This window comes from Flavobacterium subsaxonicum WB 4.1-42 = DSM 21790 (genome assembly GCF_000422725.1).
In the GTDB taxonomy this organism is placed as follows: Bacteria; Bacteroidota; Bacteroidia; order Flavobacteriales; family Flavobacteriaceae; genus Flavobacterium; species Flavobacterium subsaxonicum.
In genome coordinates this window covers 318,059-359,886 of the sequence record NZ_KE383910.1, presented here as the reverse complement: position 1 = coordinate 359,886, position 41,828 = coordinate 318,059, and the positions used below count along the sequence as shown (strand labels likewise).

The following is a 41,828-nucleotide window of genomic DNA, read 5'->3' as shown; positions in this document are numbered from 1 at the left end:
TCTCCCCGATGTCGGTAAAAAGGCCTACATCGTGAAAGGTGGCGCCTGCTTTTATACCCAGTGCCAAACGGTGTTCGCCGCCTAATTTTAGGGTATAAGAGAAATCAGCATATACATTGGTCTCTTTTACAGGCCCGATCTGGTCTACTATGGCCGATAGGCCCAGGCCCACATTCTTGCCCACTGGGCTGTGCCCTGAAAAGGTTCCTGTACTGGGTGAATCTTCTATATCTACCCATTGCTTGCGGTATAGTAAACCTATCGAAAGGTTTTCTTTACTGCCCGCGTATGCCGGGTTGATAACATTCATGTTGTACATGTACTGCGTGTAGTGCGGGTCCTGCTGTGCCGTAGCATCCAACAGCCCTCCTAATGCCAATAAGGCCGCCAGGTATATTTTCTTCATGTGTGTTTTTTTTCTTAATTTTTAATGGTTTGGTATTGATAGTTAATTAGATACAGCTAAAATTTAAAATAAATGCAATATGTTAAAATTGGAAAACATGCTAATATCCTCCAAAAAAACAAAATACGGACTAAATGTATAAAGATTTTGTGATTTATTTAGGAAAATACAGCAAAAATATAATAAACAGCTAACATGTATTTAAAAATTAGCTTAATACATTAGTAAGATATCTCCCACTCTTTACGAGCGGGAGAATGCTTACCCTTTTATTATTTTTCCTGTCTGTTTATATAAATCCAACCGGTTTGAGTCTCACCGTTGTTTCGTTCAAACATAAAGAAGTAAGTACCTGTTGGCAATTCATCGCCACCATCGGTTTGACCCATCCACTCGTTAGTATAGCCTGATTTGCTATACACCTCTTTACCGTAACGGTTAAAGATTTCAAGTTTCCTGATATCAAGACCAGAAAGGTCGAAGCTATCATTTAAGCCATCGTTGTTAGGTGATATACCTTTTTGTACCATACAGCTTGCGCTCTCTACAACAATCTCTGCAGTAGCAGGGCATTCGCCGCTTAGTGGAGTAACGGTTACAGAATAAGTACCGCCATCTCTAATAACAAGTGTCTCGTCTGTACCAAGTTCTACACTGCCACTGTTCCAAGAATAAGATACAGTATCAGGGTTGTTTACAAGGTCGTTCTCGAAAGAAACAGATAGTGTGTACTCATTATTAATACATTCATGTATCACAGTTACAACAGGCAATGCTGTTATAGTAATGGTAGTAGTTGCAGTTACCGATGGGCAATCTGTAGTACCGGCCACTGTGTTGCTTACTGTATAAGTACCAGGAGTACTTGCAGCAAGGTCTATTACACCTGTAGTAGCATTGATAGATAATCCGGCAGGTGAAGCACTAAATGTACCGGCAGCGTCTGTTAAGATTGGAGACGGATTAGTAGTTTCATCCTGGCAGTAAGCAACAGATGCATACGTAAATGTTGGTATTGGAGCCGGAATAATGTTTACAGTAAATGTAGCAGTTACCTGCGCACATCCGCCAGAAGCGGCAACCGTGTTAGTAACAACATAAGTACCTTCTAAACTTGTAGCAGGGGTAATTGTACCTGTAACCGGGTCTATAGTAAGGCCTGGAACATCTACAGTATACGTACCTGCAGTACCACCGGTTGTAAGGGTAGCAGCAACATTGGCAGCATTAGTACAAATTGTAGTAAATGCATAGCTAAAATCAGCTTTTGGCAGCGCCGTGATAACAACATTTGCAGTAGCAACAACTGCATCACATCCGCCTGCAGCAGCAACAGTATACGTTACTTCATACGTATCTGCTGTACTTGCAGCAAGGTTTATCTCGCCTGTAGCAGGATCGATAATAAGTCCTGCAGCGGCAGTATACACACCACCTGTAGCGCCAGTTTGTGTTACAGTTGCAGTACCTGCATCTGTACAGAAAGGAGCTGTACCATAAGTAATAGTAGCTACCGGTTGTGCAGTAATGGTAATCTCTGTAGTTGTAACAAATTCTGCACATGGGCCAGAAGCAGCTATTGTATAAGTAACAGTATAAGTACCTTCTGTAGCAGTGGCGGTATCTATAGCTCCTGTAACAGGATCTATTGTTATGCCTGTTGCGCTAAATGTACCACCACCTGTACCAATAATGCCCGGTGTTACAACACCTGCATTAGAACAGAAAGATACACTTGTGTATTCTATTGTTGCATCCGGAGCCTGGTTAATTGTAACAGAAGTTGTTACAGCAAACTCAGGGCAACCACCGGCAGCAGCAACAGTATAAGTAACTGTATATGTGCCCGCTGTACTTGCAGCAAGATCAATTTCGCCTGTTGTAGCATCTATAACAAGTCCATCAGTAGACGTATAAACGCCACCTATAGAGCCTGTTTGTGTTACTGTAGCCGTACCTGTACCAGAGCAGTACGGAGTGCCTGCGTAAGATATAGCAGCCACTGGCTGAGTAACAATTGTAATATCAAAAGTAGTTGTAAAGGCAGCACATGGGCCTGTAGCGGCTATTGTATACGTAACCGTGTAAGTGCCCGGTGTAGTTGTACCATCTACAGTAATATCTCCTGTTGCAGGATCTATAGTTAAACCACCAGTTATAGTGTATGTACCACCTAAGGTACCCACAATAGCATTAGCCTCTATAGTACCTACGTTAGAACAGAAAGTTCCGTTGCCGTAGCCAATTTGTGCTGTAGGAGCCTCGTTAATTACAACTGTAGTTGTAGTAACAAACTCTGGGCAGGTAGTAGTTGCAGCAACGGTATAAGTTACTGTATACGTACCGGCATCGCTACCAGCCATAGTAATAGCTCCTGTAGCTGGGTCTAAAACTAAAACATCTCCAGCAGTAGTTGCCACATAAGTAAATGTACCACCTGTAGCACCTGTTATAGTAGCCGTTCCGTTTGCACCTGTAGAGCAGTACGGGCCTGCATAAGCTATTGTAGCTGTAGGGGCTGCTGATACAGTAATAACCAATGGTACTATTTGAGTACATGATAATACATTACTATCTGCTATTACAACATAAAGGGTTTGTGATGTTGCATTAAAAGGTACGTTAACGTTTATAGGGTTAGTACCAGTATTGGCATTAGCCGTAGAGTTGTACACACCTACCACTTCATAATCATCCGGATCTAAACCTTCAAGGAAGTTTATTGCAGAAAGATCTATAGCGGCCGTAGTACCTGCGGTACATACAGTTATAGGGGCGGGAGTTGGCGCCACGAACACAGGGCTAAGCGATACAGAGATCTGATCTGTGATTGGATCATCAGACGGAACAGCATCAGGGTTAGTTACAATTACACTGTATACATGCGTTCCAAGTTGTGTTACGTGGATAGTTTCAGATGCATCAGATGTAGCAACTACATCAGGGTTTTCTATTTCTACACCATCTACAAACCAGGTATAGGTAAAGCCAGAAGCATCTGTAGGGTTACCAATTGTAGCTGTAACATCAGCCTCATCAGTAGCACAAAGTATTTGGTCTGTTCCAAGGTCTACTGTAACATTACAGCTTGTTGTACCCGCACCCGGAGCAGTTGCATTAGTTTGCGTTAACGTAATCTGACCGGCAGAACCGTTAAAGTTTGTTATAAGCAAAGCATAAACCTGACCTGCCTGTGCATTAGATATAGTAAAGTTTTCTATAGCTGCTGCAGAGTAGCTACATGCTACAATAAGCGGGTTAGCACCCGGTACTAATTCTATCTGGCTACAAGCATCGGTTTCAGATGTAAATGGCCCAAAGGCAGCAAAGTCTACGTCGATACCAACACCGTTATTATTAACCTGAGAAAGAAGGAATACAAGGTTGCCCGGCTGGTCTATTGTAAGGTAATACCAAACTGGGTTTGGAGTACTGCCTAAACATCCTATAGAACCGTAACCTGTTACACCTGTAGAGTTAGGTACAGCTACACCGCTGTCTCCTGCACAAAAAGGCTGCGCATCGCCAGGGCCAACCGAAGGGGTTGCAAAGTTATATTCTGCCCAAGGGCTATAACCCTCGATAGTGGCACATACCGCTCTTACATATAATGTATATTGTGTAGCAACAGTTAAGTTGTCTGAAACTGCCGAAGGTGTAGTAACTACGGTACCTGTCGTTGGCTCTGGCGCCGTTGCAGGAAGCACTACATATTCCCAAGATGTTTCGCCACCGCCTGCTTCCCATGAATAAGCAGCACTATTAGCACTAAGACATGTAGCCATTAGATCTGTAGGTTCTGGGCAAAGCGGATCCATTTCGAAAAGGAACGGACCAGAGAATAAGCTTGAATCATCGTCTGAACATACTGCCTGAACATAATATTGTAAGTTGGCAGATGGCTCAAGATTTTCGATTGTTACTGGGTGCTCTGTAACGGTAACACCGCCCGGGGCACCTTGTACAGGAGCGGCAGTACCTGCCGGCTGCACGTAAACAACCCACTCTGTAGCAGTACCAACTTCGTTCCAGTTTAAAGTGGCTGTTGTAGTTGTAGTATCTGCACTTAGGTTTGTAGGCTGCGGACAAGTAATAACGCTAATGTTAAGGTTGTCTATAGCAGCAGGTGGCTGTGTACCAACACTACCGTCGTTTCTCCACTCAAACACTAACCTTCTTGCAACGTTAGCATAAGCAGATACGTTTTGGATAAAGTTAAGGGTTGTCCAGTTAGAGTTACTGTTAAGGTTACCGCCTAATTGTACCCTGCCTGTACCTGCAGTAATTTGCGTACCGGCAACAGGGGTAAAATCAACCGGTACCATCCATACCCTGATGAAGTCAAAACTATTTTCACCAGCATTTTTCCAGTCGAAAGATATATTAATATCGCCTGCACCGGCAGGTATCATAATATCTCTGTACGCCTGTACGGTCGATGTTGCCGTAGTGTTGTAAGCATTACTTACACCATTATCGTTAGATATATATAACGAATGTGTAGGGCTGTTGCTTGTAGCAGTACCTACAAACCATTTGTTGGTTTGTGTACCGTTATTTAAGGCAAAGCCGCTGTTTTCTGACTCAAAATCCTGAACATACGGTAAAACTACCGGTACCTGAGGCGTTGTAAAACTAACAGGACCAGTCCAGAAACTTACACCATCTTCGGTACCGCAATCACTCTTAACCCAGAAGTAGTAAGTAGTAGATGGCTCCAATGGCGTTTGTACATACGTTGTTGCAGTTGTAGTACCTGTAGCCGGAGTACCTGCCGTTGGCGGAGTACTGCCTGTAGCAAGATAGTACTGGTAAGTAGCAGTACCCGAGGATGGGCCTGTCCAGGTATATGTAGCCTGAGTATCTGTAGCTGTTACAGCAAGGTTGCCCGGCTGAGAACATGTAATTACAGATAAGTTAACGTTATCTATAGCTGCAGGCGGCTGCGTACCAACGCTACCATCATTTCTCCACTCGAATATTAGTCTTCTTGTTGTTCCAATATACGGAGTAGTTGTAAGAATGGTGTTAACAGTAGTCCAGGCAGAGCTGCCAACTAAGTTGCCACCAATTTGCACGCGGTCTGTAGCAGCAGTAATTTGCGTGCCAACAGCCGGTAGGTAGGTTGCAGGAACCATCCATACCCTTATGTAGTCAAAACCATTTTCTCCTACATTTTTCCAGTCGAAAGAAAGATTAACCTGGTCTGCACCTGCAGGTATAGCTAAGTCTCTAAACGCATGAACTACGGAAGACGCAGAGGTGTTATAAGCATTAGCTACACCATTGTTGTTAGATATATATAACGAGTGTGTACCTCCATTAGCTGTTGCTGTACCCACTGCCCATTTATTGGTAGCAGTACCATTGCTAAGCGAAAAGCCGTGTACACCTTCAAAATCCTGTGTATAGTTTAGTGTTCCCGGCACCTGCGTTGTCATGAAAGAGAACGGGCCCGCCCATGCACTAAATGTACCATCGCCACAGTCTGCCCTTACATAATATTCGTAAGATGTAGCCTCTGTAAAGGCAACACCGGCAGTAGTAGCCGTTACAGGATAGTTAACATTACTTGTTGTTGTTGTACCTGCGCCAGATGGCACACCTGCACCAGGAGTTTGAACCACAACCTGAAACGATGTAGCATTACCTGGGTTTGTCCAGTTAAGCTGTGCCGATGTAGCTGTTGCCACAGTAGCGCCGCCTTCTGGTTTAGGGCAGTTTACCTGCTGTATAGTAAGTGTGTATGGAGTTGTTTGCGGAGTAGCATTAGTAGATATTACTATGTAATACGTAGTGCCTGCCGTAACAGATAATTGCGGTATTGATAACGCTGTTGCTGCCGAAGATGATGCGCCGCCAACACAGCTAACACCTACATTTGCACAACTGTTATAAACAAAAACACCGGTCCATGTACCGTTATTGGTAACATCTATACTAATAACGCCCGATGTTGTAGGGGTATAAGCATAAAATACATCGTTACCGTTAAGGTAGCCACCTGTAGTGCCACAACCGGTTGCACCCGGGCTGCCATCTACGGTATCGCCATAGTTAGAGGTGTTATCTGTAGTAGTGTACGGTAGCGCAGACGGCACAACAATAGGTGCGCCACAGCCTTCGCCCAGTGCTACAGTACTAAATGTAACAGGGCCTATCCAGGCACTCTTTCCACCATCGCTACAACGTGCACGCACATAGTAAGTATAGGTAGTATCTGGTAAAAGAACATATTCAGAAAGAGGTCCGCCGGCAACATACGGCAGTGGTCCATCGTAAATATCTCCTGTACCTGTAGGAGAAAGGTTTGGTCCTACAATTTCTATTTCCCACTGTGTAGCACCACTTGGGTTACCCCAGTTAAGGTTAGCAGTAGTAAGGCCAGGGCTTGTAGCTGTTGGCAATGTAGGGTCTAAACATTTTGCGGTTACAGATACGTTATCTATAGCCCAACGCTCGGCATTATCGCCTTTCATTACAAAAGCAAGGTATACCTCTGTACCTGCAGCAATAGTAGTAGGAATGTCTACCGTTTTTTCTGTCCACGCAAGTTGCGTAGGGTTTAACTGTAGCTCAGTCCACTCAATTACAGGTGTACCATAGCCGGTAGTGTTAGTCTGCGCATTAGTGGCAGGGGCTATGTAAATTTTAAACTGTGTACTCTGGTCTGCATTAAAAAACAATTTAGAGTAAAAGTGCAATTGCGGGTTAACCGGCAATGGAAAAGACTTGGTTATTAACCAATCTTCAGAAAACGTGTTTGTTGCAACGTTTTCTTTTTCAAGAAAGGCAGAGTGAGTGCCTTCAAAAGCAGGTTGTTGGGTAGAGCCGTCGCCCTGTATCCACCAGACCTGAGAGCCTGTGCCAATATTGGCAAGCGCCCATCCTGCAGGGCCTCCCAGCCCGGTACCTGTTTGTGTAGTCCATGTACCTTCAAAACCTTCTTCAGCTAATTGTGCATAGCTGCATAAGGAAATGAAAAACATGAAAAACATAAGGGTAATTTTTTTCATAGAATTTTAGGTTTAAGAAAATTTAATCTTCAAATTTATAAAAATATAACATATCTATAACGTTATGTTGAAATTTAACAGAAAAAAGAGTGTCTGCGCTTTTTTATAATAATCCAAAAATCAAAATGCCATAAATTTCGTAAATTTGCAATTAGATTAGAAATACTTATGCTGGAGAAAGAAACTATTACTTTTGAGAAAACCATTATTGCCGGTATTGTTACTAAAGGACAAAATGAAGATAAACTTAATGAATATCTTGACGAACTTGAGTTCTTAACATTTACCGCCGGTGGCGAGGTTATTAAACGTTTTTTCCAGAGAATGGAAAAACCAAACCCTAAAACTTTTTTGGGTACGGGTAAAATTGAAGAAATACACCTATATATAAAAGAGCACGATATTAAGACCGTTATTTTTGATGACGAGCTTACACCGTCTCAGCAAAAAAACCTTACTAAGATATTAGATATTAAGGTACTGGACCGTACTAACCTTATCCTGGATATTTTTGCGCAGCGTGCCGAAACATCTTATGCACGCACACAGGTAGAGCTGGCACAGTGCATTTACCTGCTGCCGCGCCTTAGCGGTATGTGGACCCACCTTGAGCGCCAGCGTGGTGGTATTGGTATGCGTGGCCCCGGTGAAACAGAAATTGAGACCGACAGGCGTATTGTGCGCGACCGTATTGCACTTTTAAAAGAAAAAATTAAAACCATAGACAAACAAATGGGTGTGCAGCGCGGCAACCGCGGTGCCATGGTTAGGGTTGCCCTTGTGGGTTACACCAACGTGGGCAAAAGCACCCTTATGAATGTTATTAGCAAAAGCGAGGTTTTTGTAGAGAATAAGCTTTTTGCTACTTTAGATACTACTGTACGCAAAGTGGTTATTAAAAACCTGCCTTTCTTATTATCTGATACTGTTGGGTTTATACGCAAACTACCTACACAGCTTATCGATTCTTTTAAGAGTACGCTGGACGAAGTTCGTGAGGCCGATTTGCTCTTGCATGTGGTTGATATTAGCCACCCCGAGTTTGAGCACCATATAGAATCTGTCAACCAGATACTTCAGGATATTAAGAGTGGCGATAAGCCGGTTATTATGGTGTTTAATAAAATAGATGCCTATAAGCCGCTTGTTATTGACGAAGACGACCTTATTACCGAAAAAACTGCCCGCCACAACACCCTCGAAGACTGGAAAGCTACCTGGATGGGCACCGTAGGAGAAGATAAGGCACTATTTATTAGCGCTACAAGCAAAGAAAACTACGAAGAGTTTAGGGAGAAGGTATACGAAGCGGTACGAGCCATACACATTAGCCGTTTTCCGTACAATAACTTTTTATACCCTGATTATAAAGAAAACCACGCCGAAGAGAAAGAGTAAAACTCTCACAAAATTATTTGCACCCATAAGTACTATATAACACTATAGTAACACCAATATAAAAAGCCGCAGTTTGTTAACATGCGGCTTTTGTTGTTTAAAGGGGTAACCTGTTTATTTTTTAATGAATTTGGTGGCAGATGTACCTTTATCTGTACCCACTTTTATAATATAGCTGCCTGCTGCAAGGCCGGCAACATCTATAGCCAACTTATTACCTGCATTTACAATGCTTATTAATTGCTGACCTAACATATTATACACAGCAATATTTTTAACCGAAAGGCTTCCTTTAACGTCAAGGTTCAGCGTATTGCCTGCCGGGTTAGGATATAGCGTTACAAAGTTTTTAAAGTCAAAATCAGGGTTGCTAAGCGGCAGTGCTACGGTAGTTTCGGCTTCGTTGGTTACAATAGGTGCATTGTAATCAAAATAAATTTCGGCGGTATTGCTAAAGCTGTCGTTTAGAGATAGTGTAGGCAATGTTTTAATTTTAAAGGCTACAAAACCATGCCTTTCCTGGCTTGGTGTGCCGGGCAGCATGATGTTCTCAAAGAAAAATTCGGCTTTGTTGCCGGTAATCCTTGTAATATAGGGGTGGCTGCTTTGTAGTGGCGTAAGTGTGCTAACATCAAACTTTGTAGCATCAATCATATCTTTAACCACAATATTTTCGGCCATATAGGTACCTGTATTTTCAAAACGTATCATGTAGGTTACATAACCACCCACCATATCAGGTGTAATGGTAGTGCCTTCTACACAGGTTTTATCATTAGGGTCGAAAGAGCCAACAACCGTTTGGTTAAAGCTATATATGTTGTTTAAAGGTGTTTCATCGGCACCCTCAAAAGCAATAGCGGCAGTAAAATCTAAAACATCGTTTATGTTTACTGCGGGAGTTTCTATAGGCGAATTTGTGTTAAGTACTACATCTATAACAACCTCCTGAAAAGGCAGCAGACTGGTAAAGTTCCAGGATAATAAACCGTTAGTGTTAGCGGCTGGCACAGTTGTAGCCGACACATAATCTAACACATCATCCATGTAAGATAATGTAACATTGCCCGACAGTGTAGTTGTACCGCTGTTTTTGTAAATAAGCCTGTAGATGCCATTAAAACCGGGGCGGGCTACAGTTACCGGCAAAAGGGTAACATCAAGGTCGTTAAAAGGCCCTACGGGGCTAAGACAAAAATTTTGGGTAGTAGTATCGGCCTGCCCGTTATCGTAAAAATAAACAGTTTGGGTAGCCGGTGTAATAGTAAAATAAAGCGGGTTTGGGTTAACCGGGGTTATAGTATGGCTGCCCTCCTGGGCAGGTATAGTATAGATTCCCTGGGTATTTGCTGTAAACGTGGCACTATTTTGCTCGTTGCTAACCGCAACAGCAAGGCCCGGATATACAACATCGCCCTCATCACAACCATTTGCATTTAGGTCGAAACGGGCATTTCCGGTAACGGTGTTATAAACACCACCGGGCATAAAAGTACAATAAGTGTTTAACTGGCAATCATATCCAAGATATTGCAACGTTTGCTCTAAATACCAAAGTTCGTCTTCATCGGCACAAATGTAATGCAGGTTAGGATTATTGTCCAGAAAATAGCTAACGTTGGTGCCATGTCCGTTTTTAACGTTTAGGTATTCTAACAAATTATTATCAACATTAACTGTCCATACCTCCAGGCTGTTAGACAAGTCTATAGATGTTAACTGATTGTACGACACGGTTAAAGCATCCAGTTCTTTACACCCTGAAACATCTAAAGACGTAAGCTGGCACGAAAAGGCTGCAAGCGATGTTAGCTGATTATCATACGACAGATCGAGCGATGTTAGGGGGTTGTAAGCACATTCTATGCTTAGCAAATTAGGAATTGCCGACAAATCCAGTTCTGTTAATTGATTGAACGCACATGACACCCCACCAATGCCGGGTAAATTTTGCAGTGTTAGCGATGTTAAATTATTGTTGGAGCAATCTATTAGATACAAATTTGGTAAACCTGTTACGCTTAAACTTGTTAAGTTATTTTCAAAACACTGTACCTCTTCAAGATCAGAAAAATTATCTATATCTAATTCTGTTAGCTCGTTATTGCTTACATATAATATATTAAGCAGGTTTAAGCCCGATAAGTTTAACGCTGTAATATGGTTATTGGAGCACGTAAGGTTTTTTAGCGCCGTTAACCCCTGCACATTTAGAGCCGTTAAGTTATTATCCTGGCAATTTAAAAGTTCCAGTTCGGTAAGGCCACTTATATTTAAGCTTGTTATATTATTATTACGGCAATAAATTTCTTTAAGGTGAACCAGAGCGCTAAGATTTACCGTACTAATATTATGATCGGCAAAAGTTAATTCTCTCAGGTTGGTAAAATACTCCAGACCACCAAGATTGCTCACTACATTAAGCCATGGTATATTATCATAATAGGCAAACCCCATGCCGTATACCGCCTGTGCCTCGCTAACCTGTATTTCGCCATCGCCGTTTGCATCAACGGTAATAATGTTTTCGCTACTATCATAGGCAGAAAAATTATATTCGCCTATTACCATATGGGTTAAAATTGTTTTAAGATTAGGGTCGGCAAAAACAATATTTTGTGCCGATGCGTAAAAAGAAGTTAGTAAAAACAGCAGGATGTATTTTTTTATCATAGTGTAAGTAATTTAACATCAAATATATAAAAATTATTTAGCTAAAATTTATAAAAAAAGCCGCATCCTGTTTAAGAATGCGGCTTTTACTATTGAACGGGATAATTATAAAGAAGCAACCAATTGTTTCCACTCCTGTAACTCAGGAATGCCCGGTTTACGCTTGCCAAAGAACTGAACGATAATTTCGCCAAGCTCGTTAAATACCTCAATAGCGGTAACTTCGCCATCTTCGGTTGGTTTGCGCACTATCCAGGTCTGAGCAATTTTGCTCATATCAAGGTGCAGGTTAAAATCAGGGTCCATTACGTTAAACCAGTCGCCATGCCACATTGTTTTGCGCACGCGGCCGGTGTGTATTTGTATGTTACCCCTGTTGCCTACGAATACCATTATTGGCAGTTTGCTTTCGGCAGCGCCTTCCAGCATTTTTACTACAACCTCTTTGTCTACTTTTTTAGCAAAGTTTTCGTTTGGCGCAAGGCGAAGTGCCTGGGTGCGCGTAACGCCAAATTTGCGAAGCATGCCAAAAAATTCGTGTGTATCTTTTAGTGTAGACCATGCCGCCTGAAAAGCAGCCACGTCGATATCAGAGTCCGGTTTTTCGTCGATGTTTAAAGGTACGGCAACGGTAGACTCTTCTGCAGACTGGTCGTCTGATTTGTATTTTGCTACCAAAGCATCAAATGCAGCAGCATCGCTATCGGCAGTTAGGTATATTTTATGGATGGCAAGGCCGTCTTTTCCAAAAAACTGAAGGCTTTTACGATCGCCGTGCTCGCCTTTTTCTGATACTGCATAAGCTTTAGCCCAATGCATGATAAAGATACGAAGGTCGATATCCTCGCCTACAAAAAGGCCTGCATGCGGAGAGCTGAAATCAGGGTTTAAGTAAACACCTTTGCGCTCGTGCACGCACTCATCATTACGGGTAAGGCCCATAACTTTGCCAAGGGTTTCTACTTCAGATAATATGTTGGCAAACTCAGGCTTAAGGCGTGTAACGCTCTCTCCTACCTGCGTAGCTAAAAGTTCTGCCTCGCTAACACCAAGCTGGTCGGCTGCGTTGCGTATTCTAAGACTTGGGGTTTCTGCCTTAAGGGCATCCCACTGTTGTTTTAGTGTATTGATGATTGTACTCATATGCTATAAAAAATTAAGTTCCAAAAATTATTAACGGGTTCTGATTAACGGGGTTGGCACAAACGGTGCACGGAAAGTTGTATACCCGGCTGATGATCTCTTTGGTAAACACCTTAGCAGGAACATCGTGGGCTACAATTTTACCTTTTTTAAGCAGCATAACCTTATCTGCAAACTGGGCAGCGAGGTTAAGGTCGTGCAGCACCATTACGGCCGTGTGGCCACGTTCTGTAAAATTTTTAATGGTATGCAGTATGCGGTGCTGGTGCAGCACATCGAGGTTATTAAGGGGCTCATCTAAAAAAACAAGCTTTTGCTCTATGGCATTATCCAGCTGAGCCAGTACGCGGGCAAGGTGCACACGCTGTTTTTCTCCGCCCGAAAGCGAATTATATTCGCGGGCAGACAAATACACCACATCGGTCTCTTCCATGGCCTTAAGGGCAGCATCATGGTCGGTTGTATGCGGAATGGAGTTAAAATACGGGTAGCGCCCCATAAGCACCACATCTTTTACCGTAAGCGGAATATCGTGGCTGTTGCTTTGCGAAAACTTGGCCTTGCTGTGTGCCAGCTCTTTGCTATCCCAGTTTTTAAAAGTTTTCTTTTTAAAGAAAATCGGGTCGGTGTGTTTATCCATCTCGTTGGCCAGCAGGCTAAGCAGGGTACTTTTACCTGCGCCGTTGGGGCCAACTATAACCAGTAGTTCGCCGTAGTTTACAGCCACATCTATGTTTTCGAGTATCGAGAACTTGCGGTGTGCGTAAGATATATTATTAGCTTCTAACATAACCGTCTACATTGTGTTCCTGCTGCGGATTAATATAATTATAAAGATAGGCGAACCCATAAAGGCCGTTAATACCCCAATAGGAATTTCTGACGGTGGGGCTATGGTGCGGCTTATAGTATCGGCCAAAAGTAGTAATATACTTCCAAAAACTGCCGATAACGGCAATATAATATGGTAGTTACTTTTAAAAACGAGCCTTAAAATGTACGGTACTATTAAGCCTACAAAGCCAATTGTACCGGCAAAGGCAACACAGGTGCCCACCATTAAGGCGGTTAGCAACACTATTTGCTTTTTAATTCGCTCTATCGGTATGCCCAGGTGCTGTGCATCTTTTTCGCCCAGGAGCATGGCATTAAGCGCCTTGCCTTTGTTGATAAGAAAGTAGTAGGCCACCGCAATTACAATACCTAAAATGGTGTTTTTTGTCCAGGTGGCGCCACCAAGGCTGCCCAGGTTCCAGAAGGTAAGGTCGCGCAACTGGTCGTCTTTACTAAAGTAAATTAGCAAACCCATTACGGCAAAACCCATAGCGGTTATGGCAACCCCTGTTAAGAGCATCATAACCACATTGGTGCGCCCGTTTTGGGTAGATATGCGGTATACCATTATCATGGTAATAAGCGAGCCTACAAATGCCATTACACTTAAAAGCGAATACTGCAAAAACTCCGGTATATAAGGGCGTATATAAGCGCCCAGTACAATGGTAACGGCTGCAAAGAGCGATGCCCCTGCGGTTATACCAATAAGGTCTGGCGTGGCAAGCGGGTTGCGGAACATGCCCTGCAAACAGGTGCCCGAAACCGACAGCGCGCTGCCTATTAATATGGCCATTACAATACGGGGCAGGCGCAGCTGCATGAGCACAAACTCATCGGCCGGGTCTATAGTGCCATCGTGGTAAATAAGGCCCCTGAAAATTTCGTAAAAAGAATGCTTTTCAAAAACGTAAACCCCCATATAGAGCGAAACTACTGCCAGCACCGCCAGCAGTAGTAAGCTACATATAAGGTAAATGGATAATCTATTTTGCATTTTCGGCAAGCTTGCTGTTTAGTTGGGTTGCAGCCTCGCCTAAGCGTGGGCCAAAGCCACTAAGCAAACCTCCATCCATGGTAATGATCTTTTTGTTTTTACCGGCGTTGGTTTTGTCTACACCAGGTATTTTAAGTACGCCTGCAGCGCCGCTAAGGCTCTCTACACCACTATCAAACATTAAAATAACATCGGGGTTGCCTTTAATAAGCGCTTCCGGTGTTAAGGGTTTAAAATCGGCAAACTCTGTAATAGCGTTTTTACCACCGGCAAGGGCAATAATTTTGTCTACAGGTGTACCTGTACCGCTAACCATTAGCATGTTAGCGCCACGTGCATATATAAACAAAACTTTAGGGGCAGCAGCAAGGGGCTTAACCGCTTTAAGATCTGTATCTACTTTATCCTGTAGTGCCTTAAAATCTTTGTGGCCTAACACGTTGGCAACATCGGCAATAAGCTTTTTAGTACCATCGGGCGTAAACTCCTGTTTGATGATTTCGAACTTAACACCCGATGCCTTAATTTTTTCAGAAAGGTCCGGAGTAAGGTCGGTATCGCTTGCAAGTATAAGTGTTGGCTGTAATGCCATGATAGACTCTATAGAAACACCGTGGGCAACGTGGCCAAGGTCTTTAGCTGTTTTTTTAACGCTTTCAGGGTAGGTGCTTGTAACATCTACACCAACAATTTCGGCCTCATGGCCCAGGGCAGCAACAACCTCTGTTACAGCACCGTTAAGCGACACTATTTTAAAAGCAGTTGTTTTAGCTACGGTATCGGTAGTAGTTTCGGTTGTTTCGGTAACTACATCTTTTTTACAAGAAACGGTAGCCAGCAAAACAAACGTAAGGGCAAGAAAAGTGTTCAGTTTTTTCATTTGGTTAATAAGGATTGTTTTTATTAAATCTAAATTAGCGCAAATGTATTCCATATTATTTAGAATCAAAAAGAATAACCAATAAATTGCCGTTATTTAACCGTTACTTTTGGGGTTTGGAGAGGGTTTAGGAGCTTGCAAGGCTTGTAAATTTAGAAGTATTTACTATTAGAATGAATGAGAACATTGTGAAGAATCCCGTTAAAGTTATTTCACAGAGATGCACAGAGGGATCTTAGAGATACACAAAGGATAAATTTAGTTTACTACCTAAGGCAGGAGCCCTGAGCAGTATGGATAGGTCATAGCATCTACGGTAGACATCGGTTGTGGGTGAGGCCATAAATTGGAGTGAGCATAAGCCCACTCTCTTAAATACTCCTAAAAAATACTGTTTTAAAAAAACATGCCGTAACTTTGCATAGTAATTGGTATACTTTATGTATAACACACTAATAAACAAAGGAGATTTACAAATGTTAGATATACAAGCCATTAGGGCTAATTTCCCCATACTTACCCAAACCGTTAACGGTAAACCCCTGGTGTATTTTGATAATGCTGCAACATCGCAAAAGCCACAGGTGGTTATAGATGCCATAAGCAATTACTACAGCACCATAAACGCCAACATTCATCGCGGGGTGCATGCGCTGAGCCAGCTGGCTACCGATGCTTACGAAGTTTCGCGCCAAACCATACAAAAGCACATTAACGCCAAGCATGCCCACGAAGTGCTGTTTACAAGCGGCACCACACACGGTATTAACCTTGTGGCAAGCGGCTTTAGTGCATTTGTAAAGGCGGGAGACGAGGTTATGGTATCGGCCCTGGAGCACCACAGCAACATTGTGCCGTGGCAAATGCTTTGCGAACGCACAGGCGCAAGCCTTACCGTTATACCCCTGAACGATAAGGGCGAACTTATTATGGAGGAGTTTGAAAAACTGCTGTCCGAAAAAACAAAAATTGTTGCCGTTAACCATATCTCTAACTCACTGGGTACTATTAACCCCATTGAGTTCATAATACAAAAAGCCCATGCAGTTGGCGCTGCCGTTTTAATTGATGGCGCACAGGCAGCCCCGCATTTAAAATTCGACGTTCAGGCGTTGGATTGCGACTTTTATGCGTTTAGCGGCCATAAAACCTGTGGCCCTACCGGCACCGGTATTTTATACGGTAAAGAAGAGTGGCTTAACAAACTGCCCCCTTACCAGGGTGGTGGTGAGATGATTAAGGAAGTTACCTTTGCCAAAACCACGTATGCCGACCTGCCCCATAAATTTGAGGCCGGTACCCCGCACATTGCCGGTGGTATTGTATTGGGCACGGCCATAGACTATCTTAACGGTATTGGTTTTGATGCCATACAGGCCTACGAGCAGGAACTTTTAGTATACGGCATACAAAAATTACAGGAAATAGACGGGCTAACGCTAATAGGCACCGCAGCACATAAAACATCGGTAATATCATTCAACTTGCAGGGCATCCACCCTTACGATGTAGGTTCTATTGTAGATAAGATGGGCATTGCCGTGCGCACGGGCCACCACTGTACACAACCGGTTATGGATGCGTTTGGCGTTCCCGGCACGGTTAGGGCGTCGTTTGCCTTTTACAACACTAAAGAAGAGATAGATGCCCTTGTAACGGCAGTTCTTAAAGCACAGCGCATGCTTAGCTAATAAAAAAATTGTAATTTTATCCTAATGGCAAACGCCACTATTAAATAACGTGTAGCTCCTCCCCTCTCCTTTGGAGAGGGGTTGGGGGTGAGGTCAAACAAAACAATATGAAAAAGATACTATCGCTTGTAATTATTACCGTGCTTATGGCAACAGGATGTTCAACCACCAAAACAGGGGCAGCGGCAAACAATGCTACCCAAAAAGAAACATCTTACGTTTCTTTTGAGTACTCTGCCATAACACGTGGGTCGTTTAAAAAAGTTATTGTTAAGCAGGACAGCATTATAAGTGCTACCGGCAGGGATATGCAGGGTGCTACCGCGAAAAAACTTAGCAGTGCCGACTGGAACACGCTTTTAGCCATGCTTAAAAAAATTAACCTGCAAAACTTACCCAACGTGGAAGTACCAAGCAAAAAACATCAGTTTGACGGTGCCCTTGGTGCAACCCTGCAAATTATTACACAGGGTACGGCCTACCAAACCCCAACGTTTGACCACGGCAACCCGCCAGCTGAAGTTAAAGACCTAACGGATAAAATACTTGCGTTATCTGACCTGAAATAAGGAGAAATAAAGACATGGAAATTAAAACGATACAAGACGAGATTATTGATGAATTCTCGATGTTTGATGAGTGGGATGAGCGTTACCAGTATGTTATTGATCTGGGCAAATCGCTGCCGCTGATTGATGAGCAATACAAAACCGACAGCAATATTATTAAGGGCTGCCAGAGTAAAGTGTGGCTTCACGCCGATAAAAAAGACGGCAACGTGATTTTTACGGCCGATAGTGATGCCATTCTTACCAAAGGCCTTATTGCCATTATGATTCGCGTTTTCTCTAACCAAAAGCCCGAGGCTATTTTAGAGGCCGACACCAAGTTTATTGACGATATTGGGCTTAAAGAACATTTATCTGCCACACGTGCCAACGGCCTTGTTAGTATGATAAAACAAATTAAAATGTATGCACTGGCCTATAGCGCCTAAAAATTAATACGATTATGGAACACGAAATTGATACAGCACAACTGGGCGAAGAGATTGTAAAAGTACTTAAGGGCATTTACGACCCCGAAATTCCGGTTGATATATATGAGCTTGGCCTTATTTATGACGTTATGGTTAATACCGATCATGAGGTTAAAATATTAATGACACTTACATCGCCTAACTGCCCGGTAGCCGAAAGTTTACCGCAGGAAGTGACTGATAAAGTCAAAAAAATTGATGGCGTTAAAGATGCCGAGGTAGAAATTACCTTCGACCCGCCGTGGACCCGCGACCTTATGAGCGAAGAAGCCAAACTGGAACTGGGGATGCTGTAGCTGCAAGTTTACAGTGTTCAGTCGCAGTAGGCAGTTGGGTTGTTGGTTGTTAGTTGATGGTTGTTGGGAGCTACACTTAACGTGACTTTTTTCATTGCGAGGGAGGCACGACCGTAGCGCCCGAGGGCTTGCCCGAATAGACGAAGTAATCTCACGCTTAGTAGCGATCGTGGCAGTACCCTCCTCTGGAGGGAAGCCCGTAGGATGGGGTGGTTCCCTCCTTAAAGAAATAACACCCCGGCTTTTAGCCAGCTCTCCAAAGGAGGGGAATGCCAGACACAGCGAAAACAGCACCGCACAAGTAACCTTTAAAAGGAAACAAAAATGGAAGCAGAAGATTTAGAAATAGTAAATAAAGTAGCCAATAGCGCCCTTCAGGTGTTTGACCTTGAAGATTATTATCCCGAAGGCGAGCGCGTGGCTTTAGATATATCGGGCTGGTTGTTAGAAGGTTTTGTTTTGCGTGAAAAAGATTTTCGCGAAACGCTTAAAAACTACGACTGGAGCCCGTACACAGGCAAATTTGTGGCCCTGCAATGCAGTACAGATGCTATAGTGCCCGCATGGGCCTATATGCTGGTTACTACCTACCTGCACCCTGTGGCTAAAAAAGTAATTCAGGGGTCGGTAGAGCAGCTTAATGTACTTATTTACCAGGAAATATTAGACAGCCTGGATTACGAAACCTATACCGGCAAACCGGTTATAATTAAGGGCTGTTCGCGCAAGCCGGTTCCGCAGGAAGCCTATACCCTTGCTACCCAAAAACTACTGCCTTTTGCCCGCAGTATTATGTTTGGCGAGGCATGTTCATCGGTGCCTTTATTCAAAAAGAAATAGCCTTTTAACGTATCTTTTGCCTGAGTTTAGGGCATGTTTGGCTATATTTGTAATTAAACCCAAATATTATGAGGAAGAAATTACTTATACTTTTAGCACTTGGCTGCGTTTTAACCCTCAAAGCGCAAGACACCATTACAACCCCTGCAAAAGCCGATAACGACACCATTGGCCCGTGGACAAAAAAAGGAAATGCATCGTTACTTTTTAACCAGTCAACCTTTGATAACTGGGTTGCGGGTGGAGAAAACAACATATCGGGTAACTTAGGTTTTAACTACGATTTTAATTATAAAAAAGGCGTTTGGGCCTGGGATAACAAGGTTATTGCCTCTTACGGTATCGTAAAGACACGAACCAGTTCTTTTGCCAAAAAGACCGATGACCGCCTGGAACTAAATTCGCTTTTAGGCAGGCAGATAAGCGAGCGCTGGTACTACTCCGCCTTCGCCAATTTTAAGACACAATTTACCAAAGGTTACAATTATACTAACGACGAGAACGGCACCGAAAGGCGCGATGAGTACACCAGCTTTCTGTCTCCCGGATATTTACTTGCGGGTGTGGGTATGCTGTACAAGCGCGATGATAATTTAAAGATTAACCTGTCGCCTGTAACTTCTAAATTTACCTTTGTAGATAAGAATTTTACCCTGCCAGATGAAGCCTATTTTGGTGTTAAAGAAGGCGAGGCCATGCGATACGAGCTTGGTTTTAATGCCTCTATGTACTATAAACTGGATGTTATTGCCAATGTTACTTTCGAAAACATCTTAAACCTGTATTCTAACTATCTGGAAGATCCGCAAAACGTGGATATTGACTACCAGCTTAATATAGTTATGAAGATTAACCGTTACCTAACCACCAACCTTATGTTCCAGACCATTTATGATGATAATGCCTTTAGGGGTTTCCAGGTGCGCCAGGTATTTGGTGTAGCGGCTAACTACGGTTTTTAAACAAAATAGATAATCAATACTAAAATGCTGCACGGTTGTGCAGCATTTTTGTTTTATAAACACATCTGTGTGATGATTATTTTCTTACCTTAGCGGAAAATAATTACGTATGGTATCTTTGCGTGTGGGTAAGTATCTGGAAACCAAGAATATAAGTTATTATGCTTTCGAAAACAGCCTGGGCGCCAGCCGTGGCAGTATTTCTAAAGCGGTTAAAGACGGCAAAAGCATTGGCAGCAATGTGCTGGAAAAGATACTAACGCTGTATCCTGACATTAACCCTGCATGGCTGCTTACCGGCCACGGCGAAATGCTGGTTAACGCCGCAAAAAGCACACCGGGCATACAAACATACCGCCTTAAGACAGATACTACCGTAGAGAGCCAGCAAATACCGTTATACGACCTTGAGGCCTTTGCCGGGATAGTGCCACTGTTTGGCAACAGCAAGGCCATGCAGCCGATTGACCATATATCGATACCCCACCTGCCCAAATGCGATGGCGCCTTGTATGTAAGCGGCGACAGTATGCAGCCACTACTTAAAAGTGGCGACATTGTTATGTACAAGATTATAGACGATGTTACAAACAACATTTTTTGGGGCGAAATGTACCTTTTAGGTATTGATATGGGTGGCGAAGAATACATTACGGTAAAATACATCCACAAATCTGATACGGTAGACTATGTAAAACTGGTAAGCGAGAACCCGCGCCACCAGGATAAAGATGTGGCACTATCATCTATACGCGCCCTTGCACTGGTTAAAGGCAGTATTAGGATAAATGCCATGATATAGCTTTAAGTTTACGGTTCTAAGTTTTCAGTTTATAACCTTAACGCCTCCCCGTCTCCCACAATAAGCGTTTCTATTATTAGGCATGCCTTTGCGAAATGCAATGGCACGGCAATCTATAAATATCAATAAACGTATCAAGCGCAAACATACCTGTTTGCTCTGCAAACTCAATACTGCGACTGTACTGCGACTATAAACTGCATACTTCCCACTTATTTCCCCAAAAAATACACAGGTTTCTACAAATCGCCACAAAATTATGGTGCCTATTTTTTTTGGCATTAATACCAAAAATAAATCATAACTAACTATATATCAGATGTATTATATGCAACAGATATAGCATTATCATGGCACCTTTTAGTTTAGGCACTAAACTTGCCTTATCTAATGTAGAAACGATGATTTAAACCTATATCACACAATCACACACACTAAATAATACAACATGAAAAAGTTAATTTTAAGCGCACTTATGCTAACAGGAGTTTTAGCAACAGCACAAGCACAGGAACCAGCTAAAACAGCACCAACTACTACAACTAAGACTACCGAAGTTAGTAAACCAGTACCTGCTGCAATCACAACAACCAGTACAAGCACACAAACACAAACTCCGGCGGCGGCAACTAAGCCGGCAGAGAAATCTACCACTACCACTACTGAGGCTACTAAAACAGAGACTCAGAGTGCAGCCAAAAAAGCTGACCCAGCTAAAAAATCTAAATAGTTTTTTAGCGTCTATCATATAGCAATGATGACAAAACAGGCCTTTTTATCTATTTTACCTGTTTTAAAACCTCTGACGGCAACAGTCAGAGGTTTTTTTTAAGCGTATTCAACCATTTATTTCCAATAAAAAAGCGGCACCCTCAACCGGTGCCGCTTTTGCTATTTTAGTAACTTACGTAGTTATTTAGATGATCTCAGATACTCAGATACTCAGATACTTCGCGACTTTGTAACTTTCAAACTCTGCAACTACTTCGTATACATATTGTTATCCTTATTTACATCGGCCATAATTTCAGACGGATCTATTACAATAACCTTTACAGCCGTTTTTGCCTTATCTATAGTAAAGCTATAAGTAGGATGACCCCAGTCCCAGTCTTTTAAAACCGTTCTTTTACTGTTAGGATACGGATTGGATTTTGTGTATCGCATCATTTCCAATGGAATGTAAAAACTCTCCTGCGTGTTATCATCATAAACCACCATAAGCTCAATAGGCATTGGCATGCGGCCAATACGCTGAAGCGTAATCTTAGCCTTGCCGCCATCTTCGGTAACCTCTTTAATACCGTAATCTATAGTATTGGTAGTCTGGCACCAGTCGGTTAAATACCAGTCTAATTCGGCACCACTCACTTTTTCGGCGGTACGCTTAATATCGTTAGGGGTTGGGTGCGTAAACTTGTAATCAGCATAATAGCGCTTAAGCGTTTTGGCAAGGTTGTCTTCGCCAATTAAATAGCCCAACTGTGCCAGGAACATTTCGCCTTTGCTGTAAGCAGAAATTCCGTACGCCACGTTAAGCTCAAAACGGTCGGCGTGCGTAGTAAGGGGCTGCTCTTTACCGCTTTTAACTAAATAATAGTAGTTGGCATAAGCATCGGCAAACGGGTTGGTTTGCTGTTCTTTTTTAGGATTTGGCATAACGGCCAGCATGGCAAGGTCTGATATATAGCTGGTAAAGCCCTCGTCCATCCACTCGTGCTTGCTCTCGTTGCTCGCTAAAATATGCTGAAACCACGAGTGTGCAAACTCATGCGCTGTAACACCCACAAGGCTGCCATAGCTGCGGTTGCCCGTAATAAGGGTACACATAGCATACTCCATACCACCATCGCCACCCTGTACAACGCTGTATTGCTTGTATGGGTACTGACCCACATTTTTATCGTAAAACTCCAATAGCTCGGCCACTTTGGGCTGCATTTTTCTCCAGCCTTCTACATACTGCGGATTGTTCTTGTAAAAAAAGTGCAGCTCTACATTGTTAGGGCCGTCTATTTTATCGTGAATGTAATTATTATCAGCACCCCATGCAAAATCGTGCACCATAGGCGCTACAAAATGCCAGGTAAGAGTTTTTGCTTTTTTAGGTATCTTAACCTCAACACCCTCATCTTCATAGCCTTTTCCAATTTCGTTTTTGTTTTGAAGGTAACCGCTACCACCAATAGTGTAATTTTTATCGATAGTGATTTTTACATCAAAGTCGCCCCACACGCCATGAAACTCACGGCCAATGTAAGGGTCGGCATGCCAGCCTTCAAAATCATATTCGGCCAGCTTAGGATACCACTGCGTCATGCTCAGTGCCACACCCTCTTCAGAATTTCTTCCGCTACGGCGAATTTGCAACGGCACCTGGCCCTCAAAATCGAGCGTAAAAGTGGTAGACTGCCCCGGAAGTATGGGCTGTGCCAGCTGAACCTCTAAAATAGTACCCGCTACCTCGTTTTTAGCGGCAACGCCATCCTGCTTAAAGTTGTTTATTTTAAGGTAACCAATTTCGTTAGGTTTAAGGGGGGCTATACGGCTTTCGTTAACCGTTTTATCGGCAGTTTTAAAGCTTTTAACCATGCGCTTATCTGGGTCGGCAATGGCCTGCAGGCGGGCATCCATTTCGCTGCCCGGCTGGAAAGCGTTGTTGTACAGGTGGTAATAAACGCGCCTAAGCGTGTCGGGCGAATTATTAACGTACTTTAATTGTTGCGTACCGGTGTATTTATAGGTTTTTACATCCATAGATACCTCCATTTTATAATCTACATGCTGCTGCCAATACCCCGCATTTGGGTTTTTTTGAGCAAAAAGTCCGGTTGCAGAGAGTACTGCAATTGCTAAAAATGTTCTCATGGGATAAAATTAAACAAAAAGTCGAAAGTCTTAAAGTCAAAAGTTTTAAAGTTTGTATACATTCGCACTACAAATCAAATAGTATGGGTATGTTTATACTTGCCGGGCTTATAATTGTTGCTGTTATAATTGCTATACCCTTTACATTCTATTGGATACCAACAAAATTAGGATACCCAAAAACAGGAAAGATTTTAGGCGCTGTAGTGGGATTATCTTTTACAGTGATACTTTTTAGGTGGTATTTTGAAGATGAATTGTTTACAAAAAATGAAGCTGCCGAATTTTTAAAGGAACAGAATATTGAATTACATGATGATTTTGAGATTGTTAGCAATTGGTCTTCAAGCGGTATTGGCGAATACCATCATCTTTTTACTTTAAAGATAACATTAAAGGATAAGGCAAAGATTGTAAATGAGATAAGAACCTCTGATAACTTTACACCCGGCCTTCAGGAAGAACGTAGTAGTTACATTGACCTCGACAGAAATGATTATAACACAGGGCCTAAAGAACTACTAAATTACGAAACCAAAGATGCATTTATAAGAGAATTGTTTAGGTCCCGAGGCAAGGGATTTGCACCTGAATGGAAAAAAATCAAGATTGATAAAATAAAAGACGAATTACATTTTTCGGAAATAGACGATTAATTATCAGGCGAATACAAAGGTTAAAAGTTAGCTGTTTAGGAGACCCATTCAACACGTCTCTACAGTAAAACAAAAACCCCAGACCTAACAGCCTGGGGTTTATAAATTTATATAGCAGCTAACTATTTTTTTCTTGATAGCTGATCGGCCATAATGATAGCGTTATAAGCATTTACAATTTTGCCAGAACGCGATATATCTGTAAACGGTTTCGAGTTTTTAGCATCTCCGCCAAGGATAACATCAAAGGTTACCGGAAGGCCCGACTCCATAATGATTTGTTTTACCTGTGCTGCCTTAAGCGTTGGGTAGTAAGCACGTATAAGTGCTGCTACACCAGCCGCATTAGGCGATGCCATAGATGTACCCTGTAAGAAAGAGTATGTATTGTTAGGCGTGGTGGCATAAATGCGCACACCCGGCGAAAACACGTCTACTTTGGTTTTACCGTAGTTAGAAAAATCGGCAACCAGCTCAGGGCCATACTCATACGTAAGGGCACCAATGGTTAATATGTTATCAGTATATTCAGTTAATGTATTCTTATCGTCGTTAGGAAAACGTGCACCGCTCTCGCCATCAAGGTCTAAGCCCTCGTTACCGGCAGCAAATACAATAAGCACGTCTTTTTCGGCAGCATATTTAATGGCATCATACACCCAATCGCTGTGTGTAGCGTAGTATTTACCAAAGCTACCGTTAATTACCTTAGCGCCATTATCTACAGCGTAACGCAATGCTAATGCCACATCTTTATCGTACTCATCGCCATCCGGCACGGCACGAACGCCCATAATCTCTACAACATCGGTAGCAACACCATCGCCGCCAAGGTTGTTACCCCTGCCCTGCGCAATAATACCGGCAACGTGTGTACCGTGCTTAGCACCCTCTTTATCAGGGCCAATAACGTTGTTATTACCGTAGCTTTTGTTAGTAAGGTCGTCCGGATTATCGCCTAATATCTTACGGGCATCGTACTCTTTGTTAAGGTGGTATTTAAGCTCGCTGTCGTAATGCTCTACGCCATCGGCCAATTGCTTAACAAGATCTTCGCGGCTAACGTTAGATAAAATTTGTATAAAACGTTGTTTAATAGCATTCTGCGTCGGATCAGTAAGTTTAAGTGCCTGAAGGTCCTCAGCAGTATAGTTGGTTTTACCCGTTTTTTCTACAAACGATTTATCTGCTTTTAAGATAAAATCCATCTGCTGCTTGCCCGCTTTGGCTTCGTTCACTTGCGTATCATACTCAGCCTTAGCCTTTTTGTAGGTTTCAGAACCATCATCCCCTTTTTTAAGGATGCGCACAAACTCCATATTTTCGTGTGCTATATCGCCAAGGAAGTTCCAGCCATGTATATCATCTATATAGCCGTTTTTATCATCGTCTATACCGTTGCCGGCAATTTCTTTAGGGTTTGTCCATATAGAACCCTGTAAATCAGGATGCTCTATATCTACACCAGAGTCTACTACCCCAACAATAATTTTTTTTGCTTTACGGCCTTTTAAAAGCTCGTAAACGCGGTCTACGCTCATTCCGGGAATGGTATCGGTAAGCAAATCCAGGTCGCTCCAGCGTTTTTCCTGGTCTTCGCCCAATTTGGCTTTCTTAACCTGAATATTGGTAGTTATGGCAAGCGGTTCGGCAGTAATTTTTTTGCTGGCGCCGCAACCTGTTAAAAACAAGGCTATTGCAGCCGAAAGGTAAATTGATTTAAACTTCATTAGTGTGTTACTTTTAGAAAAACTGGGCTAAATTATTCCGAAATTGTTACATCAGCCCAAGACTTAACATTAAATTAGGATATCGTTGCATGTAAAAACGTCTTTAAGCCGTACTCCTTTATCGGTGTGTTGTACTGTAATTATCTCGTTGTGTGCATCATGCCCAAGCATTAGGTAGTACCCCTTGCTTGCCGCTTCGTTTAAAAAAGTTTCCTTTTCGTTAATGGTCAGCAGCGGGCGGGTATCGTAGCCCATAACATACGGCAGCGGTATATGCCCTGCAGTAGGCAGTAAATCAGCCATATACACAATAGTCTTGCCTTTGTAGGTAATGTGCGGCAGCATTTGCTTCTCGGTATGGCCATCTGCAAACAAAATACCAAAGCCCAGTTCGCTCTGCTCTAAAAATGCACCTTCGGGTCGATTAACAAACTTAAGCTGACCACTTTGCTGCATGGGCAGTATGTTTTCTGACAGGAACGATGCCTTCTCGCGGGCGTTGGGCTTGGTGGCCCAGTCCCAATGGTTATCGTTAGTCCAGAAATGGGCGTTCTTAAAGGCTGGTTCATAGCCTGTTCGGTCTTTATTCCACTGTATGGCGCCACCCACGTGGTCAAAATGCAGGTGGGTTAAAAACACATCGGTAACATCGTCTCGGCTAAAACCCCACTGTGCCAACGACTTATCTATACTATAATCGCCCCAAAGGGAGTAATACCCAAAAAACTTGTCGTTTTGCTTATTGCCCATACCGGTATCTACAAGTGTAAGGCGATTGCCATCTTCTATAAGCAGGCAGCGTGCGGCCATGTCTATCAGGTTATTAGCATCGGCAGGATTGGTTTTGTTCCATATAGTTTTGGGCACAACACCAAACATGGCACCACCATCCAGCTTAAAATTACCACTTTCTATAGGGTATAATTTCATTTTTAGGTCTGTGTTTTATTTGATGATGCAAATTAGTTAAAAAAAGTGAATTTGATAATTTGATGATTCGGGGATTTGTTAATTCGGTTATCTGGGCTGCTCCAAAAGTGCCTGATATTTCACTTTCGGACTTTGAGTTTCGCATTACATTTTATCCGAACTCAATCAAATAACCAAATCCACGAATTAACAAATCTACCTCCCAAAAAGTGCTTAATATTTCACTTTCGGACTTTGAGATTGCTTTAAAAGTGGATTTGGTTATTTGTTAATTCGGTTATTCGATAAAAAAGGTAATCTGAAAATTTGTGGATTTGGTTATTGATCGAATAACCAAATTACCGTATCAACAAATCCACTCCTACACAAATCCACACCTTACCAAATTACCAATAATTTCAAATCCTAAGTTAAAAGCTACAAATTCTAATTGGCAGGGGTGCTATGCTCATCTGCCGCGGCAAACCATCAATTTTAGTGATTACTTTGAAAATGAACAAATTGCACAAAAAACCCTAATAATTGTTATGAAAAGAAAACTACATTACCTTAAAACCATTGCGGCCTTGCTACCCGCACTGTTTTTTTGCCCCACCCTGCACGCCCAGTGGGACGATGGATTATGGACCGGCCAGCAGGCCAACAACTGGTACTTTGGCTTTAGCAATGGGATTAGCTTTAACACCGGACAGCCCCAATTTTTAACCGGTGGCCAGACTACTGTTATGGAAGGCACCGCCAACATATCAGATGCCGAAGGCAACCTGCTCTTTTACGCCTCTAACGGCACGGTGTGGAACAAAAACAACGTGGTTATGCAAAACGGTAGCAACATACTGTCCGGCAGCCAGAGCTCTACCCAGTCGGGTATTATTATACCCAAACCGGGAACCGACTCTGTTTACTACCTGTTTAACATTGATATACACAACGGCCTGGTATATTCTGAAATTGATATGGCTTTAGATAATGGCCTTGGTGCGGTTACCGCGGTTAAGAATGTGGTGCTGGCCGATGACGCCCGTGTTGAAAAAATTACCGCAGTATACCATGCTGACAAAGAGCAGATATGGCTAATATCGCATCGGGCGCACAACAACCAGTTTATTGCCTACCTGATATCTGACGAGGGTATTGCAGCACCGGTTACCAGCGCTGCCGGATACTCGTACACTACCGATACCCCTTTTGAAGGGGCGTATGTGCAGGAAGGGCCTGCGGGGCAGCTTAAGGCATCGCCCGATGGCAGCAAACTGGCCGCGGCGCAAATGGCCGGAGAGCTGTGGGGTTTCTCTATCATTAACGGTATGTTCGAAGTCTTTGATTTTGATAACACTACCGGCGTAGTATCTAATCCTGTAGAGATAACGGTAGCCAACAGCGTGTATGGCCTGGAGTTTTCGCCTAACAGCAAGTACCTGTATGTGTTAGATAACCAGTACATGCCTACATCGGGCGCACTGGGCACTACTACAGAAAAAATGTACCAGTACGACCTAACGGCGGGTACACCATCGGCCATAGCGGCCTCGGCCACCATGATAGGCCAGTACTTTAGCCGCTATATGTGTGCCATGCAGTTGGGCCCAGACGGCAAGGTGTACACCATGAACTCTAAGAACCAAAATGTTATGGTTGCCATTAGCAACCCTAACAACGCCGGGATTGCTGCCAATTTACAGGCCAATGCGCTTGTTGTAGAAGATGCCGACTCTATTGGCATGCCTACTTTTAACCAAAGCTACTTTGAATCGGGTATCCTGTACGAAGAAGCCTGCGGCAATGCCGTAACCTTCTCGCTGCTGCGCATTCCGGATGTTACCCTTACCGCCTGGAATTTTGGCGACCCAAACAGTGGTGCCGATAATACATCGGCCACGGGGCAGCACATTTTTAGCGCACCCGGCACCTACACCGTTACCGTACAAATAACCAGCAACGGTGCCCTGCAAACCGCCACTAAGCAAATACAGGTAACCGGCTTTGGCCCCGCCGTTGCCGTACCGCAAAACCTAACGGCCTGTGCCAATGCATCGGGCCTGGCAAGTTTTAACCTTTCGGCACAAACAACCACCATTTTAAACGGCCTTAACCCTGCCGACTATATCGTGGCATATTACACTACCAGTCAGGATGCCCAAAACGGCACCAATGCCATTGCCAACACTGCTAACTTTCAGTCGGCTGGGCAAACCATTTATGTAGCCATTACCAATAGTGCCGATAATTGTACCGGTTTCATCAACTTTACGCTTATAGCGTTACCGGTGCCACAGGCTCCACAAGTGCCTAACCTGCAATTGTGCAGCACTACCGCCAATGCGGTTTTCGACCTTACCGTTCAAAACGCAGCATTATTGCAAGGCCAGCCCACAGTGGTGGTTATGTACTATACATCGCAAGCCGATGCCGATGCTGCCACTAATGCCATAGCTACTCCGCAAAACTTTACCAACACAGCCAACCCGCAAACCATTTATGCGCGTATTGGCTATGCTAACGCATCGTGCTACAGCACAACCACTTTTACCATAGGCACTTTTGTTGCCCCTGCCATGCCCCAACTGCCCAACTTACAAACCTGCGACACCAACACCCAGGATGGCTTTGCTGTATTTAACCTTACGCAGCAGGATGTTTTGTTACTACAAGGGCAACCCGCAGCAACGGTTGCTTACTATGCTTCTCAGGCCGATGCCGATGCTGCAACGAATGCTATCGCTACGCCGCAAAGCTTTACCAATACCACTAACCCCCAAAGCATTTATGCACAGGTAAACTACGGCACAAGCGGCTGCTACAATGTGGCGGTATTTACACTTAGCACCCTTGTGGCACCGGCAACAGTTCTGATAGCTAATCTACAGGTTTGCGATGATGATGCAGATGGCTTAGCAGCCTTTAACCTTTCGCAACACGATGCCGCATTATTACAAGGATTACCCAACGCAACGGTTGCTTACTACACCAATCATGCGGATGCCGATGCTGCCACCAATGCCATCGCCGATTCTCAAAGCTTTACCAATACGGCAAACCCACAAACCATTTACGCAAGGGTTAGCAATGGCAACTGTTATTCGGTTAGCACGTTTGCGCTAAATGTGCTGGACCTTCCGGTTGTAGAAAACCTGCAAATTACAGGCTGCACGCCGTTTAACCTTACCGATGCCGTGGCTGGCTTAAGCGGACTCCAATTTACCTACTACCCTACCCACGCCGATGCCAATCTGGCTACAAATGCCATTGCAAGTCCGCAAACGTATACCGGCACGGTTGCCTACGTGCGTGCCCAGAATACCGAAGGCTGTTTTACCGTAGCGCCCATTGCCATTACAACCGGCAACTGCGATATACAGAAAGGCATTTCGCCCAACGGGGATGATAGGAACGATAATTTCGACCTTACCTTTCTTAAAGTGCAAAAGCTAAGCATCTATAACCGCTACGGCATGCAGGTGTACAGCCAGCACAACTATACCAACCAGTGGTATGGCCAGACCGATGGCAAAAACGACCTGCCCACCGGTACCTACTACTATGTTATTGAACCCGAAAGCGGCAGCAGTAAAACCGGGTGGATTTATATAAACCGCCAGAATTAAACGGCGGTAGTAAACCCAGCTATCTAAAAGCAAGGCTCCCATTTAGGGAGCTTTTGTTATTTATTTACTGCACGGGCAAACCCAACACCTTTGCATAATATTTTGATATAGCTAAATTTAGCAGGCAAATTAACAATTACACCGCTAACTCGTGGTATAACTATTGCTTATAACACTATATATACAAAAAAGAGGGGCATTATTGCATTACGCAAAAATGTGGTATCTTTGCACTAAATTTACACTAATTATAAGGTATAGATTATGATAAAAGTTTCTGATTCAGCAAAGAAAAGGGCTGTCATGCTTATGGAAGATGACGGCTTTAACGCTACTACAGATTATATAAGGGTAGGCGTTAAGAGTGGAGGATGTTCAGGCTTGTCATACGAACTAAAATTTGACAATGCGCTAAGCGACAACGATAAAGTATTTGAAGACAATGGCGTTAAAATAGCCGTAGATAAAAAAAGCGTACTGTACCTTGCCGGTACCGTGCTCGAATTTAGCGGTGGCCTTAACGGTAAAGGCTTTGTTTTTAACAACCCAAATGCCAGCAGAACCTGCGGCTGTGGGGAGAGCTTTTCCTTATAATTGCAAGATTGAAGGATTAAAAAATTGAAAGATTAAAGAGCATGACAAAATCCTTTACGGAGTTTGAGGTTTACCAAAAATCATTACTTCTTGCCAAAGAAATTTTTGTATTGATGAATAACCCCGCTTTCGAAAGGGAATACGGCTTTAAAGATCAGATCAAGAGAGCGGTTGTTTCTATAAGTAACAATATTGCCGAAGGTTCTGAATATAACAACAACAAGCAGTTTATTAGATTTTTAAGACATTCTAAAGGCAGTTGTGCCGAAGTAAGAAGTATGTTGATTTTGTCTAACCAGCTAAATTTATGTAGCCAGCAGGATACCATAAAACCAATTGAGTTAAGCATAGAAATATCTAAAAACCTGTCAAAATTTATAGAGTATTTAAAATCGAGAGTTTAGAGAACGAATCTTTAAATTATTAAATTTTAAATCTTTAAATAAAAAAAAATGAGTAAATACACAGAAGAGGAATTAAAAATTGAGCTCGAAACCAAAGAGTACGAGTACGGTTTTTATACTGATATAGAGTCGGATACATTTCCTAATGGGTTAAGTGAGGATATTGTGCGCGCACTTTCTAAAAAGAAGGAAGAGCCCGAATGGATGACCGAATGGCGCCTTGAGGCGTACCGCGCATGGATACAGATGACTGAGCCCGAATGGGCTAATGTGCATTATGTTAAGCCCGATTTTCAGGCCATATCCTATTATTCTGCCCCGTTAAAAAAGGCAAAATACGAGAGCCTGGACGAAGTTGACCCGGAGTTGCTGGAAACCTTTAAAAAACTGGGCATTTCTATAGACGAGCAAAAAATGCTTAGCGGCGTAGCGGTAGATATTGTAATGGACTCTGTTTCGGTGGCCACTACATTCAAAAAAACCCTGGCCGAAAAAGGCATTATCTTTTGCTCTATATCCGAGGCTATTAAAGAGCACCCGGAGCTTGTAAAAAAATATTTAGGGTCGGTTGTACCTCAAAAAGATAATTTTTATGCTGCGCTAAATGCTGCAGTATTTTCAGACGGTTCGTTTTGCTACATCCCTAAAGGGGTGCGCTGCCCAATGGAACTGTCTACGTACTTCCGTATTAACCAGGCGGGTACCGGCCAGTTTGAGCGCACGCTTGTAGTGGCAGACCAGGGCAGTTATGTTAGCTACCTTGAGGGCTGTACCGCACCAAGCCGCGACGAGAACCAGCTGCATGCCGCAGTGGTAGAGCTTATTGCCATGGAAGATGCCGAAATTAAGTACAGCACCGTGCAAAACTGGTTTCCCGGCAATAAAGAAGGCAAAGGCGGAGTATATAACTTTGTTACCAAGCGCGGAATTTGCGAAAAAAACGCTAAAATATCCTGGACACAGGTAGAAACCGGCTCTGCCGTTACCTGGAAATATCCAAGCTGCATCCTGAAAGGTGATAACTCGGTAGGCGAATTTTATTCTATTGCCGTTACCAACAACTTTCAGCAGGCCGATACCGGTACAAAGATGATACACCTTGGCAAAAACACTAAGAGTACCATTATCTCTAAAGGTATCAGTGCCGGTAAGTCGCAAAACAGCTACCGCGGATTGGTACAGATTGGAAGCCGTGCCGAAAATGCACGTAACTTCTCGCAGTGCGACTCGTTGCTAATGGGCAACAACTGTGGTGCACATACGTTTCCGTACATAGAGTCTAAAAATACAACAGCTAAAATAGAGCACGAGGCCACCACCAGCAAAATTGGCGAAGACCAGGTGTTTTATTGCAACCAGCGTGGTATACCTACAGAAAAAGCTATTGCACTTATTGTAAACGGCTTTAGTAAAGAGGTACTAAACAAACTGCCAATGGAGTTTGCCGTTGAGGCGCAAAAGCTGCTTGAGATTTCTTTAGAGGGTTCTGTAGGATAAAGAATTTGTTTAAAGTTTAAGGTTATGGATATAGTATTAAAAAACGTAAAGAAAAAAGATTTGCAGGTTATTAAATCGCTTGCCAAAGCTTTAGGTTTTGAGATCAGTACACCTGAAGAAAAACCCTACGACCCGCAATTTGTAAAAGAAATACTTGAAGCTGCTGAGGGTGTTAAAAACGGCAAGGGCAAAGAAATTTCTATGGAGGAATTCAAAAAAATGTGTGGTATATAACTATGAGAGTAGTTTTATCAGCAAAAGCACAGCATGATTTTGAATACTGGACTAAAACCGGAAATAAAATTATTTTAAAGAAAATAGGCCATTTGGTTGAAGCTATTCAAGATGATCCATATTCTGGTATTGGTAAGCCAGAACAGTTAAGGCATGAACTTAGCGGCAAATGGTCCAGAAGGATTGACAGGGAGCACAGGCTGGTTTACGAAATAGTAGATACAAACACCATTGAGATCCTGAGCATTATTTCTTTAAAAGGCCATTATTAAATAATATAAAGATTAGAATATACGAGAAGCTTTGCTTCTTAAATCAAAAACAAACTGATGTTAAGTATTAAGAATTTACACGCAAGTGTTGAAGATAAGGAGATTTTAAGAGGTATTAACCTTGAGGTTAAAGCCGGTGAAGTACACGCTATAATGGGCCCTAACGGGTCGGGTAAAAGTACGCTGTCATCGGTAATTGCCGGTAAAGAAGAGTACACCGTTACCGATGGCCAGATTTTGCTTGAGGGCGAAGATATTGGCGATTTTGCACCGGAAGAAAGGGCACACAAAGGGGTTTTCCTCTCATTCCAGTACCCTGTAGAGATACCGGGCGTATCGGTTACCAACTTTATGAAAACCGCCATTAACGAGACCCGCAAAGCGCAGGGCCACGAAGAAATGCCGGCCAACGAAATGCTTAAAATGATCCGCGAGAAATCGGAATTATTAGAAATCGACCGTAAATTCTTATCGCGTTCGCTTAACGAAGGTTTTTCAGGTGGCGAGAAAAAACGTAACGAGATCTTCCAGATGGCAATGCTGGAGCCTAAACTGGCTATTCTTGACGAGACCGACTCTGGCCTTGACATTGATGCGCTGCGTATTGTAGCCAACGGTGTTAACAAACTGCGCAGCGAAGACAACGCCGTTATTGTTATTACCCACTACCAAAGGCTGTTAGACTATATTGTACCTGATTTTGTACATGTACTTTACAATGGCAAAATTGTAAAATCGGGCGGTAAAGAACTGGCTTACGAACTTGAAGAAAAAGGCTACGATTGGATTAAGTCCGAGAACTAAGAAGTCAAAAGTCGCAGGTCGTAAAGTCAAAAGGCAATGGGTAAATTCAATTCTTTCGAAGAAATCAATTCATGGCAACGTGCAAGGAGTCTGAATAAGAAAATTTACCTGATAACCGAAAGCGAATCGTTTAAAAAAGACTTTGATCTGGCAAGGCAGATAAGACGTTGCTCGGTATCAATATCTTCTAACATTGCCGAAGGGTTTGAAAGAAATACTGATAAAGAATTTAGTCACTTTCTTTTTATTGCTAAGGGATCTGCCGGCGAAGTACGTTCACAATTGTATCTGGCTTTAGACTTAAACTACATTACACAAGATGTGTTTGATGACCTGCTCATAGAAATTACAGAAATATCTAAACTGCTTAGCGGTTTTATAAAATACCTTAATAAATAAAGTTGGGAAAGTACTTTATAAACTTTCGACTTTAAGACTTTAGACATTAAAAATGGATTTAAAAGAAAAACTATTATCTTCTTTTATGGCTTTTGAGGAGCGTGTAGATGTAAATGCTGATTTACACAACGTTAGAACAGAGGCTATTAAGAATTTCGAAAATAAAGGCTTCCCAACCAAAAAGGATGAGGCCTGGAAATATACATCGCTTAATGCGGTGCTTAAAAACGATTTTAGCGTGTTCCCAAAACAGGACAACGCCATTAATTACCCCGATGTAAAAAAATTCTTTTTACACCAGATAGACACCTACAAACTGGTGTTTATAGACGGTATTTTCAGTTCGTTCTTATCCAGCACCACGCACGATGGTATTGATGTTTGCCTTATGTCTTCGGCCTTAACCAAGCCCAAGTACAAAGAAATTATAGATACCTATTTTAACAAGATAGCCAATCTTGATGATAGCTTAACCTCGTTAAACACGGCATTTGCCAATGAAGGTGCATTTATAAACATACCAAAAAATAAGGTAGCCGATAAGCCTATCGAAATTATGTACCTGTCTACAGGCAACGAGGCCGCCCTTATGGTGCAGCCGCGTAACCTGATTATTGTTGGCGAAAACGCCCAGGTGCAAATTATAGAGCGCCACCAGAGCCTTAACAGCAACCCGGTGCTTACCAACAGCGTTACCGAGATTTTTGCCCAGGAACGCTCTATTACCGATTATTACAAGATACAGAACGACGTGCAAACGGCCAACTTGGTAGACAATACCTATATAGCCCAAAAAGGCCATAGCAACGCCTCTGTGCACACGTTTTCATTTGGGGGTAACATTACCCGCAATAACCTTAATTTTTACCACCAGGGCGAGCGTATAGACAGCACCCTAAAAGGTATTACCATTATTGGCGACAAGCAGCACGTAGACCACTACACGCTGGTACGCCATGCCACGCCTAACTGCGAGAGCCACCAAAACTACAAGAGTATTTTTGACGGCAGCTCTACCGGTGTGTTTAACGGTAAGATATATGTAGAGAAAGAGGCGCAAAAAACCGATGCCTTTCAGCAAAACAACAACATACTTATTAGCGAAAAAGCCACCATTAATGCAAAACCCCAATTGGAAATTTTTGCCGATGATGTTAAATGTTCTCACGGCTGTACTGTTGGCCAGTTAGACGAAAGCGCTATGTTTTATATGCAAAGCCGTGGTATTCCTAAAAAAGAAGCCAAGGCCCTGCTTATGTATGCCTTTAGCAACGAGGTTATAGAAAGCATCCGCATACCCGAGCTTAAAGACAGGATTACCAAGCTTATTGCCTCTAAATTAGGCGTTAACATAGGTTTCGATTTGTAATCCGTACCCATTATACAATATCAGGAACTGCCTCTCAAGGGCAGTTTTTTGTTTTAGCACACAGTTGTATCTTAACCGTAAAGCCAATTACTGTTAAATACAATTGGTAAGATAATCTATGATATATGTAAGGTAATGTTATTTAGAATTAATAAAAATAATTTGCATATCTAAAACAGGGGGCTTAGCTTTGCAGCTGTTTAGAATTAATCTAACTAAAGTTAGTAATGCATACCCCTATAAAAGCGTTTATATCTGTTCTTTCGTTATTCAGCCTTTCTGCCATGGCGCAGCAAACCGTAACCGATTCTGTGCACACCAAACAGTTAGATGAGGTAGTGGTTACCGGCCAGCCAGAACCGCAGTCTATTCGCAAATCGGTTTTTAACGTAAAAGTAATTACCCGTAAAGACATAGAGAACCAGGCTGCCAACAACCTGGCCGATGTTATGAACTTTTACCTTAATATAAACGTTACGCCGGATACCGGCCAGGGCCGCTCTACCATATCTATGTTTGGGCTCGATGGGCAATACCTTAAAGTACTGGTAGACAACGTGCCCCTTGTTAGCGACAGCGGACTGGGCAATAATATAGACCTTACCCAGATAAACCTCGACGATATAGAGCAAATAGAAATTATAGAAGGCTCTATGGGTGTAACCCACGGTGCCAACGCCGTATCGGGTATCATCAACATCATTACAAAAAAATCAGCAGCCCATAAGTGGGAAATAAGCGCCGTAGCGCAGGAAGAAACCGTGGGCAGCGAATATTCGGCTTCAGACGAAGGCCGCCACATACAATCGCTTAAAGTATCGCACAACCTGTCAGAAAACTGGTTTGTATCGCTTGGCGGTAACCGTAACGATTTTGCAGGCTTTCAGGACCGCAGGGGCGGGCAAAACTTTACCCTAAGCCCGGATGATATTCAGCAGCAAAGGGGCTACAGCTGGCTGCCTAAAGAGCAGTACGTGGGCAACGCCATGATTAGCTACAAAAAAAACCGCACACGCGTTTTTTATAAGTTCGATTATTTTCAGGAAAACATAGACTATTACAACCCCATTGTCAGCATACAGGACAATTACCCATTTTGGGATATCCCGTATGGTAACGACAGGCGTTACAAAACCGAAAGGTTTTACCACCACCTAAACTCATCGGGCCACGTGTTTAAAAACAACCTGGCGTATAACATATCGGCATCGTACCAAAAGCAAAGCCGCGACTTCGAAGATTTTAAATACTTTATCGAAGAGCGCCGCGAAGCCGAGAACGAAAAGCTTACGTACCAGTCTACCGAGGTTTTATATTCTACCGGTAGTTTAAGCAACATTTTAAACAACAAAAAATACAACCTTCAGGTAGGTTACGAATTAGTGAGCGAAAAAGGTTTTGCATCGGCCAAGACCGGAATTTTCAGGGATGAGAACAACGGCGATGTAGATAAAAAAGCAACCATAAGCAATTATGATGTGTACACGGCAGCAGAAATTGCCATTACCGATCGTTTTTCTACCCGTGGCGGCTTGCGCTACTCGGCACAAAGCATGTTTAAAGACCAGTATGCAGCATCTGTAGGCCTTCGTTATTTATTAAACCACGGCATAGAGGCGCGTACATCGTTAGGTAAATCGTACCGTACACCCAACTTCGAAGAGTTGTACACGTACCTGGTAGATTCTAACCACGATGTAAGGGGTAACCCGGATTTAACGCCGGAGAACAGTACATCGGTAGATTTCAACATTAAAAAAACTACTGCTTTTGCATCGGGCCTAAAGCTATCCAACAACATAATGGTTACCTACCTTGACGTGGTAGACAGGATAGAGCTTATACAAATAAACTTTGCACCGCTACAATACAAATACACCAATGTAGATAAATACAGGGTGTGGAATTTTAATACCAGCCACGAGTTTGCCTACAAAAGCTTTACGCTAAAGGCAGGTGCTGCCATAATAGGCACATCGCAAAAACTTACTACGGGGTCTGTACAGTCAGACGATGCTTACCTGTGGGGCTTACAGCTAAATGGTAGCCTTAACTACAACCTGCCTAAGTGGGATACTGATTTCTCAGTATACTACAAGCTAAACGGCAGGCAGCAGCAACTGGTACAAACCACCGATGCCGACGGAAACGAGGTATTTGGCATATCAAGAATCGATTCTTTCGGATGGCTAAACGCCTCAATCCGCAAATCGTTCTTTAAAGACCGTTTAGATGTTACCCTGGGCTCGCGCAACCTTTTAGATGTTACCAACGTGCGCAGCTCTATTGCACAAGGCGGCACTTTAGGCCACGGCGGCGGCACTACCGATCTGCCAACGGCTTACGGGCGCTCATACTTTTTAAAACTGGCTTATAACATTAACCTGTAACGTTACTTAGCAATGAAAAAAATACTTTTTCTATTCTTGGCACTATCGGCGGTTTTAGTAACTGCCTGTAATGACGACGAAGATACCCTACCGGTACGCCAGGGTGTATCTTTCGCAATAGAGTCGGTTAACCTTACCGATGCTGTAACACCGGTTACCCTGCTTTTTAACGGCGAGGTAACGGCAAGCGGCTTTGTAACCGTTAGCTATACGGCAATCGACCTTACGTATGGTACCGATTTTAGTACCGATGTTACGGCAGCTAACGGCCAGCTTACACTACCGTTCGAGGCCGGAGCAAAGCAAATACAATTCAACTTTACAAAGCTTACCGATGCTATGGAAGGCGAGGTAAAAAATGTAGTGTTTACCATAGAGCAAATATCAGTATCGGGCATAGAAATTACGGGCAACCCGTCGGTTCAGCTTAACTTTAACGAAATGCCATCGTTAGGTGGCCCAGCATCACCGGGTGTAGGAGGCTCTAACCAGCCCAACCAGGTGTATTTTGATTTAAGCACCGGCAAATACGTATCGGCTACAAGAACCGCGTGGGATCTTGGCTTTTACAGCGGCGCCGATTTTAGGGTAGCCATAAACGGCTCTGTAGCCATGGCAGTAAAACAACTTAATACTACCAATATAGATACGCCGCAAACCAGCGATGCAACAGTAGCTATCGGGACATTTGACCCTGCTAACTTAGCGTATGTAGACAACCCTAACGGATTTATTACCAACACTGCTATTGCAGAAGTTAGCGCTAACGAAGCCGATAACAAAGTATACATTGTAAACATGGGCTATAGCGTGCCAACAATCCCGGCAGCGGCTGGGTCTGTAAACGTGGCCGGCACCCAAAGAGGCTGGAAAAAAATAAGGATACTTAGAAACGGCGATGGCTATACCCTACAGTATGCCGATATTGCCGCTACAACCCACAATACCGTTACCATTACTAAAGATGCGGCCTATAACTTTACCTTCTTTAGCCTTATAAACGGCGCAACCGTACAGGCAGAGCCGGTTAAAGCCGCGTGGGATTTAAACTTTACCACCTTTACCAACGAGGTATTTACTACCCCGGGCGTATCGGCAGGATCGTATTTTTATTCAGATTTTGTAATAACCAATACCAAAGGCGGCGCAAGGTCATACCAGGTGCTAACATCAGAGGTAAGCTACGATAACTTTAAGCTTGCCAATGTAAACCTCAACAACCTAAAAACCGATGTTCCGCAAGACCACAGGGCTATAGGTGCCAACTGGCGTAACGTTACCCCACTCGAATTATATTCTGATAGGTTTTATATAATACAAGACCCGGCAGGCAATGTGTATAAACTTAGGTTTACCGCAATGCTAAGCCAGGCAGGCGACAGGGGCAATCCTGCATTTCAGTATGCCCTGTTGCAATAGTTTTTGTAAGTTAGTTTTTGTTTTATTTGTCCCGGCGGTTTGTGTGTGTACTAACTGCCGGGATTTTTTTTGTTTTAGATTTAGCGTTAATGAGATGCTATACCACAGAGATGCACAGAGGGATCTCAGAGATACACAAAGATTTTTAGAATTATCTTAAAACCTCTGTAGGTAATAGGTCGCAGAGCGTTTTCAATCCTGCCTTTGGCAGGATAACTCTGAGTTCTTATTCAAACGCAGCAAATAATATTATCCTCCGTGCATCTCTGAGATCCCTCTGTGCATCTCTGTGGTATAGCTTAATTAGATCCTCCCCTCCTACAAAAAATCGAATCAAAAAAAACCTGTACCTTTGCACCAATGGATCAAAAAAGCTTTACCTACCCCAAACAAGAAAAACTAAAAAGCCGCACTACAATAGGCCTTTTATTTACCGAAGGCAAATCGGTATCCAAGTACCCGTTGCGTTTGGTGTACATTCCGGCGCCAGAGCCGCAGGAAGGCATGCTCCAGATGGGCATATCGGTCTCTAAAAAGCACTTTAAGCGCGCTACCGACCGTAATTACTTTAAACGCGTTTTGCGCGAAACCTACCGCCTTAATAAGCATTTGCTGTTAGATAAGCTCGATAAGCCCTACTCCATTATGTTTTTGTACCAAACCAAAGACAGGCTTAGTTACGAAGACATCAACACCAAGACCATCCAGATCTTCGAGAAATTTTTAGTGCAGGAAGGCCTGTAAACCACTATATTAAAAGCATTGTACTAAGTACAAGGTGTTTTGCGTTGTAGGTTTAAATCAACCAACCACCATGAAAATCACCATTTATACCCTAATGCTGCTGCTCGCGCTTACGGCGTGCCAAAAAAGCGAATCTGACAATACCGTAAGGGCTGCTTCTGTTGCCGAGTTTAAAGAAATGCCGGCATCTGAAATACAAAATGCACCGCCACAGCAAGCCGATGATAATGCTTCGCCACTACCTCCTCCGGGTCAGGATGGCACCTACCAGTCTAAGATCATAAAAAATGCCAACCTTAATTTCGAAACGCCCGATATTAACGCTACCGCACGTAAGGTTCAGGATGCCGTTACAAAATACAAAGCCCTTGTGTTAAGCGATGTAGAAAGTAAAGACAACTATACCTTATCGCGCAATATTACCATCAGGGTGCCATCGGCCGCTTTCGAAAATTTTGTGGCCACCATAAGCCAGGGTGTTACGTTTTTTGACCGGAAAGAAATTTCATCTCAGGATGTTACCGCACAATTTGTAGACTCCGAAGCACGCCTTAAAACAAAGAAAGTGCTCGAAGCCCGCTACCTCGAACTCCTAAAAAAGGCCACCAAAGTATCTGAAATGCTGGAGATAGAAGGCGAGCTCTCTAAAATACGCGAAGAGATAGAAGCTAACGAGGGCAACTTAAAATACCTGCAAAGCCAGGTTGCCATGAGCACCATTGTGCTCGAATTTTACAAACGTACCGATAGTGGCGCGGGCACCACGGTATCGTACGGGTCTAAAATGGGCAATGCTATTAAGAGCGGCTTTTACGAGCTGTCAAGTTTCTTTTTGGGTATGCTCAATATATGGCCATTTATCCTTATTTTCGTAATTGTGTTTATCATCATCCGAAAAAAAATAAAGAAAAGAAAAAACCATGCTTAATAAACTAA

The 41,828-nt window shown here is 43.0% G+C and carries 34 protein-coding genes (1 of these 34 cut by a window edge); 24 read left to right on the top strand and 10 right to left on the bottom strand.

Annotation, left to right across the window (positions count from 1 at the left end; genetic code table 11):
- Both G509_RS0118325 and G509_RS0118320 read right to left on the bottom strand, forming a co-directional pair.
- Window positions 1–406: PorP/SprF family type IX secretion system membrane protein (locus G509_RS0118325; protein WP_026992873.1), on the bottom strand; the 406-nt coding region annotated here is incomplete at its 3' end.
- Between the two features lie 272 nt (window positions 407–678).
- Complete coding sequence (locus G509_RS0118320; protein WP_026992872.1) at window positions 679–7,422, bottom strand: T9SS C-terminal target domain-containing protein; 6,744 nt, start codon at window positions 7,420–7,422, stop codon at window positions 679–681.
- A gap of 168 nt (window positions 7,423–7,590) precedes the next feature.
- On the opposite strand from G509_RS0118320, the gene hflX reads away from it, so the two are divergent.
- The gene (gene hflX / locus G509_RS0118315) at window positions 7,591–8,820 is read left to right on the top strand and encodes a GTPase HflX (protein WP_026992871.1); all 1,230 of its coding nucleotides are present in this window, start codon (window positions 7,591–7,593) and stop codon (window positions 8,818–8,820) included.
- Between the two features lie 114 nt (window positions 8,821–8,934).
- Here hflX and G509_RS0118310 read toward each other — a convergent pair whose 3' ends face one another.
- The 5 genes from G509_RS0118310 to G509_RS0118290 all read right to left on the bottom strand — a co-directional run bounded on the left by G509_RS0118310 (window position 8,935) and on the right by G509_RS0118290 (window position 15,347).
- A complete protein-coding gene (locus tag G509_RS0118310; protein WP_026992870.1) occupies window positions 8,935–11,493 on the bottom strand; it encodes a DUF7619 domain-containing protein in 2,559 nt (852 codons plus the stop codon).
- Window positions 11,494–11,598: 105 nt separating this feature from the next.
- A complete protein-coding gene (locus G509_RS0118305; protein ID WP_026992869.1) occupies window positions 11,599–12,636 on the bottom strand; it encodes a hemin-degrading factor in 1,038 nt (345 codons plus the stop codon).
- 13 nt (window positions 12,637–12,649) lie between these two features.
- Window positions 12,650–13,426, bottom strand: coding sequence for a heme ABC transporter ATP-binding protein (locus G509_RS0118300; RefSeq protein ID WP_026992868.1), 777 nt, complete (start codon window positions 13,424–13,426; stop codon window positions 12,650–12,652).
- Window positions 13,427–13,432: 6 nt separating this feature from the next.
- Window positions 13,433–14,467, bottom strand: a complete 1,035-nt coding sequence (locus tag G509_RS0118295) for a FecCD family ABC transporter permease (protein ID WP_026992867.1) — start codon at window positions 14,465–14,467, stop codon at window positions 13,433–13,435.
- Window positions 14,457–15,347, bottom strand: a complete 891-nt coding sequence (locus tag G509_RS0118290; RefSeq protein ID WP_026992866.1) for a heme/hemin ABC transporter substrate-binding protein — start codon at window positions 15,345–15,347, stop codon at window positions 14,457–14,459. The genes G509_RS0118295 and G509_RS0118290 overlap by 11 nt, the downstream gene beginning before the upstream one ends.
- A gap of 476 nt (window positions 15,348–15,823) precedes the next feature.
- On the opposite strand from G509_RS0118290, the gene G509_RS0118285 reads away from it, so the two are divergent.
- The 8 genes from G509_RS0118285 (at window position 15,824) to G509_RS0118250 (ending at window position 21,707) form a co-directional block, all read left to right on the top strand.
- Window positions 15,824–17,038, top strand: coding sequence for an aminotransferase class V-fold PLP-dependent enzyme (locus G509_RS0118285; protein ID WP_026992865.1), 1,215 nt, complete (start codon window positions 15,824–15,826; stop codon window positions 17,036–17,038).
- Window positions 17,039–17,145: 107 nt separating this feature from the next.
- Window positions 17,146–17,607, top strand: a complete 462-nt coding sequence (locus tag G509_RS0118280; protein WP_026992864.1) for a hypothetical protein — start codon at window positions 17,146–17,148, stop codon at window positions 17,605–17,607.
- A gap of 14 nt (window positions 17,608–17,621) precedes the next feature.
- A complete protein-coding gene (locus G509_RS0118275) occupies window positions 17,622–18,035 on the top strand; it encodes a SufE family protein (protein WP_026992863.1) in 414 nt (137 codons plus the stop codon).
- Between the two features lie 14 nt (window positions 18,036–18,049).
- Complete coding sequence (locus G509_RS0118270) at window positions 18,050–18,373, top strand: SUF system Fe-S cluster assembly protein (protein WP_026992862.1); 324 nt, start codon at window positions 18,050–18,052, stop codon at window positions 18,371–18,373.
- 324 nt (window positions 18,374–18,697) lie between these two features.
- The gene (locus G509_RS0118265) at window positions 18,698–19,213 is read left to right on the top strand and encodes a DUF2480 family protein (RefSeq protein ID WP_026992861.1); all 516 of its coding nucleotides are present in this window, start codon (window positions 18,698–18,700) and stop codon (window positions 19,211–19,213) included.
- A 68-nt stretch (window positions 19,214–19,281) separates the two neighbouring features.
- Window positions 19,282–20,175: a DUF3078 domain-containing protein gene (locus G509_RS0118260; RefSeq protein ID WP_026992860.1), complete on the top strand. Its 894-nt coding sequence runs from the start codon at window positions 19,282–19,284 to the stop codon at window positions 20,173–20,175.
- Between the two features lie 109 nt (window positions 20,176–20,284).
- On the top strand, window positions 20,285–20,977 hold the full coding sequence (locus G509_RS0118255; RefSeq protein ID WP_026992859.1) for a S24 family peptidase: 693 nt from the start codon (window positions 20,285–20,287) through the stop codon (window positions 20,975–20,977).
- A gap of 448 nt (window positions 20,978–21,425) precedes the next feature.
- Window positions 21,426–21,707, top strand: coding sequence for a hypothetical protein (locus tag G509_RS0118250; RefSeq protein ID WP_026992858.1), 282 nt, complete (start codon window positions 21,426–21,428; stop codon window positions 21,705–21,707).
- Between the two features lie 251 nt (window positions 21,708–21,958).
- On the opposite strand, the gene G509_RS0118245 is transcribed toward G509_RS0118250, so the two are convergent.
- The gene (locus G509_RS0118245; RefSeq protein WP_026992857.1) at window positions 21,959–23,845 is read right to left on the bottom strand and encodes a M1 family metallopeptidase; all 1,887 of its coding nucleotides are present in this window, start codon (window positions 23,843–23,845) and stop codon (window positions 21,959–21,961) included.
- Window positions 23,846–23,934: 89 nt separating this feature from the next.
- Between G509_RS0118245 and G509_RS0118240 the strand changes: the two genes are divergently transcribed.
- Window positions 23,935–24,501 (top strand): hypothetical protein, encoded by a 567-nt coding sequence (locus G509_RS0118240; RefSeq protein ID WP_131450737.1) that lies wholly within the window; start codon window positions 23,935–23,937, stop codon window positions 24,499–24,501.
- Between the two features lie 122 nt (window positions 24,502–24,623).
- On the opposite strand, the gene G509_RS0118235 is transcribed toward G509_RS0118240, so the two are convergent.
- Both G509_RS0118235 and G509_RS0118230 read right to left on the bottom strand, forming a co-directional pair.
- Entirely contained in the window at window positions 24,624–26,231 is a 1,608-nt protein-coding gene (locus G509_RS0118235) for a S8 family peptidase (RefSeq protein ID WP_026992855.1), read from the bottom strand.
- A 69-nt stretch (window positions 26,232–26,300) separates the two neighbouring features.
- Window positions 26,301–27,161: an MBL fold metallo-hydrolase gene (locus G509_RS0118230; protein ID WP_026992854.1), complete on the bottom strand. Its 861-nt coding sequence runs from the start codon at window positions 27,159–27,161 to the stop codon at window positions 26,301–26,303.
- A 527-nt stretch (window positions 27,162–27,688) separates the two neighbouring features.
- Between G509_RS0118230 and G509_RS0118225 the strand changes: the two genes are divergently transcribed.
- The 14 genes from G509_RS0118225 to G509_RS0118160 all read left to right on the top strand — a co-directional run.
- Window positions 27,689–30,766, top strand: a complete 3,078-nt coding sequence (locus G509_RS0118225; RefSeq protein ID WP_026992853.1) for a T9SS C-terminal target domain-containing protein — start codon at window positions 27,689–27,691, stop codon at window positions 30,764–30,766.
- 264 nt (window positions 30,767–31,030) lie between these two features.
- On the top strand, window positions 31,031–31,360 hold the full coding sequence (locus G509_RS0118220) for a HesB/IscA family protein (RefSeq protein WP_026992852.1): 330 nt from the start codon (window positions 31,031–31,033) through the stop codon (window positions 31,358–31,360).
- Between the two features lie 41 nt (window positions 31,361–31,401).
- Complete coding sequence (locus G509_RS0118215; protein ID WP_026992851.1) at window positions 31,402–31,764, top strand: four helix bundle protein; 363 nt, start codon at window positions 31,402–31,404, stop codon at window positions 31,762–31,764.
- Window positions 31,765–31,812: 48 nt separating this feature from the next.
- Window positions 31,813–33,261: a Fe-S cluster assembly protein SufB gene (sufB, locus tag G509_RS0118210; RefSeq protein ID WP_026992850.1), complete on the top strand. Its 1,449-nt coding sequence runs from the start codon at window positions 31,813–31,815 to the stop codon at window positions 33,259–33,261.
- Between the two features lie 24 nt (window positions 33,262–33,285).
- Window positions 33,286–33,495 carry a DUF2683 family protein gene (locus G509_RS0118205; RefSeq protein WP_026992849.1) on the top strand — a complete coding sequence of 70 codons (210 nt, stop codon included), beginning with the start codon at window positions 33,286–33,288 and terminating at the stop codon, window positions 33,493–33,495.
- A gap of 2 nt (window positions 33,496–33,497) precedes the next feature.
- Complete coding sequence (locus tag G509_RS0118200) at window positions 33,498–33,767, top strand: Txe/YoeB family addiction module toxin (protein WP_026992848.1); 270 nt, start codon at window positions 33,498–33,500, stop codon at window positions 33,765–33,767.
- A gap of 57 nt (window positions 33,768–33,824) precedes the next feature.
- Window positions 33,825–34,571 (top strand): Fe-S cluster assembly ATPase SufC, encoded by a 747-nt coding sequence (gene sufC / locus G509_RS0118195; RefSeq protein WP_026992847.1) that lies wholly within the window; start codon window positions 33,825–33,827, stop codon window positions 34,569–34,571.
- Between the two features lie 36 nt (window positions 34,572–34,607).
- The gene (locus G509_RS0118190) at window positions 34,608–34,970 is read left to right on the top strand and encodes a four helix bundle protein (RefSeq protein ID WP_026992846.1); all 363 of its coding nucleotides are present in this window, start codon (window positions 34,608–34,610) and stop codon (window positions 34,968–34,970) included.
- A gap of 52 nt (window positions 34,971–35,022) precedes the next feature.
- A complete protein-coding gene (gene sufD / locus G509_RS0118185; protein ID WP_026992845.1) occupies window positions 35,023–36,339 on the top strand; it encodes a Fe-S cluster assembly protein SufD in 1,317 nt (438 codons plus the stop codon).
- 227 nt (window positions 36,340–36,566) lie between these two features.
- Window positions 36,567–38,729, top strand: coding sequence for a TonB-dependent receptor plug domain-containing protein (locus G509_RS0118180; RefSeq protein ID WP_035739305.1), 2,163 nt, complete (start codon window positions 36,567–36,569; stop codon window positions 38,727–38,729).
- Window positions 38,730–38,741: 12 nt separating this feature from the next.
- The gene (locus tag G509_RS0118175) at window positions 38,742–40,148 is read left to right on the top strand and encodes an HmuY family protein (protein WP_026992843.1); all 1,407 of its coding nucleotides are present in this window, start codon (window positions 38,742–38,744) and stop codon (window positions 40,146–40,148) included.
- Between the two features lie 360 nt (window positions 40,149–40,508).
- Window positions 40,509–40,892, top strand: coding sequence for a ribonuclease P protein component (gene rnpA, locus G509_RS0118170; RefSeq protein WP_026992842.1), 384 nt, complete (start codon window positions 40,509–40,511; stop codon window positions 40,890–40,892).
- 70 nt (window positions 40,893–40,962) lie between these two features.
- Window positions 40,963–41,820: a DUF4349 domain-containing protein gene (locus G509_RS0118165; RefSeq protein WP_026992841.1), complete on the top strand. Its 858-nt coding sequence runs from the start codon at window positions 40,963–40,965 to the stop codon at window positions 41,818–41,820.
- Window positions 41,813–41,828, top strand: the 5' end (the start) of a protein-coding gene (locus G509_RS0118160; RefSeq protein WP_026992840.1) for a S41 family peptidase. Its footprint extends 1,625 nt past the window's final position; the window shows 16 of its 1,641 coding nt (coding positions 1–16); its start codon is at window positions 41,813–41,815; the stop codon falls past the right edge of the window. Before G509_RS0118165 ends, G509_RS0118160 begins: the two co-directional genes overlap by 8 nt.

Excerpts from the sequence above, each read along its gene's own strand:
- G509_RS0118295 (WP_026992867.1), bottom strand. The coding sequence starts at position 14,467 with ATGCAAAATAGATTATCCATTTACCTTATATGTAGCTTACTACTGCTG.
- G509_RS0118265 (WP_026992861.1), top strand. The coding sequence starts at position 18,698 with ATGGAAGCAGAAGATTTAGAAATAGTAAATAAAGTAGCCAATAGCGCC.
- rnpA (WP_026992842.1), top strand. The coding sequence starts at position 40,509 with ATGGATCAAAAAAGCTTTACCTACCCCAAACAAGAAAAACTAAAAAGC.
- G509_RS0118200 (WP_026992848.1), top strand. The coding sequence starts at position 33,498 with ATGAGAGTAGTTTTATCAGCAAAAGCACAGCATGATTTTGAATACTGG.
- sufD (WP_026992845.1), top strand. The coding sequence starts at position 35,023 with ATGGATTTAAAAGAAAAACTATTATCTTCTTTTATGGCTTTTGAGGAG.
- G509_RS0118240 (WP_131450737.1), top strand. The coding sequence starts at position 23,935 with ATGTTTATACTTGCCGGGCTTATAATTGTTGCTGTTATAATTGCTATA.
- G509_RS0118215 (WP_026992851.1), top strand. The coding sequence starts at position 31,402 with ATGACAAAATCCTTTACGGAGTTTGAGGTTTACCAAAAATCATTACTT.
- G509_RS0118270 (WP_026992862.1), top strand. The coding sequence starts at position 18,050 with ATGGAACACGAAATTGATACAGCACAACTGGGCGAAGAGATTGTAAAA.
- G509_RS0118180 (WP_035739305.1), top strand. The coding sequence starts at position 36,567 with ATGCATACCCCTATAAAAGCGTTTATATCTGTTCTTTCGTTATTCAGC.
- G509_RS0118260 (WP_026992860.1), top strand. The coding sequence starts at position 19,282 with ATGAGGAAGAAATTACTTATACTTTTAGCACTTGGCTGCGTTTTAACC.
- G509_RS0118310 (WP_026992870.1), bottom strand. The coding sequence starts at position 11,493 with ATGATAAAAAAATACATCCTGCTGTTTTTACTAACTTCTTTTTACGCA.
- hflX (WP_026992871.1), top strand. The coding sequence starts at position 7,591 with ATGCTGGAGAAAGAAACTATTACTTTTGAGAAAACCATTATTGCCGGT.
- G509_RS0118320 (WP_026992872.1), bottom strand. The coding sequence starts at position 7,422 with ATGAAAAAAATTACCCTTATGTTTTTCATGTTTTTCATTTCCTTATGC.
- G509_RS0118290 (WP_026992866.1), bottom strand. The coding sequence starts at position 15,347 with ATGAAAAAACTGAACACTTTTCTTGCCCTTACGTTTGTTTTGCTGGCT.
- G509_RS0118280 (WP_026992864.1), top strand. The coding sequence starts at position 17,146 with ATGAAAAAGATACTATCGCTTGTAATTATTACCGTGCTTATGGCAACA.
- G509_RS0118255 (WP_026992859.1), top strand. The coding sequence starts at position 20,285 with ATGGTATCTTTGCGTGTGGGTAAGTATCTGGAAACCAAGAATATAAGT.
- G509_RS0118305 (WP_026992869.1), bottom strand. The coding sequence starts at position 12,636 with ATGAGTACAATCATCAATACACTAAAACAACAGTGGGATGCCCTTAAG.
- G509_RS0118190 (WP_026992846.1), top strand. The coding sequence starts at position 34,608 with ATGGGTAAATTCAATTCTTTCGAAGAAATCAATTCATGGCAACGTGCA.
- G509_RS0118165 (WP_026992841.1), top strand. The coding sequence starts at position 40,963 with ATGAAAATCACCATTTATACCCTAATGCTGCTGCTCGCGCTTACGGCG.
- G509_RS0118235 (WP_026992855.1), bottom strand. The coding sequence starts at position 26,231 with ATGAAGTTTAAATCAATTTACCTTTCGGCTGCAATAGCCTTGTTTTTA.
- G509_RS0118225 (WP_026992853.1), top strand. The coding sequence starts at position 27,689 with ATGAAAAGAAAACTACATTACCTTAAAACCATTGCGGCCTTGCTACCC.
- G509_RS0118275 (WP_026992863.1), top strand. The coding sequence starts at position 17,622 with ATGGAAATTAAAACGATACAAGACGAGATTATTGATGAATTCTCGATG.
- sufC (WP_026992847.1), top strand. The coding sequence starts at position 33,825 with ATGTTAAGTATTAAGAATTTACACGCAAGTGTTGAAGATAAGGAGATT.
- G509_RS0118220 (WP_026992852.1), top strand. The coding sequence starts at position 31,031 with ATGATAAAAGTTTCTGATTCAGCAAAGAAAAGGGCTGTCATGCTTATG.
- G509_RS0118300 (WP_026992868.1), bottom strand. The coding sequence starts at position 13,426 with ATGTTAGAAGCTAATAATATATCTTACGCACACCGCAAGTTCTCGATA.
- G509_RS0118230 (WP_026992854.1), bottom strand. The coding sequence starts at position 27,161 with ATGAAATTATACCCTATAGAAAGTGGTAATTTTAAGCTGGATGGTGGT.
- G509_RS0118285 (WP_026992865.1), top strand. The coding sequence starts at position 15,824 with ATGTTAGATATACAAGCCATTAGGGCTAATTTCCCCATACTTACCCAA.
- G509_RS0118245 (WP_026992857.1), bottom strand. The coding sequence starts at position 23,845 with ATGAGAACATTTTTAGCAATTGCAGTACTCTCTGCAACCGGACTTTTT.
- G509_RS0118250 (WP_026992858.1), top strand. The coding sequence starts at position 21,426 with ATGAAAAAGTTAATTTTAAGCGCACTTATGCTAACAGGAGTTTTAGCA.
- G509_RS0118205 (WP_026992849.1), top strand. The coding sequence starts at position 33,286 with ATGGATATAGTATTAAAAAACGTAAAGAAAAAAGATTTGCAGGTTATT.
- G509_RS0118175 (WP_026992843.1), top strand. The coding sequence starts at position 38,742 with ATGAAAAAAATACTTTTTCTATTCTTGGCACTATCGGCGGTTTTAGTA.
- sufB (WP_026992850.1), top strand. The coding sequence starts at position 31,813 with ATGAGTAAATACACAGAAGAGGAATTAAAAATTGAGCTCGAAACCAAA.